General features: G+C 46.4%; 47 protein-coding genes (2 of these 47 cut by a window edge). 14 read left to right on the top strand and 33 right to left on the bottom strand.

What is annotated here, in order from left to right; all coding sequences use genetic code 11:
- Nucleotides 1-1,489, top strand: the 3' portion of a protein-coding gene (locus L3C95_RS07970) for an RICIN domain-containing protein (protein WP_236386476.1). Its footprint begins 20 nt before the window's first position; the window shows 1,489 of its 1,509 coding nt (coding positions 21-1,509); the start codon falls outside the window, past its left edge; the stop codon is at nucleotides 1,487-1,489.
- A 68-nt stretch (nucleotides 1,490-1,557) separates the two neighbouring features.
- Here L3C95_RS07970 and L3C95_RS07965 read toward each other — a convergent pair whose 3' ends face one another.
- Nucleotides 1,558-2,250, bottom strand: coding sequence for an alpha/beta hydrolase (locus tag L3C95_RS07965; protein ID WP_236386474.1), 693 nt, complete (start codon nucleotides 2,248-2,250; stop codon nucleotides 1,558-1,560).
- 212 nt (nucleotides 2,251-2,462) lie between these two features.
- Here L3C95_RS07965 and L3C95_RS07960 point away from each other — a divergent pair, with 212 nt between their 5' ends.
- Nucleotides 2,463-4,145, top strand: coding sequence for a sigma 54-interacting transcriptional regulator (locus L3C95_RS07960; protein WP_236386472.1), 1,683 nt, complete (start codon nucleotides 2,463-2,465; stop codon nucleotides 4,143-4,145).
- On the opposite strand, the gene L3C95_RS07955 is transcribed toward L3C95_RS07960, so the two are convergent.
- Both L3C95_RS07955 and L3C95_RS07950 read right to left on the bottom strand, forming a co-directional pair.
- On the bottom strand, nucleotides 4,138-5,502 hold the full coding sequence (locus L3C95_RS07955) for a sigma-54-dependent transcriptional regulator (RefSeq protein ID WP_236386470.1): 1,365 nt from the start codon (nucleotides 5,500-5,502) through the stop codon (nucleotides 4,138-4,140). The genes L3C95_RS07960 and L3C95_RS07955 overlap by 8 nt on opposite strands.
- Nucleotides 5,502-7,748 (bottom strand): histidine kinase dimerization/phosphoacceptor domain -containing protein, encoded by a 2,247-nt coding sequence (locus L3C95_RS07950; protein ID WP_236386467.1) that lies wholly within the window; start codon nucleotides 7,746-7,748, stop codon nucleotides 5,502-5,504. Before L3C95_RS07950 ends, L3C95_RS07955 begins: the two co-directional genes overlap by 1 nt.
- A gap of 493 nt (nucleotides 7,749-8,241) precedes the next feature.
- Here L3C95_RS07950 and L3C95_RS07945 point away from each other — a divergent pair, with 493 nt between their 5' ends.
- Both L3C95_RS07945 and L3C95_RS07940 read left to right on the top strand, forming a co-directional pair.
- Nucleotides 8,242-10,215, top strand: coding sequence for a sensor histidine kinase (locus L3C95_RS07945; protein ID WP_236386465.1), 1,974 nt, complete (start codon nucleotides 8,242-8,244; stop codon nucleotides 10,213-10,215).
- Between the two features lie 18 nt (nucleotides 10,216-10,233).
- The gene (locus L3C95_RS07940) at nucleotides 10,234-10,857 is read left to right on the top strand and encodes a response regulator transcription factor (RefSeq protein WP_089834170.1); all 624 of its coding nucleotides are present in this window, start codon (nucleotides 10,234-10,236) and stop codon (nucleotides 10,855-10,857) included.
- Here L3C95_RS07940 and L3C95_RS07935 read toward each other — a convergent pair.
- Together L3C95_RS07935 and cobA are read right to left on the bottom strand one after the other, a co-directional pair.
- Nucleotides 10,854-11,546 (bottom strand): Crp/Fnr family transcriptional regulator, encoded by a 693-nt coding sequence (locus tag L3C95_RS07935; protein WP_236386463.1) that lies wholly within the window; start codon nucleotides 11,544-11,546, stop codon nucleotides 10,854-10,856. The genes L3C95_RS07940 and L3C95_RS07935 overlap by 4 nt on opposite strands.
- Nucleotides 11,533-12,291: a uroporphyrinogen-III C-methyltransferase gene (cobA, locus tag L3C95_RS07930; RefSeq protein WP_236386461.1), complete on the bottom strand. Its 759-nt coding sequence runs from the start codon at nucleotides 12,289-12,291 to the stop codon at nucleotides 11,533-11,535. The genes L3C95_RS07935 and cobA overlap by 14 nt, the downstream gene beginning before the upstream one ends.
- Before the next feature lie 195 nt (nucleotides 12,292-12,486).
- Here cobA and nirB point away from each other — a divergent pair, with 195 nt between their 5' ends.
- From nirB to L3C95_RS07895, 7 genes are all read left to right on the top strand, one after another.
- Nucleotides 12,487-14,991, top strand: coding sequence for a nitrite reductase large subunit NirB (gene nirB / locus L3C95_RS07925; protein WP_236386460.1), 2,505 nt, complete (start codon nucleotides 12,487-12,489; stop codon nucleotides 14,989-14,991).
- 44 nt (nucleotides 14,992-15,035) lie between these two features.
- Nucleotides 15,036-15,404 (top strand): nitrite reductase small subunit NirD, encoded by a 369-nt coding sequence (nirD, locus tag L3C95_RS07920; protein WP_236386458.1) that lies wholly within the window; start codon nucleotides 15,036-15,038, stop codon nucleotides 15,402-15,404.
- Between the two features lie 53 nt (nucleotides 15,405-15,457).
- A complete protein-coding gene (locus tag L3C95_RS07915) occupies nucleotides 15,458-16,813 on the top strand; it encodes an alginate export family protein (RefSeq protein WP_236386455.1) in 1,356 nt (451 codons plus the stop codon).
- A 33-nt stretch (nucleotides 16,814-16,846) separates the two neighbouring features.
- Nucleotides 16,847-18,151 (top strand): MFS transporter, encoded by a 1,305-nt coding sequence (locus L3C95_RS07910; protein ID WP_236386454.1) that lies wholly within the window; start codon nucleotides 16,847-16,849, stop codon nucleotides 18,149-18,151.
- A gap of 1 nt (nucleotide 18,152) precedes the next feature.
- Nucleotides 18,153-21,710, top strand: a complete 3,558-nt coding sequence (locus L3C95_RS07905; protein ID WP_236386452.1) for a nitrate reductase — start codon at nucleotides 18,153-18,155, stop codon at nucleotides 21,708-21,710.
- 2 nt (nucleotides 21,711-21,712) lie between these two features.
- The gene (locus tag L3C95_RS07900) at nucleotides 21,713-23,194 is read left to right on the top strand and encodes a rubredoxin (protein WP_236386450.1); all 1,482 of its coding nucleotides are present in this window, start codon (nucleotides 21,713-21,715) and stop codon (nucleotides 23,192-23,194) included.
- 158 nt (nucleotides 23,195-23,352) lie between these two features.
- The gene (locus L3C95_RS07895) at nucleotides 23,353-24,837 is read left to right on the top strand and encodes a malate:quinone oxidoreductase (protein WP_262915848.1); all 1,485 of its coding nucleotides are present in this window, start codon (nucleotides 23,353-23,355) and stop codon (nucleotides 24,835-24,837) included.
- Between the two features lie 108 nt (nucleotides 24,838-24,945).
- Here L3C95_RS07895 and L3C95_RS07890 read toward each other — a convergent pair whose 3' ends face one another.
- The 25 genes from L3C95_RS07890 to L3C95_RS07770 all read right to left on the bottom strand — a co-directional run bounded on the left by L3C95_RS07890 (nucleotide 24,946) and on the right by L3C95_RS07770 (nucleotide 52,190).
- Nucleotides 24,946-25,632: a hypothetical protein gene (locus L3C95_RS07890; RefSeq protein WP_236386445.1), complete on the bottom strand. Its 687-nt coding sequence runs from the start codon at nucleotides 25,630-25,632 to the stop codon at nucleotides 24,946-24,948.
- 134 nt (nucleotides 25,633-25,766) lie between these two features.
- On the bottom strand, nucleotides 25,767-27,152 hold the full coding sequence (locus L3C95_RS07885; RefSeq protein ID WP_236386444.1) for an undecaprenyl-phosphate glucose phosphotransferase: 1,386 nt from the start codon (nucleotides 27,150-27,152) through the stop codon (nucleotides 25,767-25,769).
- A gap of 22 nt (nucleotides 27,153-27,174) precedes the next feature.
- Nucleotides 27,175-28,425 (bottom strand): WcaI family glycosyltransferase, encoded by a 1,251-nt coding sequence (locus tag L3C95_RS07880; protein WP_236386442.1) that lies wholly within the window; start codon nucleotides 28,423-28,425, stop codon nucleotides 27,175-27,177.
- A gap of 27 nt (nucleotides 28,426-28,452) precedes the next feature.
- On the bottom strand, nucleotides 28,453-29,019 hold the full coding sequence (locus L3C95_RS07875; protein ID WP_236386440.1) for a WcaF family extracellular polysaccharide biosynthesis acetyltransferase: 567 nt from the start codon (nucleotides 29,017-29,019) through the stop codon (nucleotides 28,453-28,455).
- A 5-nt stretch (nucleotides 29,020-29,024) separates the two neighbouring features.
- Nucleotides 29,025-29,486 carry a VanZ family protein gene (locus L3C95_RS07870; protein ID WP_236386437.1) on the bottom strand — a complete coding sequence of 154 codons (462 nt, stop codon included), beginning with the start codon at nucleotides 29,484-29,486 and terminating at the stop codon, nucleotides 29,025-29,027.
- Nucleotides 29,483-30,349: a glycosyltransferase family 2 protein gene (locus tag L3C95_RS07865; protein WP_236386436.1), complete on the bottom strand. Its 867-nt coding sequence runs from the start codon at nucleotides 30,347-30,349 to the stop codon at nucleotides 29,483-29,485. Before L3C95_RS07865 ends, L3C95_RS07870 begins: the two co-directional genes overlap by 4 nt.
- Before the next feature lie 6 nt (nucleotides 30,350-30,355).
- Nucleotides 30,356-31,483: an XrtY-associated glycosyltransferase XYAG1 gene (locus tag L3C95_RS07860; protein ID WP_236386434.1), complete on the bottom strand. Its 1,128-nt coding sequence runs from the start codon at nucleotides 31,481-31,483 to the stop codon at nucleotides 30,356-30,358.
- A 48-nt stretch (nucleotides 31,484-31,531) separates the two neighbouring features.
- Nucleotides 31,532-32,194, bottom strand: coding sequence for an acyltransferase (locus tag L3C95_RS07855; protein ID WP_236386432.1), 663 nt, complete (start codon nucleotides 32,192-32,194; stop codon nucleotides 31,532-31,534).
- An 11-nt stretch (nucleotides 32,195-32,205) separates the two neighbouring features.
- A complete protein-coding gene (locus L3C95_RS07850) occupies nucleotides 32,206-33,336 on the bottom strand; it encodes a glycosyltransferase family 4 protein (RefSeq protein ID WP_236386431.1) in 1,131 nt (376 codons plus the stop codon).
- Nucleotides 33,337-33,360: 24 nt separating this feature from the next.
- Nucleotides 33,361-34,383 carry an acyltransferase family protein gene (locus tag L3C95_RS07845; protein ID WP_236386429.1) on the bottom strand — a complete coding sequence of 341 codons (1,023 nt, stop codon included), beginning with the start codon at nucleotides 34,381-34,383 and terminating at the stop codon, nucleotides 33,361-33,363.
- Between the two features lie 23 nt (nucleotides 34,384-34,406).
- Nucleotides 34,407-35,540, bottom strand: a complete 1,134-nt coding sequence (locus tag L3C95_RS07840) for an acyltransferase family protein (RefSeq protein WP_236386427.1) — start codon at nucleotides 35,538-35,540, stop codon at nucleotides 34,407-34,409.
- A 52-nt stretch (nucleotides 35,541-35,592) separates the two neighbouring features.
- Entirely contained in the window at nucleotides 35,593-36,999 is a 1,407-nt protein-coding gene (locus tag L3C95_RS07835) for a hypothetical protein (RefSeq protein WP_236386425.1), read from the bottom strand.
- Nucleotides 36,980-38,173, bottom strand: coding sequence for an acyltransferase family protein (locus L3C95_RS07830; protein ID WP_236386423.1), 1,194 nt, complete (start codon nucleotides 38,171-38,173; stop codon nucleotides 36,980-36,982). The genes L3C95_RS07835 and L3C95_RS07830 overlap by 20 nt, the downstream gene beginning before the upstream one ends.
- A gap of 12 nt (nucleotides 38,174-38,185) precedes the next feature.
- Nucleotides 38,186-39,415, bottom strand: coding sequence for a glycosyltransferase family 4 protein (locus tag L3C95_RS07825; protein ID WP_236386421.1), 1,230 nt, complete (start codon nucleotides 39,413-39,415; stop codon nucleotides 38,186-38,188).
- A gap of 1 nt (nucleotide 39,416) precedes the next feature.
- Complete coding sequence (locus tag L3C95_RS07820) at nucleotides 39,417-40,511, bottom strand: glycosyltransferase family 4 protein (RefSeq protein ID WP_236386419.1); 1,095 nt, start codon at nucleotides 40,509-40,511, stop codon at nucleotides 39,417-39,419.
- The gene (locus tag L3C95_RS07815; RefSeq protein WP_236386417.1) at nucleotides 40,495-41,505 is read right to left on the bottom strand and encodes a polysaccharide pyruvyl transferase family protein; all 1,011 of its coding nucleotides are present in this window, start codon (nucleotides 41,503-41,505) and stop codon (nucleotides 40,495-40,497) included. Before L3C95_RS07815 ends, L3C95_RS07820 begins: the two co-directional genes overlap by 17 nt.
- Before the next feature lie 9 nt (nucleotides 41,506-41,514).
- Complete coding sequence (locus L3C95_RS07810; protein WP_236386416.1) at nucleotides 41,515-42,753, bottom strand: polysaccharide biosynthesis protein; 1,239 nt, start codon at nucleotides 42,751-42,753, stop codon at nucleotides 41,515-41,517.
- Nucleotides 42,754-42,855: 102 nt separating this feature from the next.
- Nucleotides 42,856-43,953, bottom strand: a complete 1,098-nt coding sequence (gene gmd / locus L3C95_RS07805) for a GDP-mannose 4,6-dehydratase (protein WP_236386414.1) — start codon at nucleotides 43,951-43,953, stop codon at nucleotides 42,856-42,858.
- A 40-nt stretch (nucleotides 43,954-43,993) separates the two neighbouring features.
- Nucleotides 43,994-45,340 (bottom strand): UDP-glucose dehydrogenase family protein, encoded by a 1,347-nt coding sequence (locus tag L3C95_RS07800; RefSeq protein ID WP_236386412.1) that lies wholly within the window; start codon nucleotides 45,338-45,340, stop codon nucleotides 43,994-43,996.
- 36 nt (nucleotides 45,341-45,376) lie between these two features.
- Nucleotides 45,377-46,318, bottom strand: coding sequence for a GDP-L-fucose synthase family protein (locus L3C95_RS07795; protein WP_236386409.1), 942 nt, complete (start codon nucleotides 46,316-46,318; stop codon nucleotides 45,377-45,379).
- 15 nt (nucleotides 46,319-46,333) lie between these two features.
- Nucleotides 46,334-47,353 carry a mannose-1-phosphate guanylyltransferase gene (locus tag L3C95_RS07790; protein WP_236386407.1) on the bottom strand — a complete coding sequence of 340 codons (1,020 nt, stop codon included), beginning with the start codon at nucleotides 47,351-47,353 and terminating at the stop codon, nucleotides 46,334-46,336.
- A gap of 19 nt (nucleotides 47,354-47,372) precedes the next feature.
- A complete protein-coding gene (locus tag L3C95_RS07785; RefSeq protein WP_236386405.1) occupies nucleotides 47,373-47,930 on the bottom strand; it encodes a UpxY family transcription antiterminator in 558 nt (185 codons plus the stop codon).
- Nucleotides 47,931-48,113: 183 nt separating this feature from the next.
- Nucleotides 48,114-50,501, bottom strand: a complete 2,388-nt coding sequence (locus L3C95_RS07780) for a GumC family protein (RefSeq protein WP_236386403.1) — start codon at nucleotides 50,499-50,501, stop codon at nucleotides 48,114-48,116.
- 47 nt (nucleotides 50,502-50,548) lie between these two features.
- Complete coding sequence (locus L3C95_RS07775) at nucleotides 50,549-51,340, bottom strand: polysaccharide biosynthesis/export family protein (protein ID WP_262915847.1); 792 nt, start codon at nucleotides 51,338-51,340, stop codon at nucleotides 50,549-50,551.
- Nucleotides 51,341-51,485: 145 nt separating this feature from the next.
- Complete coding sequence (locus L3C95_RS07770) at nucleotides 51,486-52,190, bottom strand: response regulator (protein WP_236386398.1); 705 nt, start codon at nucleotides 52,188-52,190, stop codon at nucleotides 51,486-51,488.
- Nucleotides 52,191-52,607: 417 nt separating this feature from the next.
- Here L3C95_RS07770 and L3C95_RS07765 point away from each other — a divergent pair, with 417 nt between their 5' ends.
- Together L3C95_RS07765 and L3C95_RS07760 are read left to right on the top strand one after the other, a co-directional pair.
- A complete protein-coding gene (locus tag L3C95_RS07765; RefSeq protein ID WP_236386397.1) occupies nucleotides 52,608-53,336 on the top strand; it encodes a sensor histidine kinase in 729 nt (242 codons plus the stop codon).
- A gap of 9 nt (nucleotides 53,337-53,345) precedes the next feature.
- The gene (locus L3C95_RS07760) at nucleotides 53,346-53,723 is read left to right on the top strand and encodes a response regulator (protein ID WP_236386395.1); all 378 of its coding nucleotides are present in this window, start codon (nucleotides 53,346-53,348) and stop codon (nucleotides 53,721-53,723) included.
- A 2-nt stretch (nucleotides 53,724-53,725) separates the two neighbouring features.
- On the opposite strand, the gene L3C95_RS07755 is transcribed toward L3C95_RS07760, so the two are convergent.
- Nucleotides 53,726-55,243: a gliding motility-associated C-terminal domain-containing protein gene (locus L3C95_RS07755; protein WP_236386393.1), complete on the bottom strand. Its 1,518-nt coding sequence runs from the start codon at nucleotides 55,241-55,243 to the stop codon at nucleotides 53,726-53,728.
- 499 nt (nucleotides 55,244-55,742) lie between these two features.
- A complete protein-coding gene (locus L3C95_RS07750) occupies nucleotides 55,743-55,946 on the bottom strand; it encodes a hypothetical protein (protein ID WP_236386391.1) in 204 nt (67 codons plus the stop codon).
- Nucleotides 55,947-56,229: 283 nt separating this feature from the next.
- Here L3C95_RS07750 and L3C95_RS07745 point away from each other — a divergent pair, with 283 nt between their 5' ends.
- The gene (locus tag L3C95_RS07745) at nucleotides 56,230-56,928 is read left to right on the top strand and encodes a hypothetical protein (RefSeq protein ID WP_236386388.1); all 699 of its coding nucleotides are present in this window, start codon (nucleotides 56,230-56,232) and stop codon (nucleotides 56,926-56,928) included.
- A gap of 10 nt (nucleotides 56,929-56,938) precedes the next feature.
- Here the strand turns inward: L3C95_RS07745 and L3C95_RS07740 are convergent, their stop codons facing one another.
- Nucleotides 56,939-57,671, bottom strand: the 3' portion of a protein-coding gene (locus L3C95_RS07740) for an acyl transferase (protein WP_236386386.1). Its footprint extends 251 nt past the window's final position; only the last 733 of its 984 coding nucleotides appear in the window; the start codon falls outside the window, past its right edge; it ends in the stop codon at nucleotides 56,939-56,941.

Raw genomic sequence — 57,671 nt, 5'->3', positions numbered from 1 at the left:
AAATCTTATACTGCTACTTTCTCTCATGCTACATGCCTGCACAAAGAAGGATAACGGTCAGGATACCATGACTGCAACACCGGATAAAATTGCTTATGCTCTGGCAGCTGCAGGTAGCGGTAGTCCCGATGATACTAACATCAGGTATTTCGGACGCTGGGATTTCAGTGATAACAGTCGCTATACGAGTTATTGGGGCGGCGCTTATTTTAAAGTGAACTTTACAGGCACTACTGTCAAACTAAAGACCGGCAATACAAGTAATTTCTATGCCAGGATCGATAATGGGCCCTGGATCTCTTATAAAAATGCGGGCGGTGTTATAGATCTTACACCTATGCCACTCGCTGGTGGTACACATACACTGGCAGTAGCGCAGGGAAGAGACTATGATTATCTGTTCAGTTTTATGGGACTGATACTCGATGCCGGAGCGGCTACCAGCAAACCATCTACTGGTACTTATCTCATCGAATACATTGGCGATTCCATTACCGCAGGATACCTGAATGATCAGGCCAATGTGTCTGACTATGCATGGATTTGCTCGGAAGAACTGGGGGCTGAACATACACAGATTGCCTATCCCGGCATTGCACTGGTGAGTAGTCCAAGACATGGAACAGCTATGGATGCGCAATATTTCCGGCTACAGCCACCAAATTATCCCTCCTCTCCTGCCTGGGATTTTACGAACTATACACCGCAGATAGTGGTGCTCAATCTCGGTACAAACGATAGTGACTATGAAGATTCCGACAGCACATTCCGCGAGGTTTATACAGGGCTGCTGGCGGGTATCCGTTCCAGGTTTCCCCAGGCAGAGATATTTGTCATGCGTACCTTTCTCGGCATACGTTCACAGCCAACAGTGACCGCTGTGGAGAACCGTATGATTGCAGGCGACAAAAAAGTGCATTACATCAATACAGAAGGATGGCTGGCACAATCAACGGCAGACTATTTGCCGGATAATCTTCATCCCAGCGAAGCTGGTCATACAAAAGCTGCGGCGCTGTTGAAAGAAGTGCTGGCTCCATATACAGGAGGTGGTCAGGCCATACCGGACGGTATCTACAACATCGTCAATAAGAACAGCTATTTAGCACTTGACGCCACCGGACAATCTGCTGCCAACGAAACGCCACTGCAGCAATGGACGGCTAACAACGGTGAAAACCAGCGCTGGCAGGTCAAACATCTGGGTAATAATCAGTACCAGATAACCGGTGTGCAAAGTGGCAGGGCATTGGATATCACAGGACAATCTCTTTTAAATGGAGCTGGCCTGCAGTTGTACGACTATAATGGCGGTGATAATCAAAAGTGGATGATCACAGCGCAGAAAAATGGTTATTACACCATCACTGGCGTACAAAGCGGTAAAGTGCTGGAGATAACGGCGCAATCAACAACGCCGGGGGCGCGGGTAGTACAGTATACAAACAATGGGGGCAATCATCAGCTGTGGGCATTCAAGCGTGTTTAATGCATAACAGCGTTTAATGTATAAGGGTGGGACAATGAAGTGCCCACCCTTATTTTTTAAGCTGGAGATCACTTAGCACCGGCAGCAGTGAGAATAACACGTACTGCGCTTTCAGGATCATTCATAAAGAAGGTATGTCCACCGGTCACCTCTGTGACATTACATTTTGCCCGATCATACATTTTACGTTCCAGTACCGGATTTACCGTACCATCGTCTGTTGGCATTATCGCATAAGAAGGTTTGGAGCGCCATGCGGCCACCGTTACCTTGTCGGTAAAAGCGGTCACCGTAAGCGGAATCTGGGAATCATACATAAAGTCTGATTTAGCCTTTGTTTGCCCCGTTGCGAAAGTCGCATTGAATTTTTCTTTGTCCAGGTAGACAAGTCCTTTTTCGTCCGGCGGAAGTATGCCATTCACTTCCAATATAGGCGCAGACTGCACAAGATCGAGCGTAGACTCGCCTGCATCAGGAACAAAAGCAGCAACATACACCAGGCTGTCTACTTTAGCGTGCAATCCTGCCTGTGTAATAACGGTACCACCCCATGAATGCCCCACAAGCACTGCCGGACCATCCTGTCTGTCGAGCGCTGCGACAGTAGCATCTACATCCGCCTGAAGGGTACTGGTTGGATTCTGGACCAGCGTAACATTAAAACCATGCGCACGGAGTAACTGGTAGGCAGGCTCCCAACCGGAAGCATCGGCAAATGCACCATGAACGATGACCACATTTTTAACTGACAACTGTTTCATTCTATCGTTTTTATTAAATGAGATAATTACCGGTTCAAATGCCATACCTTCTATTAACTGATTGATTATCAATAAAAACATGCTCCAGGACACGAACTTTCATTTACGATATTTCGTGAATTTATGCAGGAACCTAAAATTGCGGGAAAACGTAACATTTCTGCAGGATCTTCTTCTCAGTGATTATGTTTGTCGAAGAACATCGTGAGCATATGGAAAAAGAAAGTACTCCCAAACAGACCGCTGGTCTTTATATTCCGGACAGCCATTTCCTTGTTGAAAGCCTCGAACAACAGAAAAGAGAACAGGCCGTCCTGCTGGAATTGAGCAGCACCATTGCCGGAGCAAAAAGCAGACAGGATCTCCGTGCGGTAATCACCGACCAGTTCCCCGAGCTTTTCGGAGGAAGATATTATACACTCTGCCTGATCAATGAAGACGGGGTGACACATTCACCATTCCTGCATTCGGAGCAAACGAGTATTCCCTCTAACAGGGGTGAAACACCGATCATCGTGTCCAGGCATCCTATCAATGACGGCATTTTTGAAAAGGCGCTGGCATCGGAAGAACCGGTGCTGATAGACCTGCAAACAGCCATAAGGGCGAATACCGTTCCCCAGTATGTTTATCGCTGGTTCAATGCGGGTATCAGGGAAATGCTGCTGGTAAAAATCTCGGGCGGAGGTATACCCATAGGTGTCCTCTATCTTTATGGAGAAAAAAAAGGTTCTTTTCAGATTGAAAAATTCAGGCTGTTCAAAGGTATAGCCGATATACTAGGGGCGGGATTCGGCAATATTATTTTTGGCGAGAAGATTGAGCAGCAGCTCCGGGAAATAAGGAAGTACAAAGGACAACCGGAAGACGATGAAGATAGTTTACATGACAAGACTGCACAGTGTAATGGTGTTAAAAGCATTATTGGCACCTCTCCCGCCATACAAAATATAGTAACGGTGGTGGAACGTATAGCGCCTTCTGATTCGACAGTATTGTTACTGGGAGAAACAGGTACCGGCAAAGAAGTAATTGCCAACGCTATACATGCCGCATCTCCGCGCAGGAATAACAGAATGATAAAAATAAACTGCGCTGCATTACCGCACAGTCTTTTTGAAAGTGAGCTTTTCGGGCATGAGAAAGGCGCCTTTACCGGAGCTTTGCAACGCAGGATCGGCAAGTTTGAACTGGCAGAGAACAGTACACTGTTCCTGGATGAAATAGGAGAAATACCGCTGGAATTCCAGGCAAAATTGCTAAGAGTACTACAGGAGAAAGAGATTGAGCGTATCGGAGGAAAGGGTGTTATTAAAGTAAATGTGCGCATTATTGCAGCTACCAACCGTAATCTTGAAGAAGAGGTGAAAGCGGGCAATTTCAGGCACGACCTGTATTACCGTTTAAACGTCGTACCTATTTCGGTGCCTCCGCTACGTAACCGGAAGGAGGATGTTCCGGCCCTCGTTACACATTTCCTCAGGCGTTATGCTACTATCAACAAAAAAAAGGCGCCTGTAGTGCCGGATAATGTAATGGAAAGCCTGATGCATCACGACTGGCCAGGAAATGTCAGGGAGCTGGAACACCTGCTTGAGCGTTCAATATTGCTTAGCAAAGGGAATGTGCTGCAGATAGATTTCCACGGCACAACTCAAAAAACGCCTGCTTCTGATAAGGAAAACGCGTTCAGCATAGTTCCATTGGAAATCATGGAAAGGGAATATATTCTGAAAGTGGTCAGGCTTTGCAATGGAAGGATCGCCGGGCCTAACGGAGCCGCTGCGAAACTGCGATTACCGTCTACCACGCTCAATTCCCGGATGCAGAAACTAGGCATAAAAAAGGAGCATTTTAACATCCGGCAATCGTCCAGGAAGATGAATATTATTTAAATACCTGTTTTATTCCCAGTCTTTTTATTCTTGAATATAGTGTTTGAGCGGGAAGTCCTAACATCCCGGCGGCGCCACCGGGGCCTGACACTTTGCCCTTGCTGGCTTTCAATGCAGCAAGGATATGATCACGCTCCATTTCATCCATTGTTTTAAGTTTACCTGGCTGTTCAACACCGGTTACTACTGCCGATGAAGGTAGTTCGAATGTAGAGATATCTTTGCCCGTTGCCAGGAGTACGTGGCGCTCTATCAGGTGCTCCAGTTCCCTGATATTACCTGGCCAGTCATATGACATCAGCTGACGCATGGCACTTTCCGTTATCTTTTCTACACCGGCCTTATTTTTGTCTGAATATTTTTTCAGGAAATGCTCTGCCAGCAATGGGATATCCCGTTTCCGCTCCCGTAGAGGGATCAGCTCGATAGGAAAAACGCTAAGCCTGTAATACAGATCCAGCCTGAAACGACCTTCAGCTACTTCCTTTTCCAGCTGCCTGTTGGTGGCAGCGATCACCCGCACGTCAATTTTAACCGGTACATCACCTCCTACGCGGACCACTTCTTTCTCCTGGAGAACCCGCAACAGTTTGACCTGAGCATCGGGCGACAACTCTCCTACTTCATCCAGGAAGATGGTTCCCTGGTTCGCCTGTTCAAACTTCCCTACCCTTTTCTGCCCCGCGCCGGTAAAAGCTCCTTTTTCATGGCCAAACAATTCCGTTTCGATGAGGGCAACCGGCAGTGCAGCGCAATCCACCACTACCATCGGCAGCTCACTACGACGTGATAGCCTGTGAATCGATCTTGCCACCAGTTCTTTGCCAGTACCACTTTCTCCCGTAATTAATACAGAGGTATCAGCAGGAGCGACGATCTTTATCTTTTCCATTATCTCTTCTGTATGAGATCCTGTATCAGCCATCTGCAGACTGGTATTGCCTGCTTTCCGGGTCTTCTGACCTTCATTTTGACCGGATTCCGCTTGCAACTTATATCTCGCGATATCCAGCATAATAAACAGGTCCTTTTCCCGGAAAGGTTTCACCAGGAAGCCATGCGGGCGCGTAAGCTTCGCTGCCTCAAGTGTTCGCTGGTTGGTATTCGCAGAAATGTACAGAAAAGGAATATGCTGTTGCATCAGCTCATTCCCTAAATCAATCCCTGAATAATCACCTTTCAAGATAATATCTATCAGCACCCAATCGGGCTGATGTTGCTGCAGCAGGGTCCGCGCTTTGTGAACAGAGGACGCAATACCACAAACCTCATATCCCGCCCTCTGCAACATTTGCTGCAGATCGTTGGCAACAATGAATTCATCTTCAACGATCAGTATTTTTCCTTTGTTCGCCATTAGTTCAATATGTATTTTCTGTTCTCCGGCGCAAATTCATGGTACGGAAAAGTGACACCAATAAATACTCCCGGATGATTATTCCGTAGCGAGAACACACCATCCAACTGATCGCTCAGTCCCTGCATGAGACGCATACCGAGCGAATCGCTTTCAAGCGCCTCATTGAGATCTTTTATGCCTACGCCATCATCACTGATAGAGAGCTGGCAATTTTTATCATGGTCCATTTGCAGGGATACAGTGATCACTCCTTTTCTTTCACCAGGGAATGCATACTTCAGCGAATTGCTGACAGCCTCGTTAAGAATAAGCCCCAGCGGTACTGCCTGTACCACTTCAAGTTCTATATGTTCGCAATTAACAATGAATTCGGTGTTATTACCAGCTTCATGTCCATCCTTCATATAACCGATCAGCTCCGGGATATACCAGCGCATATCAATTTTACTAAGGTTATCTGTCTGGTAAAGCCGCTGATGTATAAGCGACATGGAATACATACGCTGCTGGCTGTTGCGGATGGCGTCCAGTGCATCTTTATTGTTAAGGTATCGGGACTGTGTATTCAGCAGGCTGATAATAACCTGCAGGTTATTTTTCACACGGTGATGGATCTCTTTCAGCAGCCATTCCTTATCGTCTACCAGTCTTCTGAGGTCCTCATTCTGCCTGTTGATCTCATTCCGCTGGATTTCCAGCCGGATGTTCATAATTTTTTTATTGCGGTACCTGCTATAGATCAATCCGAGAAAAACGATCAGCAGGAAAACACCGGCGATGGTCACATTTCTAATGATCTTTTCTTTCTGCAGGGAAGCCTCCTGGGCCTGGCTTTTCTGTACCAGCAGTTTAATATCATTGTCTTTCTTTTCTGTTTCAAACTGGAACTGCAATTCGCTCAGCTGCCGGGATTGCATCATATTCCGGAGGGAATCAGATATTGATTTAAAGTTCCTGTAATGTGCTATTGCCGCTCCCAAATTACCAGCAGCTGAATCTATCTGATAGTAGAGATATTCTGTTGTAGCCCGTTTGGATTTTATCACCGGATATCGATCCAGCATGTGGAACATAACATCCAGGTACTGCTGCCCTTCTTTGAAATGGCCGGCTTTCACCAGGTAAGAAGCCATTGAATACCGTAGGGCCTGCCGCATATTTTCATGAAGCCCCTCCTGATCATACACCTTTTTCAATTTACGAAAATAGATTTCAGCCTGTGGCAGATCATCCATCACCATGTAAATGTGCAGTCGTAAGATGTTGAACGCGCTTTCATCGTATACGTCCAGCTCCGGTGCAATAGCGGCTCCTACATTAATTGAATCCAGCGCCTGCCTGTAGCGTTTCGTCCTTGCCAGTACCCGGGCTATGTTGGTCTGTATGTTCATTACCGCGAATGAATCTTTATTGGCGTAAGCGAGCGGCAATGCCTTGTTATAATAGACCATTGCCTGCTGATTGTTCTCCATAGACCAATAGCAGTCGCCCAGCCGGCTGTAGATGCTTGCCATTAATGATCCGCTGTCTTTCATCTCCTCACCGATCTTTACGGCGAGGGTATTGTAGCGGAGCGATTCCTGGAAATTGTCTGTCTGCACATAAACATACCCGAGAAGTCCGTAGACGCCCTGCAGGCGTTTGTAACCAACTTCCTGGTACAGGGAAAGCGCTTTTTTCAGGTTGCTCAGCGCATTAGGATAATCGTGCTTTAACTGGTACAGATCTCCAATGAATTCTCTCAGCTGTGCTTCCGACAACTTCTCTCCGAGACGGGCATAGATTTGCATTCCCTGTTCATAGAGCGCTATTTTGGGGGACAAATCGTCCCCCTCGTTACTGTAGGAGCCTCCCAGCTCGAGCAAGGCCTGGGCTTTTTCCCTGGCTGTACCGGTCTGGCCGAGTATTTCCAGGGCCTGTGCAGCCATTTCTCTGGCCTGGGCACCCTGCCCCCTTTCCCTGAGCGTTTTCGCACGCAATAACCGGCTCAAGCCAATACCACGTTTATATTGTTGTTGAGAGCTTATACGTTCCATTTCCCCGGCCATGTCCATGGCGCTGTCCATATCTAAGGCGAAGGAACCCGGCTTGTCAAGACAGCGTTCAGCATGCCGGATTAACTCCCCGACCCTCATTGTATCAGGCATTGCCGCCTTGTGGCTATCGCGCCGCCATTGACATCCAACAACTGTTGTAGCCAAAAGGATTCCAATAAAGCTGGCAATAAAAAGATTGTTATTCATAAACCGTTCACCGTTGATGCCGGGCACGAAATTAACCTGAAAAATGGAAGAGTGTTTAAAAAGGGAGGCGATGGTGGATGGCAGCGGGTCCACACACCCGCTGCCCTTCATCGTGGTTCTTCAACAAAAATACAATCTGGGGCCTTACAAAAATGGTCACGATTTCTTTCGTGTTGATACTATGTTGATACTATAAAGACGGTTAAAATATTTCTGGTAATTTGCTTTGTGATATCGTCGGAGTATACATGCCATTCCACATAAAACATTGTCTATAAACAATCTTCAGGGATAATTAAAGCAGCCTATATACCTGTAACATTCTTCTTCAAAGGCTTTCAAAATCACAATGCAAAATTAATCACGAAGTCAGGGAAAAAAATCCCGGAAAACAGGGGTTTTACCAGGGAGGACCTATTGATACTTTTACAAAGGAAAAATAATAAGAATATGTATCTCAAATAATTATATATTTCCGCCCAGATTTATGTCCATGAGAATACCTATACTTATCATCCTATTTTGTATCACTGCGGGGGTGTATGCCCAGAAAACGACCAGCCAGCGAGGGGCTTCCGACGCAGTATCTGCCGACCTATATATCAGGCTGGCCAGGAAACTGCCGCTGAGAGATACTGTACAGGCACTGAAATATTTCCAGCAGGCATTACAGCTGGAAGAAAAAAATGAGAACAGACTTGGCATTGCACGCACTTACCTGGCAATAGGCGCCTGGTTCAATACCATTAATAATTTCCAGGAGGCGGAAAAACACCTGCTCATTGCCAGAGAAGATATCCTGAAAGATACCAGCCGGGAAGGACGCATGCTGCTGGCCAACATCAAGAGGAACCTGGCGGAGGTATTGGGCAATAAAGGGCAAACACAGTTACAAACAGAAGAATACCTGCAGACTATCCCCCTGCTGGAGAAAATGCACGCCATCCCTGAACTGAACGCTACTTATCAGGATCTGGGAGACATCTTCTTCAGTAAATCACAGTATAAGACCGCTATCACGTATTATTATAAGAGTCTGACCAGCTATGAAGATCCCTCCCGTTATTATCATTTGATAGCCAGCCGACATCTCAGCCTGGCGAGTTGTATGTATCACCTGGACAGCCTGCAGAAAATGGAGAGCCATCTGTTGGAGGCCAAAGCAAAGCTGGACAAAACAGGGGTGGACTCCATTAATATATGGGCGGATTATTATTACCATGAGGGCCTGCTGGATGTGAAACATCAGTTGTATCATCATGCAGCTAACATGTTTTATAACGGATTAACTATTGCCCGGAGGCTGAACTACAATGTTGCCATCTGCAATAACCTGTACTCGCTGGCGAAACTCTTTGAAAAACAAGGGCAGTACGACAAGGCCATGAAGCTCATGGAAGAATACGGGCGCTTATCGTATACACTGAAGGATTTTCCCTTCCGTTTACATGCCCTGGACCTGATGGCAGAACTGTCGTTCAAACAGCATTATCCTGACGAAGCATACAAATACCTGCGGAAGTACATCATACTTGCAGACAGCCTGCAGGAGCGGGAAGTAACAGAGAAGATACATGAGCTGGAGGCGCATTACCAGTCGTCCGAAAAAGAGAACCGCATCAAGCTGTTGCAGCATGAGAACGAACGCCAGGAATTTGCATTGCAGAAGAACCGGCTGTTGATATCACTGATGGTGGTGATTATATTATCGTTACTGGTAGTGGCGGCGCTCAGTTACCTGTTTTACCGCAATGGCCGCAAGCTTCTGGAACAACAGCGGCAGCTGCATGAATTTGAAGTAGAACGCATCCGCCAGGAACATAAGATCTCCCTCCTCTCTGCAATGCTGGAAGGCCAGGAGAAAGAACGTACCAGGCTGGCGCGCGACCTGCATGACGGTCTGGGAGGACTATTGTCAGGTATCAAACTGGAACTTTCTACCGTAACGCCCTCTCAGACTACAGTACACAGGCAATCCCTGATACAGAACACCTTACAGCGGCTGGATGGGGCAATGGATGAACTGCGCCGTATAGCACGCAGTATGATGCCCGAGATACTCATTAAATATGGTCTCGGAGAGGCTACCGTAGAATATTGCAGAGGATTAAAGAAGACCGGTACTGATAATATTATTTGCCAGGTGTTCAATTTCCAGGCAGAAGCGATGGAACATACACGGCAGGTCGTATTATACAGGATCATGCAGGAGCTGGTGAACAATGCTATCAAACACGCAGAGGCATCGCAGATACTTGTGTTATTGCAGCAAACAGACAATACCCTCTTCCTCACGGTGGAAGATGACGGAAAGGGATTTGATACAACCGTAGGTAATAAACTCAAAGGAGCCGGACTGGCAAATATAGAAGCCCGTGTGGAATTCCTGGGCGGTAAGATAGATATCCAGTCAGAACCCGGTACTGGTACGGCTATTACCATTGAATGCGCAACATCCATTAGTTAAACTTAATTGAAAGAAGTTATGATCAAAGTAGTAGTGGTGGAAGATCACCCGATCATGGTAGAAGGGCTGAAGAATATCCTGCGGAGTGATGCAGGAATAGAACTGAACGGCGATTATGGAGACGGTAAGAGCGTATTGCAGGCGCTGGAAAAAGGACAACCTGATGTAATACTGATGGACGTGAACCTCCCCGACATCAGTGGTGTAACCCTTTGTGGAGAAGTGAAAAAGAAGTATGAGGATGTAAAGATCATTGCCCTGAGCATACATGACGAGCAGCCTGTCATCCACAGCATGCTGCAGAACGGAGCAAGTGGTTATGTACTGAAGAATGCACTGGGTAATGAGATCATCCGGGCTATTTACGCCATCATGGATGGCGAGGAATACCTGTGCAGCAGCACCAAGGAAGCACTGAAGAACGCAGATATGGAATTGCTGAAAGCCATACCACGCATTACCCGCAGGGAAAAGGAGATCTTACAGCTGATCGGCAAAGGATTGACCACGATGCAGATAGCTGACCAGTTGTTCATCAGTACCCATACGGTAGAAAGCCACCGTAAGAACCTGATGGAGAAATTCGGGGTAAATAACACAACTTCCGTTGTGAAGCTGGCATCAGAATATAAACTGCTTTAACCAGCTTCTGCTTCCAGGAGTGCTAATCTGGCGGGATCTTTTACAGCAATACTTTTACCGGAAATAGCGATAATGTCGTCCTGTATCAGTTCACTCATGATACGGAAAGCTGTTTCGTAAGTGGTGCCGGTATAAGATGCGAGGTCCTGCCGGCTCAGCGTCATATTAATATTACCATCCCCATTTGTGCCGAACTTTTTCAGGAGAGCGAGCAGGGCATGCGCAATACGGCCTTTCACGGGCATATGCACAAGATTGCGCATATTCTTCTCTGATTCCTGCAACTCGCTTGCATAGAACATCATGAGCGCATGCAGGAATTCATGATTGACCTTGAGTGTGGCCTGGAAGAAGCTAAGATCTATAAAACAGAGGTCCACTGTTTCCAATGCCGTTGCCGATACGGGATAGACCATCTCACTGCCTACCCCCCTATGGCCGACAATGTCACCTTCCTCCGCAAAACGGACGATCAGTTCCTTTTCTTCTCCCCAATGCTTGTGTACCTTTACTTTACCTGCATTCACGAAATAGATTCCATTCACCGGCTCTCCTTCCCGGAAGAGCATCTGACCTTTTTTTAACGTGAAATTTTGTCTGTGTGCCGCAATTGCGGGTTTCCATGCCGGAATACACAACTTACATAACATACAGGATTGCAGATCGCAACCATGTTTATCTTTCTTCATGCCTGTCTATTAATTGCTGCACTGTACCAGCCATGTCCTTCAGGTCCACCACTTTTCCCACCACTATTACCGCCGGATTGGACATACCGGCATGTTGTGCCTTAAAAACAATATCTTTTACTGTGCCGGTAACCACCTTTTCCTTATCAGTAGAACTGTTCTGGATGATGGCTACAGGCAGATTACTCTTGCCGTACCCTGTAAATATATCCATAATCGCCTCAAGCTTGCTCATCGCCATCAATATAATAACAGTGGCGGTCGAACGTGCTGCAAGGTCTATGTCTCCGGAGATCTCTCCTGTCAGGGTAGTACCCGTGGTTACCCAGAAGCTTTCTGTGATGCCTCTTGACGTAAGCGGTATCATCTGACCTGCAGGGGCTGCCAGTGCACTCGACACACCGGGAACGACCTGTACAGGTATACCCGCGCCTTTAGCAGCGGCTATCTCTTCTGTAGCCCTTCCGAACACAAAAGGGTCTCCTCCCTTTAACCTGACCACATGCCCATGACTCCGGGCGTACGACACGATCAGGTGATTGATCTCCTGCTGCGAAAGGGAGTGACATCCGTAGCGCTTACCCACAAACCGGACAACGGCTGCGGGTTTTGCATAGCTCAGTAATGCCTCATTAACCAGTGCATCATATAATATGACATCCGCCTGCCGGATGACGTTCACAGCTTTCAAAGTAATCAGCTCAGGATCCCCTGGTCCTGCTCCCACCAAAGATAAATATGCCATACGAGATATATTACAATAATATTTATATGAGTAAAATCACACTAATCACTATAAAATTAGAACTCTTATTGCTAATTTCATGATGCAGATCATAAAAAACGGTACATTTTAAGACTCGATCAGGAAAATTGTTATCATATTAAAGTTTTGAACATATAAAAGCCGTTTCAAATTTATCAACTCAAATCTTTGGCAATGAAAATTGTAATTATAGGCAATGGCATGGTTAGCTACAAGTTTTGCGAGAAAATAATCGCCAAATTGCCTACCCGGGCTGCTGAGATCGTAGTTTTCGGGGAAGAGCCCCGCCCTGCCTACGACCGTGTGCATTTAAGTGAATTTTTCGCCGGCAAAACAGCAGACGACCTCCTGATGGCGCCCGCCGACTGGTATGCTGCTAACCATATAACCCTCCATCTGGGCGATCCTGTTCAGCAGATCGACCGTAATACTAAAACAGTTCACTCATATAAAGGTATCACGGAAGCTTATGATTACCTCGTCATTGCTACGGGTTCTTCGGCTTTTGTACCTCCTATTCCAGGGGTGGACAAAAAAGGCGTATTTATTTACCGCACCATAGAAGACCTGGAACTGATGCGCGACTATGCCCCTAAAGCCAAAAGAGGGGTGGTGATCGGCGGAGGACTGCTAGGTCTGGAAGCGGCTAAGGCGATGCTGGATCTGGGCATTTCTGATACCCACGTCATTGAATTTGCTCCAAGGCTCATGCCCCGGCAAATTGACGAAAGCGGTTCCCGCATCCTGGAGCAGCAACTGAAACAACTTGGTTTACAGGTACATACAAATAAGAACACCAGTGAAGTACTGGGAGACGAGACCATCACCGGCCTACAGTTCGCTGATGAAAGCATCCTGGAAGCCGACATGCTGGTGATTTCCGCTGGTATCAAACCGCGCGATGAACTGGCTAAACTGAGTGGCCTGGAAACCGGTCACCGGGGTGGTATTGTCGTGAACGAATACTTACAAACCACTGATCCTGAGATATATGCCATCGGCGAATGTGCTCTCTATCATGGCATGATCTACGGACTGGTAGCGCCAGGATATGAAATGGCCGAAGTAGTAGCCACTCATATTGCCGGCGAGGCACAACAGAAAACCTTTACCGGTTTTGATATGAGCACAAAGCTGAAACTGATCGGTGTAGACGTGGCGAGCTTCGGCGATCCATTTGTACCGGCAGAAACCAGCAGAAGCATCGTGTTTGAAGACACCATGAAAGGGGTTTATAAACGCATCAGCATTACTAATGACGGAAAATACCTCCTGGGGGGTATCCTGATCGGGGATGCAGATGCATATAATATGTTATTACAGACGGCTAAAAACAAAGTGGTCCTCCCTCCCAACCCGGAAGACGTATTGCTGGGCGCCCGTGGTGGCAGCCAGGAGGCCGGTCCGGGAGTACTGGGTTTACCAGACGACGCCATCATCTGCAGCTGTGAAAGCGTGAGCAAAGGCAGTATATGTGCTGCAGTCGAAGCAGGCAATGAAACACTGGACGCCGTTAAGAAATGTACTAAGGCAGGCACCTGCTGTGGCGGCTGTACGCCAATGGTAAAAGACCTTATTACCGGCACTATGAAAGCGCAGGGTAAATATATCCGTAATGTTATCTGCGAGCACTTTGCATATTCCCGCCAGGAACTGTATGACCTGATCCGCATCAAAGATGTACGCTCTTTTGATGAGGCCCTGGACCACTATGGTCATGGCGATGGCTGTGAAATATGTAAACCTGTGGTGGCCTCCATCATGGCAAGCCTCTGGAACGACATGATCCTGGATAAAGGAAATGACGTTGTGCAGGATTCCAATGACCGTTTCCTGGCCAATATCCAGAAGGGTGGTACTTATTCTGTTGTGCCACGCATCCCCGGAGGGGAAATCACTCCCGCAAAATTACTGGTCATCGCCCAGGTGGCCCTGAAATATAATCTGTACACCAAGATCACCGGCGGACAGCGTATCGATCTTTTCGGCGCTCATCTGAGCGACCTGCCGGACATCTGGGAAGAACTGATCGCCGCAGGCTTCGAAAGCGGCCATGCCTACGGTAAGGCCCTGCGTACTGTTAAAAGCTGTGTAGGTTCTACCTGGTGCCGTTTCGGATTACATGACAGCGTGAGCTTCGCTATACAGATAGAAGAACGTTACCGCGGTCTGCGCGCTCCGCACAAGATCAAGTCTGCTGTATCCGGCTGTATCCGTGAATGTGCAGAGGCACAATCCAAAGACTTCGGCATCATTGCGACAGAAAAAGGCTGGAACCTGTATGTAGGCGGTAATGGCGGTTCTAAACCACAGCACGCTATTCTGCTGGCTTCCGACCTGGATAGCGAAACCTGTATCCGCTATATAGACCGTTTCCTGATGTTCTACATCAAGACAGCCGATCCGCTGACCCGTACCGCTACATGGTTGAATAAGCTGGATGGTGGTATCACCTACCTGCGTAATGTAGTAGTAAATGACAGCCTGGGAATTGCGGAGGAACTGGACAGAGAAATGCAGGCGCTTGTAGATAAATATAAATGCGAGTGGAAGGAAGTTGTAGAAAATCCTGAACTACGCAAACGCTTCAATCACTTTGTAAATGCGCCAGGCGCGAAAGATCCGACTGTAAAATTTGACACAATGCGGGAACAGAAGAAAGCCGCAGAATGGAAATAATCGCTCAGTTCATTAAAAGACATTCATCAATAAACAGATAACTTATGTCCACCGCCATTAGCACAAACACAACCGTAGAATGGTTCTTTGCCTGTAACGTGATAGACGTTCCGCCAAACGGAGGAGTATGCGTAAAGTATGATGATGTACAAATTGCATTGTTCCGCTTTGCCAGACGCGATGCATGGTATGCAACACAAAACATGTGCCCTCATCGCCAGCAGATGGCACTCAGCCGCGGCATGACCGGCACACACGACGGAGAGCCAAAAGTGGCTTGTCCGTTCCATAAGAAAACATTCTCTCTCGAAGACGGCCGTTGCCTGTCTGACGAGACAGAATGCTCCCTCACCACCTACCCTGTCAGGGTTGAAAACGATAAGGTGTACATAGGGATCATGCAGGAAGCATAATATCAGCAGAGAGCGGGAATATCTCTTATTGCTCACATTATCAACCAAACTGCATGAAACATTTATTCTCAGCGGGTTTCTTCTACCTGCTCTGTATGTTTTTTTTCCGTCCGTCAGCGCATGCACAATTGACGCTGGGCGCTCAACTCCGAACGCGCACCGAACTAAAGGACGGCCAGGGGACACCGCTGCCGCAAGGCTCCTCCCCCGCCTTTTTCACCTCCCAGCGCAGCCGCCTGTATGCAGGCTTCAGTGGCTACCGTTTTAAGCTGGGATTGACAGTACAGGACGTCCGTATATGGGGACAGGACGCATCCACCATTAACAAGGTCACTACACAGGAGAACAATGGACTGCTGGTACACGAAGCCTGGGCTGAAATTATGCTGCTGGACACAGCAGTAAAAAACAGGAACCTGAGCCTCAAGATCGGCAGGCAAGAAATTATGTATGACGACAGCCGCCTGCTGGGAAACCTCGACTGGGCGCAACAAGGCCGCCGGCACGATGCAGCGGTGCTGAAGTATGAAACAGGACCATATACTTTACACCTGGGCGCTGCTTTCAACCAGAATAAGGAAAATGCAGCCGGCACAGTTTACAATCCCACTCCCCCGGGAAATTATACCGCTACAACAAATGGTGGCACCATGTATAAAAGCCTGGAGTACCTGTATGGCGCAAGAAAACTATCTGCAGGAAATATCTCGTTTTTATTCCTCGCTGATCAGTTCTCCAAATTCCATGCAGACAGCACAGGCGTTAAGATCTGGGATAAAGGCGTACACACACGCATGACAACCGGGTTATACTTTATTAATACGTTCAACAAGCTGACGCTTACTGCCGCAGGATATTACCAGTTCGGAAAGAACGCCAATGCTCAGCAGCTCAGCGCCGGATTATTATCTGCAGCTTTTCAATACCAGCTGTGCAAATCTTTCAGCGCCGGTCTGGGTGCGGATTATACCACCGGTGGCGTCAACGCAGCAGGCAAGAGCCATGCATTCGATCCGCTGTATGGTACACCGCATAAATTCTGGGGATATATGGACTACTTTTATGTAGCCAGCGGATTCGGTAACCGGGGCCTGCAGGATTACTACCTGAAAACAAAATATAAGGCGGGACCAAAGTTCTTGCTGACCGGAGATGTGCATGAATTCTACAGTGCAAGTGATGTGGTGGCAAATGGCGCTTCACTTAGCCGGAGGTTCGGCACGGAAGCTGATCTGGTAGCCACGTATTCCCTCACGAAGGTGATATCTTTTGAAGCAGGATATAGTCACTTCTGGAATACAGCTTCGCTGACTTCTCCCGCAGTGAAGAACGTCTCCAATGCACAAAGTAACAGCAACTGGGCGTATGTATCAGTTAACATCAGACCGGAGATGATCTTCAATAAGTAAACAACATTGTTTAATCAGGATATTTTTTTCAACATGAATACTCAACAACCGCTAAATAAACTTCCTCTCTTTTCACTGAGCTCGGTGCAGATGCGTACATTTCACACCACCTGGCTGATGTTCTTCGTCTGTTTCTTCGGCTGGTTCGGTCTGGCGCCGCTAATGCCTACCATCAGGGAAGACCTTGGACTAACAAAATCGCAGGTAGGTAACATCATCATTGCTTCTGTATCCAGCACTATTATCGCACGACTGATCATCGGCAAATTGTGCGATACCTGGGGGCCACGTAAGACTGCTATACGGCTGTTGATAGCAGGTTCCCTGCCGGTGTTTCTGGTAGGACTGGCGCATGATTATACAACGTTCCTGTTGTTTCGCCTTGCCATCGGCGTGATAGGCGCTTCTTTTGTAATAACACAGTTCCATACATCCATGATGTTTGCAGCGAATATAAAAGGTACTGCCAATGCCGTTACCGGCGGATGGGGTAACCTCGGCGGAGGTGTGACCAATATGGTGATGCCGCTCATCTTTGCTGCCATTGTCGGATTCGGATATACCAAACAGGAAGCATGGCGTTTTGCGATGATCGTACCGGGTGTTATGATGCTGATAGTAGCATGGATGTACCATCGTTTTACCAAGGACACGCCTGCAGGTAATTTCGATGAGATTGACCGTAGCAATAACGTTAAAGCCAAGACCGACTGGACCATACTGGGCGACTGGCGCATTTGGGCCCTGACATTGGCTTACGGTATGTGCTTCGGTATGGAGATCACATTTGACAACGTTGCCTCTTTACACTTCGTGGATACCTTCCATCTGTCACAGAGCAGCGCTGGTTTCTGGGCGGGTATCTTTGGTGCCATGAACATTTTTGCAAGAGCCCTGGGAGGTATCGTATCAGATAAAGTAGGCGCTAAGACAGGTATGAAAGGAAAAGGTATCCTGCTGGCAATTGTATTGCTGCTGGAAGGTATCGGGCTGCTGCTGTTTGCACAGGCAGGCTCCCTGGCGCTGGCCATCATATCCATGCTCAGTTTCGCACTGTTCCTGAAAATGGCCAATGGCGCCACCTATGGTATTGTGCCTTTTATCAATGAAAAAAATGTAGGGCTGGTAAGTGGTATCGTAGGTGCTGGTGGTAACCTCGGTGGTATGTTGTTTGGCTTCCTTTTCAAGTCCGAAAGCATCACTTATGTAGAAGCATTTACTTATATCGGTTATATCGTGATAGCTGTATCATTTATAGTAATGATCACAAAGTTCATTAAGAAACCTGCTGCAGAAACGGCCGCATCTACCGCCGGAAATGTAGCATTTGCTGAATAACATGACAGGCAATCATCAACATAATAAACTCCCTGCGGGCAGTTACCGTAGCACCTGCTGTTATTGCGGTGTAGGTTGCGGTATTATTGTACACAGGGACAGGCAGGGCAAACTTAGCGTGGAGGGAGACAAAGACCATCCGGTGAACAGGGGCATGCTTTGCTCGAAAGGCATGAACCTCCATTACACCGTGATGGACACATCAGACAGGCTTTATTACCCGGAAATGCGCTACCACCGGCATATGCCACGGCAGCGCGTTTCCTGGGATCAGGCGCTGGAGCGTACCGCTGCAGTGTTCAGCCAGATGATAGCACAGTATGGTCCTGAATCTGTCGCTTTCTATGCTTCCGGCCAATGCCTGACGGAAGAATATTATGTGGTGAATAAACTGATCAAAGGATTCATTGGCAGTAACAACATAGACACAAACTCACGTCTGTGTATGAGCAGCGCAGTGGCTGCCTATAAACTGTCACTGGGTGAAGACAGTGTGCCTGGAAATTACGATGATATAGAACAGACAGATTGCATATTCGTAGCCGGCGCCAATCCCGCCTGGTGTCATCCGATACTGTGGCGCAGGATAGAGGCTGCAAAGGCGAAAAACCCAGCGCTGAAGATCATTGTGAGCGATCCGCGTGTGACGCAGACCTGCGCAATAGCAGATATTCATCTGCAACTGATGCCCGGTACAGATATCGTACTGCATCACGCTATTGGCAGGCTGCTGATAGAAGCCGGTCATACCGATCACAATTTTATTCAGCAACACACAGAAGGTTTTGCGAAATACCGGGATACTGTCATGCAGCGCAGCATTAGCAGCGCGGCAGCAGTATGCGGTATTTCGGAAGACCTGATCTATGAGGCGGCCGCCACGATCGGCCAGGCCAAAGGTTTTATGACCATGTGGACAATGGGATTGAACCAGAGTGCTGTGGGCGTTAACAAAAACCTGAGCCTTATTAATCTCAACCTCATCACCGGTAAGATCGGAAAACCCGGCTGCGGACCATTCTCGCTGACCGGTCAGCCTAATGCTATGGGCGGACGGGAAGTAGGTGGTCTTTCCAATATGCTGCCGGCACACCGTGTGCTGGATAATCCTGCACACCGGAAAGAAGTACAGGAGTTCTGGGGAGGTACTACTATCTCTGACAAGCCCGGTCTGACCGCTACGGAAATGTTTGAAGCATTGAATGATGGCCGGCTGAAAGCGATCTGGATCATGTGTACCAACCCGCTGGTAAGCCTCCCCGACGCACGTATGGCGGAAGCGGCTTTACAGAAGGCAAAGTTTGTTGTTGTACAGGAAATATCTTCCAAACCGGAAACATTACGTTATGCAGACGTGGTGCTTCCTGCTGCCGCATGGACAGAAAAGGAAGGCACTATGACCAATGCAGAAAGGCGTATCACTTATCTGCAAAAGATAAATGACGCCCCTGGCGAAGCATTGCCGGATGCAGAGATCATCTGCCGCTTTGCCCGGAAAATGGGATATCAGGGGTTTGACTATGAAAATCCGGCTGCAATATATGCGGAACATTGCCGCCTGACCACCGGGACCAATATTGACGTAAGTGGCGTTAGCTATGAGCTGCTGAAAGAAAAAAGATCTTTGCAATGGCCTTATCCCGCCGGAGGTGCAGATCAGGGTACACCAAGACTGTTTACTGATCATAAATTTTATACCGCGTCCACCAAAGCGATCATTCATGCTGTTCCTGATGATAACCGTTCAGCACCACCTGATCCGCAATGGCCGCTCATCCTTACTACAGGCCGTATCCGCGATCAGTGGCATACCATGAGCAAGACGGGTAAGGTCAGCAAACTGAAACAACATATTCCGGCGCCGCTGCTGGAGATCCATCCGGAAGATGCGATGGACAGAGATATCAGAGAAGGAGATATCGTGGAGATATTCAGTGAGAATGGCGTTGTGCGCGTAAAAGCACAGTTAAGCAAATCCATTAAAAAAGGAGTGGTTTTCCTGCCCATGCACTGGGGCAAGATACTTGACAACGATCTGAACAGGGCTAACAATCTTACCAACCGGCTGGTAGATAAGATCTCGAAACAACCGGATCTGAAGTATACTGCCGTGCAGGTAAAACTTTATCAGAAGGAGGCACAGAAGATCGTTATCATCGGTGCTGGTGCAGGCGCCTGTGGATTTGTAAAGGCTTATCGCGCAATAAACACTACCGATACCATCACGGTATTCAGTAAAGAGGACCAGCCTTTCTATAACCGGGTGATGTTACCCGATTACATCAGTGGCACCCAGCAATGGGCCCAGCTGGTAAAGATGACAGACGAAGAAGAAAACATGCTGGATATTACCCTGCACAGAGGTGTTAGTGTTCATGAAATAGATCGTGAGCAGAAAACGGTAACAGACAGCAATGGCAACATACATGCGTATGATATATTGATCATGGCCATGGGTAGCCGTGCGGCCACCCTCAGAGATACTCCTCCGCTCGAGGGCATCTTTACCATGCGTAACCGGCGTGATGCAGATGCATTCGTCAGGCATATTGACCCTGCAGCAGGAAAAGTGATGATAGTTGGTGGCGGACTGCTGGGTATTGAATTAGCTGCTTCACTAAGAGAAATGGATATAGACGTGGCCGTTGTACAACGCACGTCTAAACTGATGGACCGACAGCTGGATGCCCTCGGCAGCCAGCTGTTATTTGAAGAGCTGACAGACCGTGGAATAGAGATCCTGTACAACGATGAGATAGAGCGTTTTACCGGCCTCAATAAACTTGATGGCATACGGCTGAAAAGCGGCAGGCACGTGCCTTGTCAGGCTGTCGTGATGTCGATAGGGACCGTGCCTAATATTGAACTGGCACGTGCCACTCATCTGCTTTGCAAGAGAGGCGTGGTAGTAAATGAATACCTGCAGACCAGTGACCCGGACATCTTTGCTATCGGAGAGATTGCTGAGTTCAACGGAACGCTGTATGGTATTACGGCGGCAGCAGAGCAACAGGCAGCTGTAGTAGCCCGCTATCTGTCAGGCGATCTGACAGGTTATTATGAAGGATCATTGTTCATGAATATCCTGAAGATGCATGGTACTGATCTGTGCTCACTCGGTATGATAGAAACACCAGATGATCCTGCATACGAAGAAGTGGTGTTCATTGATAAGTCAAAGCGGTACTACAAGAAATGTGTTATACATAACGACCGGCTGATAGGCGCTATCCTGATCGGTGACAAATCGGAATTCCTGGAGTTCAGAGACCTGATCTCCAATAAAATAGAGTTGTCCGAAAAAAGACTGGAACTATTGCGCTCAGGCAAGAAAGCGACCCCGGTGATCGGTAAACTTGTATGTAGCTGTGGAGGTGTGGGAGAAGGCAATATCTGTGAGAAAATAAAAGAAGGTTGCAACACGCTGGAGAGTGTATGCCAGGCTTCAGGTGCAGGAATGGGATGCGGCAGTTGCCGTCCGGAGATAAAAGCCATATTGGAGAAGGAACTGCCTTCCGGTAAGAAAGAAGAGGCAGTATTTATCATGCAAGCAGTTTAATCATGATCAGACATTCGCAGACAGTCAGCATTAATTTTACAGGAGGGATCGTTTCTCCCGGACAACTGCTGACTATTCTGGATATAGCCGCAGCAGCCAGGGTAACGCAGGTAAAATTCGGTTTGCGGCAACAGCTGCTGATAGAGGTACCCGGCAAATACTGGGAACAATTTGAAGCAGATTGCGCCAGCCAGCAGATCGTGTACCATACTTACGGCACTGCACCCAATATCACCAGCTCCTATCCGGCAGCTGGCATTTTCATTAGTGACAGCTGGTTAAGTGAAGGTATCTATAAGGATGTATTTGCGTTATTCGATTATACGCCTGCGCTGAAGGTGAATATCTGCGACAGCAAACAGACGTTCACACCTTTCTTCTCAGGACATATTAACTGGATTGCCGCAGGAGCTGCGCATTACTGGCACCTGTTCATCCGCTTCCCTAAAAGCAGCCGCCTTTTTGCATGGCCTGACCTGGTCTATACAAACAGTATCGCCCAATTGAGTCAATGTATCGAGTCTATTGTGTATGAGCGCCCTTCTATCAGTAATGACGAGTTATATGCGCTTGTTAAGAACAAGCTTGAATACACCTGCCGTCCCGTAACGGCCGAGCTGGAGCTCCCTCCTTTCCACCTGCCTTACTATGAAGGCTTCAACCGGCATGAGAATCATTACTGGCTGGGCATCTACCGCCGGGATGAGGAATTTCCTGTGGCCTTCCTGCAGAACCTCTGTAATATATGCCTGGAAACCCGGACCGGGCAATTGTATGCTACCTCATGGAAGTCGCTCATCGTCAGGAATATAGCGCCCGAGCACAGAAGGTTATGGGACTATATCCTCGGTAAATACGGGATCAATGTAAGGCACGCGGCGAATGAGCTGAACTGGCATGTGGAAGATAACAGTGAAGATGCTCTTATCATCAAAAGGCATATCATCCGCCATTTTGATAATGCCGATGTCAGAACCTACGGATTGTGTTTCAGCATCCGCATCAATCCGGGGAACAACTGCTTTGGTTCCGTTGTGATCAGTAAACGGGAAAGCAAAACCAAGAGCCGCCTGAAAGGTGACCAGCGCTTTGATATTCTTTATACGCAGGATTTTAACCCGAATTCAGGCACGTTGCTACCCTACCGGACGGCAGTAGCCAAAGAACACCTCGGGCCTTATATCACCTCCCTATGCAGGGAATTTTACGAGAACAGTGCGCTTACTGATCCCCTGCTGAATTATGTAGCTGGTCAGCAGACAGTTATCAGTACCACCCAACCTGAAAAAGAGGTGCATCAATGTACCCGCTGCCTGACAGTATATGATGAAACCATTGGCGACCCCGGCCAGAACGTGGCACCCGGCACGGCCTTTCATGAGCTGCCGGAGCAATATTGCTGCTCACTCTGCGAAGCGCCCCTTTCTGAGTTCACGCCTGTTACGGCAACATCTCTCGGATGGCTGGCCGGAGCACAGGATTAACAATACATTTGCATTTTTCGCATATGCACTACAGCAGGTACTTACAGTGAAAATTGCTTTTATTTTATCATAAAAAGCCATAATACATACACTAAAACGTTATAGAACTATCTTTTTTCGTATTATTTTTGCAGCGCAAATCGCGTAAATAAATTAATATGTCTCCTAAATCGGCGCCTGACATCGTCTTAATCGGTGCGGGCATAATGAGTGCAACGCTAGGCGTACTGTTGAAAGAATTACAACCAGAACTGACCATTGAGATATTCGAAAGACTGGATATCATTGCAGGAGAAAGTTCGGATGCATGGAATAACGCAGGCACAGGACACTCTGCTTTCTGCGAACTCAACTATACTCCCGAGAAGAATGGTAGTATCGAGATCGGTAAAGCGATCAAGATTGCCGAATCCTTTGAGGTATCCAAGGAATTCTGGTCTTTCCTCGTACAGGAAGGATGTATTAAATCCCCGGAGACATTTATACAAAGCGTTCCTCACATGAGCTTTGTATGGGGTGAGAACAACGTTCAATATCTGAAAAAACGCCAGCAACTGCTGGAAGCCAATAATTTATTCAAGGGTATGGAGTACTCAGAAGATCCTGCCGTCCTGAAACAATGGATCCCATTGGTGATGGAAGGAAGAGATGCTTCTGAAAAGGTGGCGGCTACGCGTATGGAAGCCGGTACCGATATTAACTTCGGAGCCCTCACCCGCGCACTCATCAGCTACCTTCAGCAACAGCCTGGCGTAACTGTAAACCTGAAACATGAAGTACGCGACCTCGACAGGGAAGAAGATGGCAGGTGGTATCTGAAAGTGAAGAATCTGGAGACAGGTAAGAAGAGAAAGCTGCATACAAGATTTGTATTCATAGGCGCCGGTGGTGGTTCACTGCCCCTGCTGGTAAAATCAGACATTCCTGAAGGTAAAGGCTTCGGCGGCTTCCCTGTAAGCGGTCAGTGGCTGGTCTGCAAAAATCCGGCGGTAGTTGAAAGACATGCTGCAAAAGTATATGGTAAGGCATCAGTAGGTGCACCTCCAATGTCTGTGCCTCACCTGGATACGCGTATGATAGATGGTAAAAAGGCACTGCTGTTCGGACCTTATGCCGGCTTCTCCACCAAGTTCCTGAAAAATGGCTCCTGGCTTGATCTGCCAAGGTCTATAAAATTCAATAACATCCGTCCTATGCTGGCCGCTGGCCTGGACAATCTTCCGCTGACCAAATACCTGATCGACCAGGTACGTCAGTCGCCGGAAGAAAGACTGGAAGCCCTGCAGGAATTCCTGCCGGAAGCGAAATTAGAAGACTGGGAACTGGAAGTAGCAGGACAACGTGTACAGGTGATCAAAAAAGACCCTGAGCATGGCGGTATCCTGGAATTTGGTACAGAGGTAGTAAGTGCAGCAGACGGTTCTATCGCGGCCCTGCTGGGCGCTTCTCCGGGAGCTTCCACTGCGGTATCCATTATGCTGGAATTGCTGCAACGCTGCTTCCCAAGAAAACTGGCAACACCTGAATGGCAGTCCAAACTGAAACAGATGATCCCTTCCTACGGACAAAAACTGGCTGAAAACCCTACCCTGCTGGAACAGGTGAGGACATGGTCAAACGCCGTACTGCAATTGAAGAAATAAACGAGATTTACATACAGGTTATAAAAAAGAATAGGGGATATGGAAATATCCCCTTTTGTTTTAACCTTATCTTATTGTTTCTAAGAGACGTGTTTGAAGCTGTAAGACTTACGCCTTACAGGGTATTCTCACCAGCGCTACCACATTCTTCTCCGGTTCTGCCAGTATTTCAAAAGTGCCGTCGTGTAAGGCGGCGAAATACGACATCATATGACATATCGGCTGGTGAAATATTTCGTTATCTCCTTTTTCCGATGACTTGAAAGGAGACGAAAAGATATAATTCGCATAAAAGGTTCCCTTTATTTCAAGGTATCCGGGCTCAAAACTAAATACCATCTTCGGTGTCTGATGGGTGGTTGAGTGCCGATTCATCCAGAAAAAAAGGTTCAGGATCAACTGCCGCATCACGGATTCGTCAATATTAGCCTCCACAGGTATTTTACTTTGCTGTAATTCAACGGCGGGAGACAGTAGATTGTTGTATGGCTCTTCACGTACCAGTTGTCCCAAAAAGAAAAGTAAGTTGGTCATCTTTCGCTTCAGCTGGAAGGTCTTGTCCAGCATATGCTGTATGATCCGTATATTCTGCAGCTGAAAATCAAGCTCTATCACCTGCGATTTAATCGATTCTGCCTGACGGGTGATCTTGTTTCCCATCGCTTTCCCGTCGTACAGTACTATGAGTTCAACACTTGAAAGAATGCTTGCTACAATAGATTTCAATTCGTGAAAGATGTCTTCTATTAGCCGGCTGTCATCAAGGAAATTTTGTGCTGACACAGAACTTTTCATGTAACGCTGTTTACAGGCATCCCTGAAGTTGACCCCGGCGTACCCTGACTACCGGAGTGTAAAAATAACACTTAAGGCGATTTCTTTTCCATTAACATTCTTACTAATACGAGTAAAATATGCTATAGGAAATGTTAAAATGCGTTCTTATCGCCTTTTATAGTATTGAATACAGTTAAAAATATGATGCGCAGATCGAGATACACTGACCAGTTTTCCATGTACCAGATATCATGTTCTATACGTTTACGCAAATGCAGTTCATCAGTGATCTCTCCACGATACCCGTTCACCTGCGCCCAGCCTGTGATACCAGGTTTCAGGAAGTGACGGATCATATATTTCTGAATGATAGCAGAATATTCTTCTGTATGTTTCAGCATATGTGGACGCGGACCTACGATAGACATATCGCCCATGAACACATTGAAGAACTGCGGCATCTCATCCAGATTTGTCTTACGCAATATACGCCCGATCTTCGTAAAACGACGGTCATTCCTTGTAGCCTGTTTGCTGTTTGCGTCATTGTTCACATACATACTTCTGAACTTCAGGCAACGGAAAGTTTCATTATTACGTCCGGTACGATGTTGTATAAAGAATACAGGACCTCTCGATTCCAGCTTCACCAGCAATGCCAGTAAAGGTATGAGCCAGCTCAGAATGAAAAGCATCACAGCACCGCTGAACACAATATCAAAAATACGCTTCCTCAACCGGTTGGCAATATCATCCAGTGGTTCTGCCCTCAGTGATATGATAGGTATATTGTCCAGGTAGTCTATATATATCTGGCGGTTCACGAACATCTTGAAGTCCGGTACAAAGCGGAAACGGATAAAATGACGTTCTGCTTCATGTGCCAGCGTATACAGGTAAGGGAACTGCTCCGGCGATAATGTAGAGTAGATCTCCCGGATGTTGTTTGACTGCGCATAAGGTATACAATCCTTCAGCGTACCTATCACCGGATATAAAGACAGCTCATGCACATTGCTGTATTCTTCAAAATAACCTTCAAAACGCAGGTTACTCTTGCGGCCGATAAAATTGTCCACCAGTTGTTTTGAAAGCTCATTATAGCCCACAATTACGACTTTACGCTCTATCTCCTTACGATGAATGATATAGTTGGTAAGCATGTAAAAGAAGAGCCTGTCCAGCAGCACAACCAATATGAACAATGTCATATAGGTAACAATGAAGATCCTGTTAAAAGCTTCCTTGTTCAGGAATACAAAAGCAAGCAGCAGTAGCAGATACAACATGATGCTCTGCAACAGCTTTTTGATAATTCTTTCTACAGACATCTGCTGGCTCATGAAATAAATACCCGTTGTATACAGGGCCACGATCCATGCAATATTTGAGGCCAGCAGGAAAGTATCTCTGTTTACACTCACCGGCACGCCATACTGCTGCAGCCAGTAGAGCGTAAAAAAGAAGAAGGCATTGAGGCATATAAAATCCAGCACAAGGATCTGGATGCTGCATATTTTAAGATAACGGTCCAACATATAAAGTAAGGTTCAAATGATGTTAACTAACTACTACGGCTTCTTCAAAACGTGACATTATTTTTCCTACAGACAGGTGTGTTTCGGCATACACACGCCCGTTCCTTGCTATCTCTGAAGCATTGTCCTGCATAGCCCTGACAATACCGTCAGTGAGCGCCTGCTGATCTTCCGCTTTTACCAGTATACCCATATTATGTTTGCTTACCAGTTCATGCAGGCTCGTTCCGCTATTCGCAGTGATCAGCGCCAATCCTCCTACTGACAGGATAGTGGTCAGTTTGGATGGCATTACCAGGTCGCTTGCATTGCCCTTTTGTATCACCAGGTGTACATCGGCCATATTGAGGAAATGATTGAACTTCTCGAACGGTTGCAGCGGGAAGAAGATAACATTGTGAAGTCCTCTTGACTCTGCCTCCGCCTTCAGCTTCTCCTTGTATGGACCTGAACCACAGATCAGGAATTTCAGCTGTTTATCATCCTTCAGTGTTTCAGCAGTATTCAGGATAGCTTCCAGTCCCTGTTTCTCCCCTATTGCACCTGAATACAGTACGATCCTGTCATTGACATCAAAGCCATACTCCGTCTTCAGTGCTGCACGGTTCTCAATGGGATGGAACAATGTAACGTCCACCCAGTTAGGAAAGAAGAAAATATCCTTGCCGGCCTTCTCCCCGATCTTGCGCATCATACCATCAGATATGCTGCTCACCATATCTGCATGTTTGAAGATATAGCGCTCCAGCCCGAACAATGCTTTGATGAGTTTAGGCGACTTGATCATGTTCAGATCACGCGCTGCTTCTATCTGCATATCCTGTATGTGATAGAGGAACTTCGCACCTTTAAATTTCTTGTACAGTACTGCCAGTAAGCCCAGATGGAAAGGTGGCACTACTGTGATCACCACATCGAACTTTTTACGGGGCAGTAATTGCAGTATTTTAAAGAAGGCTGATACTGCAAAGGAAAAGTCCAGCATGATACGCGTCTTACCCGATGGTTTTGCGGGTACGTACTGCGGACAACGATATACAGTGATCTTTCCTCCCTGTCCGTTGCTTTCTTCAATCACTTCTTTCTTATACCAGTTCTTGTTCTTGTCGTATGGAGGCTGCACCTTCCACTCCGGATAATAAGGATAACTGGTGATGACGGTACAATCGTAGCCCTGGGCTGCCAGCCATTTGATCATTTCACCATTGTACTTACCTATTCCGGTGGGTTCCGGCGAGAAATTACCTCCAATCAATAGTAATCGCTTGGACATACCGCTATATAGATTTCTGTTTTTTTATTATCTCCATCTCTCTGACACAAAAGCCAGAGGATTGCCTTTGAATATACCATTCTGTGATACCGAGGCAGTCACTACTGAACCTGCAGTGATCACGGTATCTGTTCCTACAGTAACACCTGGCCCGATGAATACACAGGCGCCTACCCAGCATCCATCCATCAGTGTAATAGGTGCATTGCGGTAAGGCATGGCAGGATGCCGGAAATTGTGATTACCTCCACAGAGGAACGCACGTTGCGACACACACACGTTATTGCCTATCACCAGTGGCTCAAAATTGAGCAGGTAAGCTTCTTCGCCCAACCATACATCATTGCCGATCTCCAGTTTCCATGGGAAATGGATATTCACTCTGGGTTTGATCACTACACCACTCCCTACTTTGGCTCCGAAGAGGCGCAGTAATCTCGCCTTAATACCGGAGGGCACAGGAAAAGCTGTCAGGAAGAACAGCATCTTGACCATGTACCAGCAGGTTTCTTTTAATTTACCAGCGCCGCGGTCCAGGCCTTCAGAGGCATTAAAGTCTTTTAAGCGGACCTGTGACAGATAAAAGTTATCCATTGCTATCAGGAATTATTATAAACAAGTACTACATCTTTCTTTACCAGCAAACGATAGGTGTAAAGTCCCAGGTAAGCCCCCAGCGTGTTCAGCACAATATCATCAGCATCGAAAACACCGATCATAAAGGTCAGCTGCAACACCTCAATACACAGACTGAAAAAGAATGCAGTTATTACTACTCTAAATTTATTGGCAGGTGTTCCTGACAATGCATCTCCAAGGAAGCCAAATGGCATGAACAATATGATATTGCCCAGTAAATTCAGCAGAAAGAAAAGCCAGTGTCTGATAGAATGACCGGCTTCAACAATGAAATCGTAAGTACTCTTCAGTGGCATCCATCTCGGCGGAGCATAGTGTTCGCCGGCACTCCTTGTTGGCTCCAGGAAAACGATATACAACAATGCTGCTATATAGATGATCATCGTCACCACAACCACTCGCCTCTTTACTCTTAATATCATCCTTGTCTTAACCTGTTATTGCGTTTTAATTCATACATCTTGGCATCGACGAGGAAGCGGTACCAGAATCCCTGCAGGAAATGCCATACCAGCCCTGCGCCTCCATCCAGAAAACCTAAGCGTATAAAATAGCGGTAAATAAAATAAATGAAAGGACGTACAAACAACGGTATCCTGCTATATATCTTCTCCTTGATCCATCTCTTACGGGAAGACTGCTCCCCACTCAGCGATACGTCCACATTATTCTCAGATGTTGTTCCTCTCTCTATATCCAGCAGGTCCTTCACTTCACGCGAAGCATAGTTATTCTGTTTATGCGTCCACCAGGTGAGGTCATTCAGGTTATGATCCACCATATCAAACTGGAAGGCTTCCGTTTCTCCTTTTTCCAGTACAACATGTTCATCCATAGCCCGCTCCTCAAGACGACCTGTACCTGTTCGCCAGATGCGCAGCAACCGGTGCGGATAGAAGCCACCACGTTTCATCCATTTGTCCATGAATATTACACGGCGTTTGATGATAAAACCGCCTGTCTCCGGCTTTGCCTGCGGCAGTTTGGTATTGATCTCATCTATCAGTTCATCCAGCAGGTATTCATCACAATCCATACGCATCGTCCATGTTGTAGTGATGTTGCAATTGTCCAGCGCCCAGTTGAACTGGTCAGAGTGGTTGCCCGGCCATGGTCTCTGAACAACTTTAGCGCCCAGTGCAGTCGCAATTTCAACGGTGCGGTCAGTAGACATACTATCAATGATGATGATATTGTCTGATACGCGCTTCAGGTTCTGAATACAACGGGTAATATGTTTTTCCTCGTTATAAGTGAGGATGATAACTGTTAATGAATTAGACACCCTGATTTATTTTGACTTATACAATTCAATATACTTGTTCACCAGCCGGCTTCTGTCGAAGTCGCGCTGCATCAACGCCGGCGCAGCTGCAGACATGGCAGGCAGTCTGTCTCTTTCCGCATACACCTGTTCCAGTATTACCTTTATATTTTCAGGATCAATACCCGAGATCCAGCCCAGCTGATTATCGCTGATGTAAGTGCTTAATCCCACCATATTACTGATCAGTACAGGCGTACCCATAGCCAGAGATTCTATTACGATGTTGGCAAAATTCTCATTGTAAGAGGTCAGCACCATCACATCATGATCACGCAGCAATTTGAACTTGGCATCTCCATATACAGGCCCTACCCAGGTAATATGCTGTTCGATGCCATACTCACGTGTCAGCGCTTTCAACTGCTCCAGGTAATCTTCTCTATAAGGCCCCGCAATGGTCAATTCATAAGGGAACGTAACCATGCTGAGTCCCTTGAACAACAATTCCAGTCCTTTCTTCGGATCTATCCTGCTCAGGAAAACAAACCTGATCTTCTGCTGTACAGCCTTGGGCGAAACAGGACCATCAGGAACAGTAACAAAGTTGAAGATCTCTGCTACCTGAGATGCCGGATACATCTTTTTTATCTCGTGTACTTCCGCGAGCGAAGTAGCGTGAAACTTCACCTTTGATAAGAGAGGATCACCTACAACTTTCTGAATGATCTTCTTCTGGAAGTTGTGGTTAGTCTCGAGAATATAATCACTCAGCATGCCCCTCGGAGAAACAACGGGGCGCACTCTTCTCACATAACAAACGAGCAACGTGAAGATGCTCACCAGGTTCCACCAGGAATGGATATGTACGGCATCATATTTTTTGATGTTCCGGTACAGATAACTGATCAGTCCTGGTGAGAAATGTGTATGGTCTTTTGTTAAACGTTTAAAGTAGATCGTATCCACTCCATCCACCTGTTGTACTACTCCATTCTGTACATTCAGTTCCTCTTTTCCGTTGGCGGTTGTAGTTACTACAGTCACCTTGTGTCCCTCTGCCACCAGCTGCTCGCACAAGGCTGAACTCGAATAGATAGGGCCACCGTATACGTAGGCAGGTTTATAAGAAGGGATTACATGAAGAATGTTCATCTTTTACGCTCTTTTTTAACAACTTGTCGGTTAATGTTACAGTACTTCCTAATAGACGAATCCATCTACTCTGCTAAAGTATTTCGCGTCCTTATCAATATCACTTACTGCTTTTGCAGGAACGCCCGCATATAGTTTCCATTCCTCATTAAATGCCTTATTCAGTAAAGACTTTGCACCCAGCACAGAATAACTGGGTAGCACCGCCCCACCAAGAATCGATACATTCGTTCCTACAAAGGTGTATTCACCGATCACTATAGGCGCGCTATCCTGACGGTTCTCGTATACATTAATCGAGTGTGTAAGTAATTGTGACTGGTAACCGGCGATGGTCGTGAACTTTCCTATCGTGATAGAATTGGTACAGTCTATATGATGATTCTTGGTGATAGCCGCCCACTCTCCCATTATCAGTTCCGCCTTGCGCTCCGGCTGATGGCGGAAGTGTTTGGAATTAGTGTTGGTAGCAAATCCTGTCACCCAGTTACCTCTGCCTATTTTAGCATGTTCACTCATCTGCATAAGATCAAGGTTCACAGCTACAGTAAGATGATCAATGCGGCTGTTCTTTTCCATGATCAGCTTCCCGGGAAATACCCATGCCAGTCCTATGCGTGCGGTGGGATGAATTTTATATTTAAACCAGCTTTGTAATGCCAGGCGTTTTAGCCGCCATGGTAAACACACTGTAATCAGTTTTAGGATCATCTGCTGATATATTAGTTCTTTGAATACATGGATAAATACGCCTTAATCATGATATCAGGAGAGAAACGTTTTACATTGACAAAACCCTGGTTAATTATAGCGTCTTTGGTTGCTTTATCAGATAATTTGAGGAATTCGGTTGCGAATGCCTGTGGCTGATGAGGATCTGCATGCAATGCTACTCCTCCGCTTACTTCCGGCATAGGCTCAATACTGCTGGCTACAACAGCTGCTCCGCAGGCCTGCGCTTCTATCACCGGCCATCCAAAACCCTCAGAGAAAGAAGGGAAAATGAATGCATAGCAGGAACTATACAGCGCCTTTAATGTAGCATGCGGTGGCTTCTTCACTGACACCAGTCTGTCCTGCAGCCCCAGTTTTACCGCATGTGCATGTAATGATTCTTCTATTTCATTACCGGCATAGCAGATCTTGCCTTTATATTTATCGCCCAGTATATGTACCATGTCCAGCAGCATCTTCCTGTTCTTGCGCTGCAGCTTCGAACCAATGTGCAGTATAAAAGGTTCATCTGCACTCAGTCCGGCATTTTTCAGCAACGCTTCACTTTCTGCTTTTGCTACAGGAGAGAAGTCCCCATTGAACGCATTATGAATTACCTCCCAGTTGGAATCATCCTTGCCCTTTCCTGCAGCCAGCTCTTTCAGCTGGTTCAGTGTGAGGTGAGATACACAGGCGATCTTCTTTGCACTGATCAGGTTAGAGAGGATCCACTCCTGCATCACCTTACCAAAAGGAGAAGCAGGGCAATAAGCATCTGCATGTCCACGTGCTCCCCTGATGGCTAATACATCATGGCAGGTGATGATCGTACGCTGCTTCGGCAGATGTCTGAGATAAAAAGCATTGGAATGATCACAGATATGATACTGTGTATCTTTGGGCTTGAAAGCATTTTTAAAACGAAGTACTAAAGGAAATAATATCCACTTGTCCACATACCCGAACCACTTACCAATTCCACCGGAGGTAGCTTTAAAAAAAGATCCGAAGAAAACTGTTGGCCGCCAGATCTCAGTTGTATGTCCGGCGTCATTTAAACCACTTTCCACCATACGGGCGAAACGTTCCATACTTTCCTGCCTGTCCTTCGGGTAATTTCCTACTAAAACAATTCGCATATATATCGTCTGAATATTTATCTGCTATACCGTTGCTAATTTCTCCCGCCCGAAAACCTTTTTAAAGTCAGGCAGAGAGCCCATAAAAAGCGCGCGCCCTATGGTAAAACTGTTCAGGAGATAGTAACCTCCCATTGACACCGCCAATGCTATAAAGAATCGTGCCAGAGGACTCACAATGGAAAATTGTTCCAGTGCAATGAACTGTACCGGCTGATGCAGGTACATAATCACCATAGACGCTGTGCCCAACTCGCTGAATGGTTTGCTGACAACAGGATTCACAGCTATGATCTTCACTATTTCTATCAGGCACAATACCACCACCAGGCTGGAGAACAATGTAACGAAAGGAATACCGTAATTACCTGTTTTCATATCGTACCTATTGGCGGGATAGTAGTAGGTGAACACAATCACACCCGCCAGCAGTACAAAGAATACCCACTTATATTTTCCCGGATCGCCCTGCATACCTTTATACAGATAACCCATGTAGAAAATGGGCAACGCCGCGAATACAACGTCTGCATTCCATGGTAATCCCGGAAAATGAGGTATGAAGTTATTGATCGCATAACTGATCACAAGGCTTGCAAACATCAACAAACCAATGATCTTTTTACTCACTTTGTTCATCAGGAAATTCATCAGCTGCTGTACCAGGAAGAAACAGGTCACATACCAGAACACTGCCGTCCATCCTATCAGGAAGCGGCCTCCCAGAACAGGCCTTACAAGACCTTTGGCAATTGTTTCCTTACCTGTCAGTATCTCCTTTATTTCGTACGGCACATATATCAGGCAAAGGAATGCCACATAAGGCACCAGTAAGTGGAATGATTTTTTTGTGAGATATTCTTTCCAGTCGGCAGAAGGTTTAAATAAAAATCCACCTATAAAAAAGAATAATGGCATATGAAAAAGGAACAGGTACCTGGCGATGCTGTCAGGGAATATATGCCCTGCCACTACGGTTAAAATACCGATGCCTTTTAAGGTATCTATCCATCCGATCCTGGAGGAGGTATTCATAGTATTACTCATGGTGCAAGTAGCATAGCGGCCTTTTAGCTGGCCAGATTAAACCTTCTGAAGAAAAATGCTGTATAGTTCAACCGCAGCATATTAAGTTTCCATCTGATCGTTTTCTCTTCTATTGTTGTACACAATATGATGAAAAGAAGGATCACCACTACCTGCACCATTATATTCACATGAAAATACCGCAACATCAGCATCAGCGGGTAATGTAACGCATAGGTAGCATAACTGCCTTTACCTACATAGTTGAAGATTTTATTCAGGACCCATACAGGCCATTTAAAAATGGTCTGTGCTGTTGCCGATTTACTAAAGAAGGTGATCAGGTAAAATACCGCGGCCATCAACAGTCCTTTACAAATGAAGACCAGCGTATTGGAGGAGAGAAAATGCCTGCCTGCTGCCAGGTACAGGATACCAAACACAAAGGCACCTGTAAACAATAAGTGATAAGTCTCTCCCTTCAGGTATGTTCTGGAGGCCAGGTAACCGGAAAACCAGATAATGAATGAACTGAAGAAAGCAAAATATGGCACAAAGAAGATCTTGTTCACAGCAAATGCAGCAACAGACAACGCCAGCAGTACAGCATATTTCACCAGTATATTGATCCTGCCTAAATACTTCCTGTTGATAAGGTATACCAACGGGAAGAAGCAGTAAAAGAAAAACTCGAACGACAATGACCACAATGGTCCGTTAAAGCCATAGGGAATAAACCATGAACCCTCAATAATGTCTGCCGTTTGCAGGAAAAGTACATTCCCCAGCATATTCCAGGCACTGTAGTTCGGCAGGTGCGCCTGATGCATCATAAAACCCGAGAACAATGTAAAAAGCAGGGCTATGACATACACCGGCAATATTCTCTTAAACCGGCGGTAAATATATTCGTTGATCGTTTCAGGACTGTCAGGTGTTTTGTTTTTAAGACTTAATCCGATAGAGAAGCCGGACAAAACAAAGAAGAACAGCACTGCTTCTTTATTAAACTCAGAGATATAGAAAAGTGTATCATACCAGGATTGTCCCCTATATACCTGGAAATAACTGTTATTAATAAACAAAAAATGATGCAGGCAAACGATCATGGCGGCAAGCCCTCTCAGGCTATCCAGCACGACGATCCTGCTACTCCCGGGGTTGGCGTGGTGTTTCATTCAGGAATTCCGGTTTCGTTATGGTTGTATATGTATGGTTATGCGGGACAGGCTAAACTGCCATCTCCCCCAGTTCTTCTTCTGTTTCCGGTTCTTCCACTTCTTCATCGTCACGCAATGATGCCATCAAAAGACCGCCTACCAGGGTTGCAAATCCCAGTGAAGTAGGTTGTCCCCATCCTCCCTGAGCTACCAGCAGAAATCCGTTGCTCACTATCATCCATGGCAGCAGGTCTCCCTTGCTTAATTTTCTGAACGCCTCAAATCCCAGGCTGAACGCCAGCCCCAGGCGGATAAACACGAGCCCTAATCCTAAAATAGGTCCCAGTTCACCTACTGCCCTTCCCCACTCACCTTCGGCAATCAGGAAGGTAAAGCCCCCTGTCAGCAACATAGCGCCTACGTTCGTTCCCATACCAATACCATATCCCCACAGTGGCATATCCGAGGTGGCGGAGAAAGCACCCAGCATCCCTCCCAGATAACGGTCAAGGAATACACCTTCCATCCCTCCTTCACTTTCATTGGCATTTTCGAAACGCGCCGTGAATGCTTCAATGGCTCCCCCCACAATACTTGTCTGACTGAGAAGAGCTATCAACACTACCAGGCCAAGCACCGCTCCAAACATTCTGCCGGCATATTTAGGATTGCTGGAGCCTGCATACAGGCAGAACATCAGTGTGATGATGATCTGGAAAAGCAAGGCACGGCTGATGGAAAGCGGTATCGACATCAATACAGCACCGGTGGCGCCTATCAATATCCAGCGACTGACTTTTTCATTACTCAGCCAGAAATAAAACACGAAAGGCGCCACAAAGCTGAAGAACAAGGTGGTTCCATTGGTAAATGAAAATGTTGCCGGCGGACGGAAAAAACCCAAGGCTCCACTAAATCCGGCGCCGCCTTCGGCATCACCCACACCTTTGTTCACCCAGGCCGTCTGCGGACTGTAAAACTGTACCGCGATGAGTACCGCCATAGGTATGGCGATCATCAGTGTGATCTTTCCCAGATGTACTACATCTTTACGCGTAAAGATGCTTCTTATGACAAACATCATGGGGAAGTGTATCAAAAGAATGCGCGCTCCGTATGCTGCCACAAAAGGATTCCCATGCCCGACTGTAAGTGCGGCAATGAGCCCCAGTATTCCAATGATCGTCATGAGTGTAAGTGAATATGCAGGGATAAGTATCTTCCGCTGCAAACAAACAACGATCAGCCACAAGGCTACCGGGTCGCGTATTACCAGTAATGGCGTAGCCAGTCCCGGTAATATCCAGCGGCGCAAAGCACCTTCAAACAGTAATAGTAAAAAGTATGCCCATACCCCTTGCTTCAGCCGCAGCATCAACTTTTGTGAGTTGAGTGCCGTGAGCTGCTGATAACGCAGAGATGCTATTTCAGCTAAACGATCAGCTGCAAGCTGACTTTTATTGGGATACTGATTCATAATTTCCGGAAACATTTATAACAGGTGTTGCGGGCGTTGCTGCTGCCTTTGGCGGCATGTTCAGGAAACGGCGTTCCACCAGTAAATAAAACACATATGCCAACAATACAGACACCGGTACGGCTACTAAAAGCATAAATAGTAAACGCATGTTATCTGTCATCTGAATATCTAACGTATACAAGTTGATCGCAGCCAGTATAGGGCTGTGGATCAGGTAAATACTATAGGAAAATGCACCGAGCCCCACAGCCACCTTTCCATTCAGGAAACGTAATAATAAAGGACGGTCCTGCATTGCATGTTCCTTCAGGGTATAATATACTATCACGGCGCTTACTGCCAGCCCTACCATCACCTCGGTAAAGGTCAGTGACAGCTTCAACGGTTTGCTTACAGCCAGTATCGCTACCACCAGTGCTACCAGGCCACTCACTATCCAGCCATTGGCAAGAAGGCTTTTTACTTTTTCTGTAGTGCCCTTTGTGTCAAAAGCGATGATAGCAGCAGCCATTCCTATACCAAATAGTCCCAGGTACCAGGGGTGTAACCACCAGAAACTGACACGGTGAGGCAATACCAGTTCCGGTAACACACCCACTATCACCGCTGCAGCTGTTGCTGCTCCCAGGCCATAACGGCGCCATAACAGCAATAATACCGGGAAAGTGAAATAGATCTGCCATTCAGTTGCCACACTCCACAGTGGGCCATTTATTTTAAAGATCCAGTGCGTATGAATATTATGCACCAGCAAAAGATGTGTCACAATACCTTCCAGGTTCACCGGTAGCTTGGAATCCCAGGCAGTATCGTGCGGGGTTTGCATTAAGGGCAATGCCCATATCAGCAGTAATGAAAGTAACAATGCGAAGTAATAAGGCGGCAATATTCTGTGCGCACGCCTTCTGATATATGTTTTGAAGCCGCCGCGCAGGTCCCTGTTCTCTGACAATGCCACGGGAATGGTCAGGCAAAAACCTGATAACACGATGAACACTGCAACAGAATAATGACCGAATTCCAGCAGGCCAGTGAGCGGCTTAAGCGCACCGGTAAACTCCGTTTTCTCAATACCATTGCCGGTAAAGAACACTGCATGATAGAACGCCACATACAGGGCACAGAGCCCTCTTATACCGTCCAGAAATTCAAGTCTTGGCCTTTTAATCATAATTAGGGTTATTTATGCATGTATGATTGCTGTTGCCAGCTCGTCTCCGTAAACCTGCCACGGTCTGCTACGGGCTTTCTCCATTGCTGCCAGTCCTGCTACCGGTATATTGTCCGGCTGATCGAGAAGTGCTGCAATTGCGTTGTATAAAGCATCCGTAGATCCGGCTTCAGCCAGCCAGCCGTTCCTGCCGTGTGTAATCAGGTCCGGTCCTGCTGTACGGTCTGTCGTGATCACCGGTGTACCTTGCGACATTGCTTCTGTGATCACCAGCCCGAATCCTTCAAACAGGGATGGAAACAACAATACATCGTGTGCTCTCATTGTTTTGAGGATCTCCGCATGCGGCATACTGGGTATCCAGGTATGTTTGGCAAGGGCTGCATCCAGCGCCGGGCAATTTTCCGTCACCTTCTTTCCCACAACGGTCAGCGTTACTGCATTTCCCAGCCGCTCTACCGCTGCAAAGAGATCTGCGATGCCTTTACGTTGCGACAGTCCGCCTACGAATAACAATTTCAGCGGACGTCCTGCTATCTTTTCATAGTCCCTGCCACTGGTCACAGCGGGGAAACCATAAGGTATTACATCCACAGGTGCGAGCTTGCCGGGATAATCCTTCAGCGTCTTTGCAGTAAAACTGCTCGCCACAAAGATCCTGTTGGCCAGTTTCAGCTCTTCATCCTTTCTGTCCAGCTTTGCCTGTGAAGCGTTAAACCCTATGAGGGTATTCTTCCATTCCGGCCAGCGTTCCCTTTCAATGCCCAGCAGATGCCGGGAAGTACGCCAGTAACCAATAGGCAGATCGTACAGGCATTTTAATCCCAGGCGGGTTGCTTCACGGAAAGTGAACATAGCGCCATCTTCATAGGCGTACACAGCATTCACCTTACGGGCCACTTTATTCAGGTGGTTCGTAAGCCTTCTGTCCATGTTATGATACACAGCATCTACTGAGAATATGCCTTTCTCGTGCCTCACCAGGCTTTTCAGCCCTGCCTTTGCCGCTACCAGGCGGCCCAGTTCAAACCAGGGCCAGGTTTTGGTAAAAGGCTGCAGGCGTGCTTCGAAACCACGACGCCTGATCTCCGACAAAGGACCTATTCCACCGAGGCGGTCCAGGGTACTCCCGGGAAATGAAGCAATCGCTGTATGAAACTCAGACAGGATATCCGCATCTGCCAGCCCCGCCACTGCAGCTCTGACATTCGCATTGCCTGTAGGATGAGATATGATGACCATCTTAGTTTTGCTTATGTAATCCAAGTATATCGCCCCACGCTGAACGTAATGCTGCTGCAGAGAACCTGTTCGCATACAGTTCTTTCTGGGCCGTTTTTGTTACCAGGCCGCTCCTGATATCTTTTGCAAACGCGATTACAGCCGCCTTTGCCTCTTCATAAGAGGACGCAGCCGGTATCACGCGCGTTGCCTGCGGGTCGCAGGCAATGTCCGGAATACCGCCCCTGTCCGTTGCCAGCCAGGGAAGTCCTGCGCTCATTGCCTCCAGCAGGCTCACAGGCAGCCCCTCAGGATGCGTAGACAACAACAGATATGCATCCAGTTGTGCAATAGCGCCCTTCAATCCTGCTTCTCCCGCAAAAGGACCATGAAAGCGTATGTTGGGATAACGGTCGAAATATCCGGCAGGATATTGTTTTCCTTCTCCCCAGAGATGAAATTCTATGTCTTCCAGGTCTGCGTCTTCACTCATCCGGCAGATCAGATCGATGCCCTTTTCAGGGATCAGCCGGCCATAATAACCGAATCGCAGTTTGCCCGCCGGACCTTGTGTGAAAGGCACTTCCACGTTCCTGGAAAATACCGGTATGACATCTATCTGGCGGTTCAGTACGGCTTTCATATCACCGGCGTTCCTGAAGGAACAGGCGATAATGGTATTGGCAGCCTGTAGTGTCCTCCTGTACTTAGCGCCCCAGGTAGCTTGGTCCTTAGCGTCGCCGGAAGTATGGTGATGATGTACCCACTTGTTGTAGGCAGGCAGCATACGGGAAAATAACCAGATGCTTTCTCCCTGCCCGTTCGTGTATACCGCATCATACTTACGTGTGCCGCGCAGTTTAATGCCCAGCTGCAGCATCCACAACAAACGCTTGTAAGAACGTCCGTGTTTTCCGAAGTACACCCAGCGGCATGTACGTTTGTAAAATTCTTCTGTTTCAGGCGTCATAGCCGCATTCAGCACCACCAGGTCTATTTCATTACCTGCTGCTGCCATCTGCCTGCAAAACTCCTGCAGATGACTTTCTATACCTCCTGTTTCCATTAACTGGGTAGTATAGACCAGTATCTTTTTTTTATCAGAAGCCTGCGCCATATACTCTTTCTATCTTATCCTTTGCAAATCCCACACGGTAAGACAATACCACACCGAGACGATACAGTTTCGCCATCAGCACAGCTTTAGCCCTGATCAGGCGGTACTTCATTTTACCGGATGCCTGTACAGCATTAGCGCCTTCTTTTATTGAATCGGCCACCAGCTCCAACAGGAATTGTCTCCTCTTTTCCAGCGCCTCTTTATTCACAGGAGAGCTGTCCATGTTGGTCCTTTCAAGGATCTCCTTGTAGGAAATAATATCGATAAATTCTCCTACTGTAGCCAGACGAGGGTCAGACGGATTCGGATGGATCAGCTTCACGTTAGCACCCATACCCAGGCATGGTAATGCACAGTGGATCTTGGTGGTTAGCACCAGTGAGGCCTTGCAGTAAGTAGCCAGCAGATCGTTCATATGCTTTTCGGAAACCTTTGCATATGATGCGATATCGCCGGAGGTATCTGGCGGATCGTGGGAGATCCTTACCAGTTTTTTACCCAGTAAAGTTTCCAGTTTATTGAACACGGCATCAGGCACCGGATGATCTACGTTATCTACCAGCAGCACATCTCCATCCGGATTGTGTGTAACCGGACCACGCGCTTTCGCTGTGATGGTCAGACAGCTGGAATAATAAGCGGGAATCCCCCAACCTAACAGCAGCTGCAATGTTTTGTTATCGCGGCAACCGATAGGCGCGTGTTTTTTGAAATGTTCCCTTACACCGGCATCTGCCAGCAGGGCGGAATTCGCGATGTGTACAGCAGCGTATACAGGCGTGATATTATCTGGTGCAGGAAACTTCTTAAAGGAGTGCATGTACCAGCCATTGGCTATCAGCATTCCTTTTTCGTTACTTGCCAGGTCAGCCAGCGCTTCCCTGTCGGCTACCTTCGCGCCCTCAGGCAACAGGTCTTTTGCGACCATTCCCTGAAGTACGTCTCCGATATTGTTCCGAAGTAATCCTTCTACCTGATAGTAATAATTCATATAATCTTATTAAATTTCTGTAGGTAATGTTGAGTTATTAGTCCTGTAGATCTTGATCAGCGTATAAGTAACGTTCATCGTTACCTGGACCAGTTGTATCATGATGTTCATTGTTAGTACCCCTCTCAGGGAAGAGATATCAATGAATGCAACTCCCAGCGCTATGGAAGCAATACTGACAGGAATTGAAATGAGCGGATTGATAGCCCAGCTTCTGCTGGTAAAAAGAGAAAAAGTGGAAGCAGAGATAATCCCAAGGCAACTGATAATGATCTTCAGTACCACCTCTTTCGTCAGCCCCGCATAATTGGGCCCCAGGATCATCAGGATCTGTGTGGAGAATAACCAGACAGTCAGGACAATGCAGGCACTCATTACCAGCAGCCCTGCCTGTATCTGTAAGAAACGCCGTAATAACAGACCTGAGTTATTCGGCAACCGGGAAAACCTCGGTAAGATAAGGGTACCAAATAATATCGTAATAAAGCTGAGCGCCATAGACAACCTGTCCAGCGCCCCCAGTTGGGCTACTCCCCTTGTCGTTCCAAAGATGGAGATCAGCCAGATGGTGATCTGTCCCGAAAGACATGTATAAATTCCCATCGGCAGTAAGCGCCTTACCATCTTCAGGATCTCATTACGGACCTCCGGATCCGGCTTTTGATGCCAGTCTGCATAACCCGCAGAGATCTTCCGGAGATTGAAGTTGCCCCATATCTGCGGAAGACCGGCAGCCAGGATAGCTACAAACGCCCATGGGAAAATAAAAATGGTCAATGCCAGTAATAACAGCCTGCCAACATTCAGTATAACCGCATTCCTTTGCAGGGGAGCAATGTCCTGTCTCAGCTTAGGCGCTACCTGCAGCAATGTGCCTGATAATGCCATAAAGAAGGATGGTATAAGCGAGAGGATGATCAGCACCGACATCAGCCAGCTGGCATCGTGGTGCCGCATCAGGTACAGCAGTACCGGTACAGATACCAGTAAACTGCCGACAGCAAATTTCCTTCTCAGGTCCATTCCTGTGGCCATAACAGTGCCTAATTTGACACGGTCGAGCCAGACCTTTCCTCCCTGCGACATTACCCCGGTAGAGATGCCTCCGTCAGCCAGTACCGTCATTGTACCCAGCATGGTATTGCCAAGGGTATACAACGCGTACTCTTCGGGTTCCAGCATGCGTATCACCAGGATACCGCTCACAAGACTGATACCCTGTACGAACACCTGGGCGAAACCGGTCATGGTAACCAGTTTGATCCACTCTAAGGTTTTGGTGTACTTCGGATTGCTAGATAGCTGATTAAAAACTTTTACTCGCATAACGCATTTCGGCAAAGCAAGCCCTTATCCTGCCAGTTGTTCCCACTGTGTTTTACTGTCCTTTCTGAATAACTCCACATCGCAGGTTACCATCTCACTTACCAGCTCCTGCAGATCATATTTCGGTTCCCAGCCTAATTTCGTCTTTGATTTCGTCGGATCGCCTATCAGCAGTTCTACCTCAGTAGGACGGAAGTAAGCAGGATCTACAGCCAATACCTGTTTGCCTATTGGCAGCACATATTCTTTATTGCGGCAGGCACTTACATACGCCACTTCATCCACACCTTTGCCTTCAAATTTCAGTTCAATACCCAGTTCGTTGAACGCCATACGTACAAATTCACGTACCGGCGTAGTGATACCTGTAGCGATCACATAATCTTCCGGTGTATCCTGCTGCAGAATTCTCCACATCGCCTCAACATAATCTTTTGCATGTCCCCAGTCACGGCGGGCATCCAGGTTACCCAGGTACAGTTTATCCTGCAAACCTAATGCGATTGCAGCAACAGCACGGGTGATCTTGCGGGTTACGAAAGTCTCTCCACGCAGCGGGCTTTCGTGGTTGAACAGGATACCATTGCAGGCATACATACCATATGCTTCCCTATAGTTCACCGTGATCCAGTATGCATACAATTTTGCTACAGCATAAGGGCTACGCGGGTAGAAAGGAGTAGTTTCTCTCTGTGGTACTTCCTGCACCAGACCATATAGTTCTGAAGTACTTGCCTGGTATACCCTTGTCTTTTTCTCCAGCTTTAAAATACGTAATGCTTCCAGTATACGCAGCGTACCTATACCATCTGCATTAGCAGTATATTCCGGTGTATCAAAACTCACTTTTACATGGCTCATCGCTGCGAGATTGTAGATCTCATCAGGCTGCGTTTCCTGTATGATGCGGATCAGGTTAGTACTGTCGGTCATATCGCCATAATGCAGTTTGAAACGTACATTTTCGCTATGAGGATCCTGATACAGGTGATCGATCCTGTCAGTATTCAACAATGAGGCACGACGTTTTACACCGTGTACCATATACCCCTTTTCGAGCAGCAATTCTGACAGGTATGCGCCGTCCTGTCCATTTACACCGGTGATTAAAGCAACTTTCATACAAAAAAAATAATTTAGTTAAGATAAGTGGGGAATATGATTAACTTCCGGAGAGCACGCTTACCGCAGGCTGAGACACACCAATGCTGTAGCAGGTGAACCCGTTCTTCTCAAGATATGCGTTATCATATATATTCCTGCCGTCAAATACAACAGGAGCTTTCAATAATTGTTTTACACGTGTCCAGTCAGGTAAACGGAATTCGTTCCATTCTGTTACCAGCAATACCGCGTCTGCACCTTCTGCAGCAGCGTACATATCGTTACACCATTTAACGGTATCGCCCAGTGTTTTCTTCGCTTCATGCATCGCTACAGGGTCAAACACCTGTACTTTAGCGCCGGCTTCCAGCAGGGCTTCAATCAGCACCAGGCTGGATGCTTCACGCATATCGTCTGTAGCAGGTTTGAAAGACAGGCCCCATACTGCGAAGGTCCGGCCTTTCAGCATGCCATCGAAGTGCCTGTTGATCTTGCCGAACAGTACTTTTTTCTGATCATTGTTCACTGCTTCTACAGCTTCCAGGATACGCAAGCCGTGCCCGTATTCCTTACCAGTCTGCACCAGTGCCTTTACATCTTTAGGAAAGCAGGAACCACCGTAACCAATACCCGGGTAGATAAAGGCGTTACCGATCCTGGCGTCACTACCGATACCTTTACGTACTTTATTTACATCAGCGCCTACCAGTTCGCACAGGTTGGCAATATCATTGATGAAGGAAATTTTTGTTGCCAGCATAGCGTTTGCCGCATACTTGGTCATTTCTGCAGAAGCGATGTCCATGAAAATAATAGGACGGCCGTTCAGCAGGAAAGGATGATACAGACGCTCCAGCACTTCTTTTGCCTTGTCTGTATTCACACCCACCACAATACGGTCAGGTTTCAGGAAATCCTGTACGGCAGCGCCTTCCTTCAGGAACTCAGGGTTAGATGCTACATCATAGTCGATCAGTGCATTTCTGTTCAGCATTGCCTGTTTGATCTCCCTGTTCACCTTTACAGCGGTACCTACCGGTACTGTGCTCTTTGTTACCACTACCAGGTAGTCGGTCATGTAAGTACCGATCTCTTTGGCTACCTGCAATACATATTGCAGATCGGCGCTGCCATCTTCACCCGGAGGTGTACCTACAGCAATGAAGGCGATGTCTGCACCGGGGATCACGTCAGCAAGACTGGTGCTGAAAGAGAGACGGCCATTATTATAGTTGCGGGTAACGATCTCTTCGAGGCCCGGTTCATAAATAGGTAAAATACCTTTCTGGAGGTTATTGATCTTTTCTGCATTAACATCCACACAAACTACCTGCGTGCCTACTTCTGCGAGACAGGCGCCGGTAACCAGCCCTACATATCCTGTTCCAATTACGATTGCTTTCATGTCTATTAAGATTGAGACGCTGTTTTAAAACTTTGTTTACAATGCCACCATGTGCTTTTTATGAAGGAAATCGGCATAAGCCTGCACCAGTCCTTCTTTCAGCTCTACGCTGTGTTTCCATCCGAGTTTGTGCAGCTTCGATACATCCATCAGTTTCCGTGGCGTACCATCGGGTTTGGAAGTATCAAACACAATATCACCTTCATAACATACTACTTCTTTCACGGTCTCTGCGAGCTCACGTATACTCAGGTCTTCCCCTGTACCGATGTTCACCAGTTCTTTCTCATCATAATGGAGCATCAGGAATACACAGGCAGCCGCCAGGTCGTCTGCAAAGAGGAACTCACGTTTTGGCGTACCACTTCCCCACACGGTAACACTGGGCGCACCGGCTTCCTTCGCTTCATGAAAGCGGCGGATCAGTGCCGGCAGCACATGTGAGTTTTCAGGGTGATAATTATCGCCGATACCATACAGGTTAGTCGGCATCACACTGATATAATTACAACCATACTGGTCGCGGTATGCTTCACATAATTTAATACCCGCTATTTTGGCAATAGCATAAGGCTCGTTGGTTGGTTCCAGCGGACCTGTCAGCAGGCTGCTTTCCTGCAATGGCTGAGGGGCCATTTTAGGATAAATACAGGAACTGCCAAGAAACATCAGCTTTTTAACGCCATGTTTCCAGGCAGCGTGGATGATGTTGGTTTCCATCATGAGGTTATCGTACAGGAATTCTGCACGATAAGTATTGTTGGCATGGATGCCGCCTACTTTAGCAGCAGCCAGGAACACATAATCAGGTTTCTCTTTACTGAAGAATTCATTCACATCTGCCTGCGAGCGAAGGTCCAGTTCTGCGGAGCTTCTCGTTACCAGGTTCTCATATCCCAGCGTTTTCAGTCTTCTGCTGATCGCACCACCCACCATACCACGGTGGCCGGCTATATAGATCTTATCGTTAAGTTGCATACGGTTCAATGTTGTTTATAGCAGTTCAGGCCTGTTCTCCTTTACCCACTGATGCAATTGTTTTACTTCCTGTCCTTTTCCTTTCTGTAATATCAGCAGCACTTCCGGGGTATTTACCACCACCACATTTTCCACACCTACCAATGCTACCAGTTTATCTTTTCCTATCACCATACTGTTTACAGGATCGCTCTCTATAAACACGGCCTGGTGATTACTATAGCGGTAATGACTTGCCAGGGCTTCTGCCAGGGCCTCATACCCGCCTACATCACTCCATTGCATAGCACTGGGCACCACCTTTACAATATTGCTTTTCTCCAGCACAGCATAATCTATACTGTCTGATGGAATGGCTTCCATCGCTGCCAGTGGAATAGTACCTGTCTCTTTCCAGATGAGCGCTGCTTCTGATGCCGCTGCATAGATCTCAGGTGCATGTTCCAGCAATTGCTGTAACAATACGCCTGCCTTACCACAGAAGATACCGCTGTTCCACAGGTAGTCACCACTTTTCAGCATCGCTTCAGCAGTAACTTTATTTGGCTTTTCTGTGAAACGTACTACATCATAGCCGGTATACTGGATGTACCCATATCCTGTTTCAGGATATGCAGGTTGCAGTCCTATCGTTACCAGATGTCCTTCTGCAGCCAGTTCCGCAGCTTTCTTAATCGTTTCTGCATAGAGGTCAGGCGTACCTATCAGATGGTCTGCCGGCGTAATAAGCAGGATAGTTTCCGGTGTTGCGGAGAAGGCCGCCAATGCGATAGCAGCAGCGGTATTACGTCCTACCGGCTCTTCCATCATCTGTACATGCTGAGCACCTGCTTCACCCAGTTGCTTAGACACCATTTCTGACTGCTGTTCATTTACGACAGCCATCACACTATCACAGAAGGTGCTGTTACGCACCCAGGTGAGCTGTAATAAACTCTGTCCGTCAAATAAGGGCAGCAGTTGCTTTGGCGTCTGTTTATTGGATAGCGGCCAGAGACGGGTTCCTGACCCTCCACATAATAATACGTGTAGCATAGTGTTCAGCGTTAATATTTTAAATAGGATTTCCAACGCCTAGTTTCCCGGCGCCGGCATACTCTTTACTGTTGTTACTGAGCACCATCAGATCACTTGTTTTCACGGTAGCGATGAGCGAGAATCCCATGCTGTACAATACAGCTTTAACAGTATTCTTGCCTGCTTCCACTACCCTTCCATGCTGATGCATCAAAGGACCTGCGGTGATGCGGATAAGATCATCCTCGTGGATCGGGAAACGTTCAACTTCCACATCCTGGTATTCACGCAGGAAGCGTTTGATCAGATCGATCTCATGATCAGGAATACTGGCAGGTTTGCCCAGCCAGTAAACGAAGTTTACAATACCACTTGTTTCGCGCACGAGTGTCTTTTTGTCTTCTGGGATACGCACAAACACATACGATTTAAAAAGGGGCTCTTCTACGATCTTCTTTCTGTCACTCCACTGATGCGTTACCCTGTTCAGTGGACAGTAAGTTTCGATCTGTTTCCGAACAAGTGCATCCGCCACTTTTTTCTCCCATCTTGGTTTAGTGTAGACTGCATACCACGTGTGTGTCTTCTGTTCCATTTCAGTGGGTTTAAAAGTTAATAAAGCATGACTGGTTATCAGATAAGGTGGAAACTATAAAGGCGGGAAACGAGGAGGACAAAAATTGGCATAGCTTCGCCTCCTCAGTCACATGAGTAGTTTTCAATAGTAATAGTTTTCAATGAGTTCCGTCAGTTTGGTAGACCGGCGGGCTACATTGTGTTATTTGAAAATTTTAGTAAAACGTCCCTTTTTTACAGCGCCATTTTTATGGTCATCTGTATATCCATATCCGTAACCCTGGCCGCTGCCATAACCATAGCCTCCGCCATAGCCATATGCGTAACCAGGCACCCCACGCATTTTAAGGCCATTGAATACAATATTCAACTTGCCGAGATCCCCTTGTTCATATAGGTCTTCTATCATTTTCAGATTGAACTTCGGTGTCCGTTCATGACGTACCACGTACAGCGTAGCGTCAGCATATGGCGCCAGCAAACGTGCGTCAGTAACAGGTCCTACCGGAGCTGTATCTATAATGATGTAATCAAAAGAAGCCCTTAAAGTGGCCAGCAGATGCTCAAGTCTGCCATTCAAAATCAACTCGGTTGGATTTGGTGGTATCACACCTGCAGAAAGCAGGTACATGTACTCGTTATTCTCTATTGGCTGCTTTAAAATATCGTTCAGTGAAGAATGGCCCGCCAGGTAATTACTGATACCCGGGTGATGTGGCACATTCAGGATCTTACTTACTTTCGGTTTACGAAGGTCAAACTCCAACAACACTACTTTCTTCTTGGTTAATGAAAGGCTCAGTCCAAGGTTTACTGCAATGAAGCTCTTTCCTTCACCAGAGATAGAAGAAGTAACCAGGATGGTTTTATTATCTCCATTGATACCGATATAAGACAAGGTAGTACGGAGTGCCCTGAACTGCTCTGCAACAGGGGTACGTCTTCCTTCTGTGATGGCAATACCACCACTTTTGTCGAACATGATCTCGGCAATGATCGGTGCAGAAGTACCTTTTTCGATATCTGACCGGAACATTACTTTATGGTTCATCATATCTTTCACTGCAATGAAGCCTGCTACAGCGGCCAGACCAGCTATGATAGCCAGTGCCATCACCATAGATTTCTTCGGGCTGAAAGGGAAGGTATCTGCTTCAGCCAGATCTACGATACGGCTGTCAGAGATAGCAGCAGCATATTGCAATGCTGTTTCTTCACGTTTCTCCAGCAGGAAAGTATAGATATTGTTTTTGATAGCCTGTTGCCTGCTTACTTCCAGCAATGTTCTTTCTTTATTCGGAACCCCCTTCAGCAGCGCCATAAAGCGTGTATTCTGAGCGGCCAGCTTTGCCCTTCCTGCTTCGAGGTTGGCGCGTAAGCTGCGGATATTATCCATGATAGCCGGTCTTATCCGCTCTTCCTGTGCTGCCAGGCTTTCCAGTGCGGGGCTGTTCTCTCCTGTCGTCTTACGCAGCTTATCCTGCTGTAATTCAATGTCCTGCAACTTGCCCAGTAATGTCAGTAATGTCTGGTCTGCAATACCGATGGTAGCAGGCACCACATTTTCTTCGGAATGTTTATTCCTTACATATTGTTCAACAGCTTCCAGTGTTGACAATTGCATATCAGCTTCACTCAGTTTCACGTCATTATCCTGTACGGATGCCAGGAACATTTTACCCTGCTCGCCGATATCAACAATTCCTTCACTTGTTTTATAACGTTCTATCTGGCCTTCCACCTGGCTCAGTTCTGCAGTAATGATACGTAACCTGTCCTCTACAAACGACATTGTCTTTGACGCCGTCTTGTTCTTATCCTCGATAGATTCTGCATCATATGTCCTCATCAGTTCATTCAGCATATCCATGCCCTTCTGAGGAACTGCATCAACATATTCCAGTCGCAGTACGTTTGATTGTTTATTGGCAGCTGCAATTTTCAGATTACCGAGAAATGCGCCCGCCAGTGCTTTTTCACCTGCAATACGTATATAGAGCTGCTTATTCTGCAGGCTTGCCGGATTAAAACCAGGAGTGGGCGTAATTAATATACGTCCCCAGCGGGTGGTGGTCACCGTATCGTTCAGCGGATACGTTTTGTCTCCCATGGTAAGCTTACGGCCATTATAATCGTACTTCAGGTCCAGGATGGAACCCTCCATAGGATCGATCTGGTCCGGATCGAGAAAGGTGATCTGTACCGGGGCTCTTTTATACATAGACACATCCCTGATAGTACCTCTTTCAAAGATCTCTCCATATAGATTGAGATGCCTTACAACAGCTTTAGCGATTGTACGGGACTTCAGTATTTCAATTTCATTTTCTATTTTCTTTCCTGATCCCAGAGGGTCCATCATTTCTATGATAGAGCTTTCTACAGCTCTGGCATCTTCCTTTATCAGTAAAGAAGAAGACATCTTATAGAGCGGAGTTGCATATTTCAGATAAACATATGCTATAGAGAAAGAAATTATTGACGCAATCACAAATAAAGGCCAGTAAGGCTGATATTTATGCCTGATCATTTCCAGGAGGCCCGTGTGTTCCTCTCGTTTTGTGCGCGTATTTATTACTTTCTGTTGCATGGCTCTCAACACAAATTTGTAGGATGAATTAAAAGAATAACATCAGCTTAGTTCAATATCAACCGGTCCAGAATAATTACAAACAGTGAAATACTGCTCAGAATAATTGAGATCGTCTGACGGTTGCCACTTGCATTAGCTACTCTTGCTTTAGTTGGTTCAACATACACTACATCATTAGACTGCAGGTAATAATAAGGAGATGATAAGATGTCATCATCATTCAGGTTGAGGCGTTTGATCGTTCTTTGCCCGTCTACTTCTCTGATTAACAGTACATTGTCTTTCTTACCATAGATAGTAATATCGCCTGCGATGCCCAAAGCCTCCATTATCGACATTCTCTCGTTATTGATGGCGAAAACACCTGGCCGGCTTACTTCGCCAAGAACTGTTACACGGTAATTGAGGAACCTTACACTTACCACCGGATCTCTCATGAGTTTTCTGTTGTTCAACTCATCTCTCAGATATGTGGTAAGTTGTTCTTTTGTAAGTCCGGCAGCTTTTACCTGTCCAAGTACCGGATACTCAATAAATCCCTGTTCACTAACCAGATAACCTGTGACCTGGGGACCACCTCCCGCGGTACCGGGGGATGCCATACTTGGGGTGTTAAATACAACAACATCCTCGGGGTTCATGCTACTCACAATAATTTGTAAAACGTCATTTTTTTGAATTACCGGCTCAAAATTTCCTTTCACGGGGGCAATAACAGTATCAGGAAGATTCTTAAAATACACTGATTTCTGTGTACTGACACAACTTGTAAAGAAACAGCAGATAAGGACCGGAACAACAAAGATATAACGTAAGTAATCCTTCTTTAGAATCATCTCTCCGTTTTAAAATATTTAAAGGTTTTTCTTCCGCGCTTTCCGTACTACAATATTAGTTTATCGAGGCCGTCACAACCACTACTCAATGCAGTAAAAAACGCCCATATAACACGAACGTGCCTACTGATTATAGTATACTCTGTTACAAAAATAGCGTCATATCTTTAAACGAAAGCATTTGAAAAAAAATCCAAGAATTCGTAATTAAAAAGAAAGAATACAAACTATTTGACCAGATTTTTGAAATTAGTTCTGATTTTGTGGCAACATTAAGTTTTTGGTAAATTTTCTTCAGATGTTGGTTCACAGTGAAAACAGTCACAAAAAGCTTCTCCGCCATTTCCTTATATGAGTAGCCTTCCTTTAACAGAGCGAGCAACTCATACTCTCTTTTGGTAAGTTTATGCTTTATATCTTCAAGGGGGTCCTTGGCAATATAATTAATGAGTAGATGGGCGGCTTTGGGAGAAAGTGTCCCTCCTTCGCTCACAGCATCCATAATTGAATGGTAGATCTCCATCAAACGGCTGGTCTTAATAATATAACCATTCGCTCCCTGGCGGATCGATTCAATTACATAATGTTTCCCATCATGCCCCGACAGTACAATAAGTTTCGCTTCAGGGTAAACCCTTTTTAATTCCTGCATACCTTGTATGCCTGATTCCCCTGGTAATGAAATGTCCAGTAATATTACGTTTACCTCAGTCTCCTTAAATGGTAGGGCTCTGAACTCCTCCATTGACTTACAAGCAAATACGACCTTACACTCCTGAAAATCTTCTAAAAACTCCTTGTAATTGTTCAACTGGAAATAATTGTCTTCTATAATTCCAATATTGATCATAGGGGCAAAAAGTTAGCAAGGTTCATAATCGGTTCAATAAAAAAATATGGCATATAAAAGTTACTTATAGTTGCAAAAATAGTTCCAAAATCGAGAATTTATAAGGCAAAATTGTAACTAATTGAATATTAAAACAATAAAGATAAAGCCATGTTCACCTTGTCCGCATCCTCTACTTATAACACTATTTTATATATGATCTTTTGGTTAACTTTTCCGAATATTCACAACCATTTTCAATGCTGATGTAAAAATACATTTTAAAATTAAATACTCACTAGATAATTACTCCTTTATTAAGTATTTTGCTTTTCAATTGGCAGCGAATCGGATAGTCAACACATGTGGTCTTTCTCTACAGGTTGTTCTTCAATTAGTTGGAGACAATTGAGCCGCCAATCATTAAAAGTTAGAACAATGGACTCCACACATACTTCAGAGAGCAGCACATTACTGAACAATGCCAGTAATGTACTGGCCATTACTGCTCATGAGTTTAAGACACCACTGACCACCATTACGTCTATCGTTGATTTAGTTTCCGCCAAGCTCCGGGTAGATCGTTATATGAATCCGTTTTACGAACAACAGCTTTCCAGGATCACCTCAGAGATCTTTTCTCTGAATAACATGCTCGATGAGATGCTGACTATCAACAACATCCTGTCTGGCAGCTTTGAAGCGACGAAAGAACTACTGTATGCAGAAGAACAACTGTTACCTTTAAAGGAGCAATTCCGTTCACTCACAGATGACAATAGAACATTACAAATCAATTTGTCCGGTACGCCCTGCAAAATACTGGCCAATTCTGGTCAGCTGACAAGAATTTTTACAAATCTTGTTAGCAATGCCTTTAAATTTTCCCGTGAAAACCCGCCTGTCGTTCATTTGTCATACGAAGAAAAAGCGCTCGTAATCACTGTTTCCGACGATGGAATAGGCATCCCGGCCGAAGATCTGCCACATTTATTCCAGCCCTATTACAGAGGAAGTAATACGGGTGGCATTGCCGGAACCGGATTAGGTCTTACTATTGTTAAAACATTTGTTACTGCGAACGACGGCGAAATTACCGTGAGCAGCGAGCCCGATAAGGGCACGGTTTTTACACTGGTTTTCAGGTACCCTGATACCTGCCAGTAAAATATAGACATGAACGCCAGAATTCTTTTAATTGAAGACAAAGCCGGTCTTCTGGATACACTTAAAAGTCTGCTAGAACTGCACGACTATTCCGTTATCACTGCCAGAAATGGAGAGGAAGGCATCGCAATGGCCATCCGGCACCTGCCCGATCTTGTGATCAGCGATATTTATATGCCTGTCGTTAGTGGCTATGCATTGCTGGATCAATTCCGCGAACATCCACTACTCCACAAAATTCCCGTGCTCATTACCAGCGCCAAAAAAGAAGACGATGAAATTACCACTGCCATGCAGAAAGGCGCGGCAGGATACCTCATCAAACCCTTTGTATTTGCACACCTGCATGAACAAATAAAAAAGGCATTGAAAAAAAAACAACAATGATCCTACTTCACAAGCATCACCGTCCCCCTGTATTCTTTCAACTCATTCTTACTGGTATTAAAAGAGCACACATACACCAATGCCTGTGACCCCAGTGGCATGCCGCTGTAATTACCATCCCATCCCCTCTTTGGATCATTCGTCTGAAAAACGAGATTTCCCCAGCGATTAAATACCTTCAGCTGATAATTCGTTACTGCGTCATACACTCTGGGACGGAAAACATCATTATTACCATCACCATTTGGACTAAATGCAGATGGCATTACAACAAGACAATTCTGCCAGGGAGAAACAACAGCTGCTGTTCCTGTCTCACTACATCCGTTGGCGTCTTCTATTTCGTAACGGTATTTACCCGCTTTCAGATTCCGGTACAAACTATCGGGCTGCCACATATCTCCATCCACGCGATACTTGTATGGACGTGTTCCTCCTTCTACTACCCACCTGATACTGCCGTCACTCACCTCACTACAGCTACAGGGTGCTATATTGACCTCCCTTATAACTAAAGGATCCGGCTCTTTTATAAGCACACTGAACGTATCTGAACAAGCCTGTTTGTCTTTTACAATAAATGCATAATCGCCTGGCACCAGGTTATCAAACTTGCTCCCTTCTCTTTCGATCCCATTTACAGTCAGGTTATACGGTGGCACACCGCCTGTGATGTTCAGCGATATTGCGTTTTTATTATCACCGGCGCAATTTGACACCGTAACGTCTGTGCTGGTAGCCAGGTCAGACTCCCCTACTGTCACCGAACCTTTAGCAGTGACGCCATCAGCTGAAGTTACCTGTACTTCATAAAGCCCTCCCGGCAGATTGGAAACCTGCGGCGTCCGATAATTACCCGGCGTCCACAGATAGGTATAAGGCGCTGCACCTCCGGTTACGTTTACGCTTACGCTACCGGAAGATGTATTGTTACAGGAAGCAGTAGCTGTCAGCTCTGTTTTCAGTATCTGCCGGATCATTGACAGATTATCCATGAACACCACTACGCCATAACTATTCAGTGAACATTTGTCCTCCGGATAAGCATAAAAGGAAATGAATTTATGTGATGCACGGGGCTTGAATTCCGCCGTCCATTTGTGCCACATCGTATCCGTAAAACTTCCGGATGTCCATAGCAGTTCCGATGTATCACCAGGTGTATCGCCGGCAAAAATAGCGAGGTTGCCATAACAGTGTTCGTGGCCATACACCCTGCTGAAAGCTAGGTCAAAAGACAGATTATAAAGCCTCCCTTTCTGTAAAGGAGACGATAGTTCCTGCTCTATTCCTTCCCTGTAAACAGGTCCGGCCTGAAGACCAATAAAGGTCTTGCCAGCTTTGGCTGTTTTGTGGACACCATATACACCTGGTAATATGTCAGGCGTGTTAATAGCCACGCGCCATCCCGGCGGCGCAACTTTCACTCCCGGTTTACCTTCAAGTGAAGAATTCTGTAAAGTGACATTCTGTGCAAATGCTACGTTAACCAGGAAACAGCATGGCAACAGGATCATCATAAATACACATATCCGTATCGCAGAACATGTGAGATAACAACATGGCATTCCCCTCAGCCGTGTGTGGGCGGCCGCGATAGTTAGCAACATAGGACTTAATAGTTAGGTCGTTCGGTCAATAAATCATTTGTCTTTTTTTGTGATTAGCAATCCCAATGGACGTGAGTAGCCAGCCCGGCATTTGTGTCGGATTTAATTCACAGGTACGGTGAGGAGGACATCGGGGATCCCCCGTTAATTAAATTGGCTTGCTATTATTTTGCAATTCCGGTTTCAATAAAGATATTATGCTAAAGATACAATATGTTTTTCATTAATATAACGTCCGCTATAAATTTTTATTACATCTAGTAAATTAATACTCAATAAAGTAGCGCTCTCTACTGCATGAATAAAGGCATAGAACCTTCTATGCCTTTATTTAAGTACAGATGACTTGTTGTGCATGGTTTAAACTATCCTTTTTTATGGAACAAGCAGATCATAGTTTAACTCATCGTCACCTGTTTTCACTGTTGCGCCTTTGTGGTTCGCGCTTGTTTTTATCTTTCTTCGCCGGATGTTTTTTATCTTTTGGTAAGATCACTTTGATGGTGTCATCTGCAGTTTTTTCACGGGTAATGTTACGACTGTAGTCATTCCCCATGTTTGGACCTCCCTGTTCCAGACCGGTACTACCGATCGATCTATCCCTGACTGCCATAGTTCTACATTTTTGACGATTAAAAATGAAATATACTTACACTAACTACAGGCCCCAAAACCATGCCAGTAGCAGCAAGCGCAGCTATAGTACTCAGCAATTTTTATATGTGAAAAATCTCTTAAAATTTAACACCAGATTGATCATTTCCGCTCGTTTAACTATTTTTCCGGGATTTTAGTGGTAACTTGTAACTACAGATCGTTTACGTTGCCCATACCTAGACGCTGCTAATACAGCTAAACGAACGCTGTCTTAGTCAACAAAGAAAAAACCTGTAAGTATGAAGGACAAGTTGCCTTATATCACTTCAACCTATTTTGTCTCCCTGATAAAAGCATATCTTCAGGGTCATAAAACAAAGCCCGAAATACTTGCGGAAACTGCCGACCTGCTTCCTCCTTCTGCTCACAACGAAGTCAGCCAGCTGCTTACGGCTGCTGCGCATCAGATGAATGACGCTTTTTATGCTGATATCGTAGACAGCATTCAACATACTTCCGGTACTGTTCCTACCCGTAAAGGCCTCATCCATCATCTTGAAGCGCTGCTGAAAGAAGAGATCACTGTACAGGAACTGCTCGACTGGGCCACCTGGTACACCATTGAAGAAGACCAGCTCAGTGCAGGTATTATGGATGATTTTGCCGTGGAATATTTCTGCCTCGATTTTCTGCCTGCCTATCACGAAGAACTGACGGAGCAACAGTTTACAAAGGCTTTGCAGCTGTTTAAACAAGAAGGGCAAAATCCCTTAAAAGAAAAGATCGCATTGACATTGCTGATAGAAAAAGAACAACAACTTTTTCTTTATTTCCTGCGTAGCTTTTTAGAACAACCGCAGCACATTGAAGCACTGGATTCTTACCTGATGAATAAATTTGGTATGGACCATTTGAGTTTTCCTTACATGGCCGATCTCATGGAGATGAGCGGACATCCGGAGAGAATGGAAGTGTTGTTGAAGAAGGCGAGGATGTGATTTTCTCCTCCTAGCTCACCATCAAACTACACCCTCTCAGCGCCGAATTATCCAACCTCCCCAACACTTCAAAACTCCCCTCATCATGCAATCTCCCGATATCTTCCGTGGCGATGAACGCACAGGAATAAACATTGGCGAGATCTACCACATTGATCACCCCTGAAGCATTTGCCTTTGACAACTGAAAAGGGTCATTTTCATCCCTTACCAGCACCTTCATCCACGGCGGCGTTGTAAATAATCCATTTCCACGAGAATATGCCTGGGATAATAATTCCGTCATGCCATATTCGGCATGGATATGTTCACAACCTAATCTTTCCCTGAGGTAAGCATGCACCTGCTGTCTGGTCCATTCCTCACGACGTCCTTTCATCCCCCCGGTTTCCATCACAATGGTATTTTGCAGTTGCAGGGAATGATTTTCTGCAAAATCGAGCAAACCGAAGGTAACGCCGATCAGCAGGGTTTTCTGACCACTGGCTTCCAGCTCCCGGAGCCGGTCGGCCAATTTATCATGCTCATAGAGATAGAACCCGCTGGCGGCATGCCCGCTTCTTTTCACCATATCCTGCACCATATATACCAGCGAAGAATGCTGACGCTCCAGGTAGGAAGGCAACAGTCCCAGTACCACAAAATCGGAAACAGGGCCATAAAACCGTTCAAACCCGGCCAGGAAACTGCGTTCATAGAGAGCGGCTTCCTTTACCAGGTGACGGCTGTTAATGGTCTGGGTG

The organism is Chitinophaga filiformis (assembly GCF_021646545.1).
Taxonomy (GTDB): Bacteria; Bacteroidota; Bacteroidia; order Chitinophagales; family Chitinophagaceae; genus Chitinophaga; species Chitinophaga filiformis_A.
The sequence above is the reverse complement of the archived record's forward strand: the minus strand, read 5'-3'. Positions and strand labels throughout refer to the sequence as shown.

What these genes read in the sequence shown, in the direction of transcription:
- L3C95_RS07785 (WP_236386405.1), bottom strand. Translation starts at nt 47,930, where the DNA reads ATGGAACAGAAGACACACACGTGGTATGCAGTCTACACTAAACCAAGA.
- nirB (WP_236386460.1), top strand. Translation starts at nt 12,487, where the DNA reads ATGAAAATTGTAATTATAGGCAATGGCATGGTTAGCTACAAGTTTTGC.
- L3C95_RS07860 (WP_236386434.1), bottom strand. Translation starts at nt 31,483, where the DNA reads ATGAACATTCTTCATGTAATCCCTTCTTATAAACCTGCCTACGTATAC.
- L3C95_RS07765 (WP_236386397.1), top strand. Translation starts at nt 52,608, where the DNA reads ATGGACTCCACACATACTTCAGAGAGCAGCACATTACTGAACAATGCC.
- L3C95_RS07810 (WP_236386416.1), bottom strand. Translation starts at nt 42,753, where the DNA reads ATGACCGGTTTCGCCCAGGTGTTCGTACAGGGTATCAGTCTTGTGAGC.
- L3C95_RS07955 (WP_236386470.1), bottom strand. Translation starts at nt 5,502, where the DNA reads ATGGCGAACAAAGGAAAAATACTGATCGTTGAAGATGAATTCATTGTT.
- L3C95_RS07845 (WP_236386429.1), bottom strand. Translation starts at nt 34,383, where the DNA reads ATGAGTAATACTATGAATACCTCCTCCAGGATCGGATGGATAGATACC.
- L3C95_RS07900 (WP_236386450.1), top strand. Translation starts at nt 21,713, where the DNA reads ATGATCAGACATTCGCAGACAGTCAGCATTAATTTTACAGGAGGGATC.
- L3C95_RS07795 (WP_236386409.1), bottom strand. Translation starts at nt 46,318, where the DNA reads ATGCAACTTAACGATAAGATCTATATAGCCGGCCACCGTGGTATGGTG.
- L3C95_RS07760 (WP_236386395.1), top strand. Translation starts at nt 53,346, where the DNA reads ATGAACGCCAGAATTCTTTTAATTGAAGACAAAGCCGGTCTTCTGGAT.
- L3C95_RS07835 (WP_236386425.1), bottom strand. Translation starts at nt 36,999, where the DNA reads ATGAATCAGTATCCCAATAAAAGTCAGCTTGCAGCTGATCGTTTAGCT.
- nirD (WP_236386458.1), top strand. Translation starts at nt 15,036, where the DNA reads ATGTCCACCGCCATTAGCACAAACACAACCGTAGAATGGTTCTTTGCC.
- L3C95_RS07770 (WP_236386398.1), bottom strand. Translation starts at nt 52,190, where the DNA reads ATGATCAATATTGGAATTATAGAAGACAATTATTTCCAGTTGAACAAT.
- L3C95_RS07815 (WP_236386417.1), bottom strand. Translation starts at nt 41,505, where the DNA reads ATGAATTATTACTATCAGGTAGAAGGATTACTTCGGAACAATATCGGA.
- L3C95_RS07880 (WP_236386442.1), bottom strand. Translation starts at nt 28,425, where the DNA reads ATGTCCAAGCGATTACTATTGATTGGAGGTAATTTCTCGCCGGAACCC.
- L3C95_RS07890 (WP_236386445.1), bottom strand. Translation starts at nt 25,632, where the DNA reads ATGAAAAGTTCTGTGTCAGCACAAAATTTCCTTGATGACAGCCGGCTA.
- L3C95_RS07870 (WP_236386437.1), bottom strand. Translation starts at nt 29,486, where the DNA reads ATGATATTAAGAGTAAAGAGGCGAGTGGTTGTGGTGACGATGATCATC.
- L3C95_RS07950 (WP_236386467.1), bottom strand. Translation starts at nt 7,748, where the DNA reads ATGAATAACAATCTTTTTATTGCCAGCTTTATTGGAATCCTTTTGGCT.
- L3C95_RS07775 (WP_262915847.1), bottom strand. Translation starts at nt 51,340, where the DNA reads ATGATTCTAAAGAAGGATTACTTACGTTATATCTTTGTTGTTCCGGTC.
- L3C95_RS07885 (WP_236386444.1), bottom strand. Translation starts at nt 27,152, where the DNA reads ATGTTGGACCGTTATCTTAAAATATGCAGCATCCAGATCCTTGTGCTG.
- L3C95_RS07790 (WP_236386407.1), bottom strand. Translation starts at nt 47,353, where the DNA reads ATGCTACACGTATTATTATGTGGAGGGTCAGGAACCCGTCTCTGGCCG.
- gmd (WP_236386414.1), bottom strand. Translation starts at nt 43,953, where the DNA reads ATGAAAGTTGCTTTAATCACCGGTGTAAATGGACAGGACGGCGCATAC.
- L3C95_RS07745 (WP_236386388.1), top strand. Translation starts at nt 56,230, where the DNA reads ATGAAGGACAAGTTGCCTTATATCACTTCAACCTATTTTGTCTCCCTG.
- L3C95_RS07905 (WP_236386452.1), top strand. Translation starts at nt 18,153, where the DNA reads ATGACAGGCAATCATCAACATAATAAACTCCCTGCGGGCAGTTACCGT.
- cobA (WP_236386461.1), bottom strand. Translation starts at nt 12,291, where the DNA reads ATGGCATATTTATCTTTGGTGGGAGCAGGACCAGGGGATCCTGAGCTG.
- L3C95_RS07935 (WP_236386463.1), bottom strand. Translation starts at nt 11,546, where the DNA reads ATGAAGAAAGATAAACATGGTTGCGATCTGCAATCCTGTATGTTATGT.
- L3C95_RS07850 (WP_236386431.1), bottom strand. Translation starts at nt 33,336, where the DNA reads ATGCGAATTGTTTTAGTAGGAAATTACCCGAAGGACAGGCAGGAAAGT.
- L3C95_RS07960 (WP_236386472.1), top strand. Translation starts at nt 2,463, where the DNA reads ATGGAAAAAGAAAGTACTCCCAAACAGACCGCTGGTCTTTATATTCCG.
- L3C95_RS07945 (WP_236386465.1), top strand. Translation starts at nt 8,242, where the DNA reads ATGAGAATACCTATACTTATCATCCTATTTTGTATCACTGCGGGGGTG.
- L3C95_RS07855 (WP_236386432.1), bottom strand. Translation starts at nt 32,194, where the DNA reads ATGATCCTAAAACTGATTACAGTGTGTTTACCATGGCGGCTAAAACGC.
- L3C95_RS07940 (WP_089834170.1), top strand. Translation starts at nt 10,234, where the DNA reads ATGATCAAAGTAGTAGTGGTGGAAGATCACCCGATCATGGTAGAAGGG.
- L3C95_RS07840 (WP_236386427.1), bottom strand. Translation starts at nt 35,540, where the DNA reads ATGAAACACCACGCCAACCCCGGGAGTAGCAGGATCGTCGTGCTGGAT.
- L3C95_RS07750 (WP_236386391.1), bottom strand. Translation starts at nt 55,946, where the DNA reads ATGGCAGTCAGGGATAGATCGATCGGTAGTACCGGTCTGGAACAGGGA.
- L3C95_RS07875 (WP_236386440.1), bottom strand. Translation starts at nt 29,019, where the DNA reads ATGGATAACTTTTATCTGTCACAGGTCCGCTTAAAAGACTTTAATGCC.
- L3C95_RS07755 (WP_236386393.1), bottom strand. Translation starts at nt 55,243, where the DNA reads ATGATGATCCTGTTGCCATGCTGTTTCCTGGTTAACGTAGCATTTGCA.
- L3C95_RS07965 (WP_236386474.1), bottom strand. Translation starts at nt 2,250, where the DNA reads ATGAAACAGTTGTCAGTTAAAAATGTGGTCATCGTTCATGGTGCATTT.
- L3C95_RS07915 (WP_236386455.1), top strand. Translation starts at nt 15,458, where the DNA reads ATGAAACATTTATTCTCAGCGGGTTTCTTCTACCTGCTCTGTATGTTT.
- L3C95_RS07800 (WP_236386412.1), bottom strand. Translation starts at nt 45,340, where the DNA reads ATGAAAGCAATCGTAATTGGAACAGGATATGTAGGGCTGGTTACCGGC.
- L3C95_RS07895 (WP_262915848.1), top strand. Translation starts at nt 23,353, where the DNA reads ATGTCTCCTAAATCGGCGCCTGACATCGTCTTAATCGGTGCGGGCATA.
- L3C95_RS07910 (WP_236386454.1), top strand. Translation starts at nt 16,847, where the DNA reads ATGAATACTCAACAACCGCTAAATAAACTTCCTCTCTTTTCACTGAGC.
- L3C95_RS07830 (WP_236386423.1), bottom strand. Translation starts at nt 38,173, where the DNA reads ATGATTAAAAGGCCAAGACTTGAATTTCTGGACGGTATAAGAGGGCTC.
- L3C95_RS07825 (WP_236386421.1), bottom strand. Translation starts at nt 39,415, where the DNA reads ATGGTCATCATATCTCATCCTACAGGCAATGCGAATGTCAGAGCTGCA.
- L3C95_RS07820 (WP_236386419.1), bottom strand. Translation starts at nt 40,511, where the DNA reads ATGGCGCAGGCTTCTGATAAAAAAAAGATACTGGTCTATACTACCCAG.
- L3C95_RS07780 (WP_236386403.1), bottom strand. Translation starts at nt 50,501, where the DNA reads ATGCAACAGAAAGTAATAAATACGCGCACAAAACGAGAGGAACACACG.